We start from the raw sequence: 57,521 nt of genomic DNA on the forward strand, positions 1-57,521 counted from the left end.
CAGGTCGATGAACTGGATCACTTGCTGATTCAGCAGCTCTACGGTCGCTTTCTTTTCGCTATCTGTTACATCGTTGCGGGTATAAAGGAGGGCAGATGCTTTTGTTTTTACCAGTTTTGCGGTACTCATATTTTCATATCCTCTTGATAATTATGTCCCAGCTCTTCAACGGGAATAAGTATAGCGTGAATTTTGGATTTATTTTTCTGGTGTTACCTATCACTTTAATAGCGAAGAGAGGAGTGGGTATGAAATAATTAATAAAATCATATGGATATATTAGTTATTAATGGAGGTGTGTTATTTTTATGTTAATGTAAAAATTTCAAGAAATATGCAGATGAGAAAATTATATTTATTAGAATAATTATCACGCAGATTTACAATTGGATATTCTGCATGATTATGCAAACCATGCAGAATATTAAGTGGTTAATTCACATCGACTTGCTTAATTTGTGGCTCTTTGCGAATAGTGAGCGTCGAACCCATTGATGCGACAATAATGGCGCCCAGAGCGAGCGTCTGGACAAGCGTCAGCGTTTCACCGAGGAAGATCATTCCTGAAACCGCAGCCAGTGCAGGTTCCATACTCATCAGAGTACCAAAAGTGCGTGTTGGCAGCCGCGTCAACGCAATCATCTCCAGTGAGTAGGGAAGCGCAGTGGAGAGGACCGCAATGGCCAGGCCTAACGGCAGAATGGACCAGTGCCACAAGGCATCCCCAGCCTGGAGTGCGCCGATGGGTACAAAAATCAGCGCCGCAATTAATGACCCTACCGCAACGGTCGCCGGACCATGTTCCGCGCCGGCTCGCTGCCCGGTAAGAATATAGATTGCCCAGCAGGCGCCAGCGCCCAGCGCCAACGCAGCACCGGTTAAATCCACGTGAGAAACGTCCTGACCTAACGGCAGCAGGAACCAAAGCCCGAGTACAGCCAGTGCAACCCAAATGAAATCCACCGGACGTCGGGATGAAAACAGCGCTACCGCGAGCGGGCCGGTGAACTCCAGCGCTACGGCAATTCCCAGCGGGACGGTCTGGATTGACAGGTAGAAGAGATAGTTCATTCCACCCAGAGACAGACCATAAAACAGCAGCGGCAGGCGTTGTTCTTTGGCGAATCGCAAACGCCAGGGTTTAAAGAAGGCAATAAGGATGAGGGTGCCCAGCGCAAGGCGCAATGCGGTAACGCCCGGCGCACCGACGAGTGGGAATAGCGATTTTGCCAGAGATGCTCCGCTTTGAATGGAGGACATAGCAATAAGCAAAACCAAAATAGGCAACCAGACTGGCGCTTTACGTGACGACCCCGGCATCCTTTCTCCTGTCAAATGATAAGTACACGCCTTCATCTGCGTGACGTTGCAAATTTGCTACGACACGGATGACGTGATGTATAGAAAAGTAAAACAGCGAGTGTAATGGAAATACGCACCGCTGGTTGAGTATTCGTTGAAAAAAAATTGCTCAGTTCCGTACAATGGCATGAAAGTGATGGATTAATAATCTGTGTGATTAGGAATATTCTGGATGAATGTGCCATATTGTGCGCGCAATAATGGCATTTTTGGTTAGAAAAGTGATGTTAATTGAAAGAGATAGCGGGTTTCTGAAACGTTCTGTTACATGAAAGACCCGGTTAGACATCGCGAATCGCAAAGAGTTTCCCATCAATTTTTGGTATATTTAAAACTTAGGATTTACTTGAAGCACATTTGAGGTGGTTATGAAAAAAATTGCATGTCTTTCAGCACTGGCCGCTGTTCTGGCTTTCTCCGCAGGTACTGCTGTAGCTGCGACTTCTACCGTTACCGGTGGTTACGCTCAGAGCGATGCTCAGGGCGCAGCGAACAAAATGAACGGTTTTAACCTGAAGTATCGCTACGAGCAGGACAGCAACCCGCTGGGTGTTATCGGTTCCTTCACTTACACTGAAAAAGATCGTACCGATGCGTCTGGCGACTACAACAAAACCCAGTACTACGGCATCACTGCTGGCCCGGCTTACCGTCTGAGCGACTGGGCAAGCATCTACGGTGTAGTGGGTGTTGGCTACGGTAAATTCCAGAACGCAGCATCCCCGGCTGATAACCACACCACCAGTGACTACGGTTTCTCTTACGGTGCTGGTCTGCAGTTCAACCCGATCGAAAACGTTGCTCTGGACTTCTCCTACGAGCAGAGCCGTATTCGTAGCGTTGACGTTGGCACCTGGATCGCTGGCGTGGGTTACCGCTTCTAATCACTTCGGTGATACAAAAAATCCGCCTCTCGGGGCGGATTTTTTTTGTGCGCAACTCAGAGATTAACGAGATTTGGTCTCAAAGATGTCGGTACCCAGATGGTTGTAGTCCACCTTCTGCAATTTGAAGTTGGTGATGTACACCGGGCCAGCCTTTTTCTCCGAAATAAAGCGATAGCTGTTGGTGATTTCCTTCGCGCTTATCCCCGTCCACTGCGAGAAAAAGCTGAGGAAATCATTGGCGGAGCGACGGGCTTTAATCACCCGGTGCGCTTTATCATCGCTCGACAGCACCATAAATGGTACCTGGAAATTCTGCTGGAACTGATCGTCATGCGCCAGGTACTGCACCTCTTTCCCCCGCTCTTTAAACGCGAGGCCATGATCGGAGAAATAGACCATCGAGAAGCTGTTACCGCTGTTACGTAACTGATCGTAAAGCTGGCGCAGCAGGTCATCCGTCTGCGTCATGGTGTACAGATAGCAAGATGTCTCTTTCGACTGGACGAAAGTCTCGTATTTACCCTGCGTACGGTCGCAGGCCTGCGGATGCGAGCCCATTAAATGCAGCACGATAAGCTGTGGCTGAGTGCGCTCGGTTGCCAGCACCTGGGCGGTCATCTTCAACAACGCTTCGTCACGGGTATTTTTATCCGCTTCGAAATCACCGCTTTTGAGGAACTGAACTTCATCAGCTCGCTTCGCAATGCTGGCGATTGCTGTATCGTATTCACCAATCTGTCCCTGATTGGAGAACCACCACGTCTGGAATCCCGCGCGGTTAGCCAGAGTGACAAAGTTATCCTGGAACTGGGGTTTATTGTCGACCACCCGATTTAGCGTCAGGCCGAGTGATTTTTGTGTCGAACCGCTTGCCGCGATGTAATCCGCGAAGATGTAGCCGTTAACGGAACTGGCAAACGGGGTGTTATCCCAGTGGCCGCCAAAAGCGCCTAACGCATCGCGGCGGGCGCTTTCGCCGATGACCACCACGTAGGTATGATACTTCGGCTTCACGGCGGTTACCGTCCAGCTGTCTTTCACGCTCGCCAGCTTCGCCATACGCTCTTGTTCGTCGAGCACTTCGTTGTTATTAACGATAACGTCCTTGGCAAAGCGGAAAACCGGATAGCCGGTGTCTTTCAGCTTGAACACGCCGCCCCAGGCCAGGTTTTGCACCGGGGTTACAAAGAACGCGACTACGCTGAACAGCAAACAAATGCTGTCGAACTTGTTCCAGCTACGCTGCTGCACCTCTTTTTTACGGCGTACGGCGATAACACCGAGGGCGAAAATAAACACCCCAACCAGATAACTGTACCAGGGGAAGATGGTGAGGATTTCAGTAGACTCTTCCATATTGGTTGAGTGCAGCGCCAGTAAGGTATTGAAGTTCGGCGAACCGTAAGCCTGGCCAAACGGGAAGTACATTGCCGCTATCAGCGAGCAAATGCCAATCAACACTTTCTGCGCACGCGGCGCGCTGCGCCACAGCAGCATCAATATACAGGTGAAAGCAACGCTATAGAGCAGGCTAAGCGGATAGCCCAGCGCAAGGTTGATCAGCAGAGACTGTAAGAAATAGAGGCCAGTCCACGGACTAATCGCCCGGCTACGAGCAATGATTGAATCTTTGAGGGTTAAATTCATATGCCACTGTTACAAAAACGCCATGTGCTTACCCTGGCGCTAAGGGTCATTGCCTGCCTGAGAGAGCGAGAAGGGGGATAGGGTCCGCATCCGCGAGCCGCAATATATGCAGGGCTGCGAAAAGATAGAGTGTGTGCAAGAGAAGGTCAACTACTACTAAGAAATTGTTTTGCGAGGGGCGTGGCAAAACTGACAAAAAGAAGGGTTATTGGCACGAAAACGATCACCGTATCCGAGTTACGGCAGGAAAATGAAGCGGCGTGCCGCGACGCCGCATTATTTATCTGCAGGTTTATCCTGCTCTGGTTTGCTGTTAATCATGTCGCACAGCATAGAGATCAGCATTAACCGTACTTTAAAGGGAGAGTGGCTAAACACGCGTATACACCTCTTAAATTCATTCATATAAACCTCCTGACTTCACGATCCCATCAGTCCTTGAGGGATGTCTTTATTATATACAGATATAGCACAGGCTATATTATATAGCTATTGCTAAAACGTTAATTTTTTGTGCCCACGCAACTCTGGTTTACAATGAGCGTTCTCTAATCAGATGCCGTTAACGCGTCACAGTAACGAGGAAGCAGAATGAGTCGTCGCGCAGGTATGCCAACAACAAAAAAAGTGACGCAATTGGTGAATGTCGAAGAACACGTTGAAGGATTTCGTCAGGTCCGGGAGGCACATCGCCGTGAGCTGATTGATGACTACGTAGAGCTGATTTCCGATCTCATTATTGAGGTGGGTGAAGCGCGCCAGGTCGATATGGCCGCACGGCTTGGGGTTTCCCAGCCGACGGTTGCTAAAATGCTTAAGCGTCTTGCTTCAGTTGGGTTGATTGAAATGATCCCCTGGCGGGGCGTGTTTTTAACCGCAGAAGGTGAACGACTGGCTCAGGAGAGTCGGGAGCGTCACCAGATTGTGGAGAATTTCCTGCTGATGTTAGGTATCAGCCCGGAAATTGCCCGTCGCGACGCGGAGGGAATGGAGCATCACGTCAGTAAGGAAACGCTGGAGGCTTTTAGCCGGTTTACGCAACAGCAAGGTGCTGGCTCTGAATGAGTTTTCCTTTACTACGCGCCTTACAGCGCGATCGCTTTTTTCAGCTGTTAATCATCGTCGGGGTTGTACTGAGCCTGTTCGTGCCATTTACGCCACGGTCGTGGCCGGGGGCGATAGACTGGCACACGATTATTACGCTTAGCGGCCTGATGTTACTGACCAAAGGCGTGGAGCTAAGCGGTTACTTCGATGTGTTAGGGCGCAAGATGACCCGGCGCTTTAACACCGAACGTCAATTGGCGATATTTATGGTGCTGGCGGCGGCGCTGCTGTCGACGTTTCTGACCAACGATGTTGCGCTGTTTATTGTTGTTCCGCTGACGATCACCCTGAAAAAATTGTGTGCCATTCCTGTAAATCGCCTGATTATCTTTGAGGCGCTGGCGGTAAACGCCGGATCGTTGCTTACGCCAATAGGTAATCCGCAAAACATTCTGATGTGGGGACGCTCCGGCTTATCGTTTACCGCGTTTACCTGGCAGATGGCGCCGCTTGCGGGGACCATGATGCTGACGCTGGTGGTGCTGTGCTGGTTCAGTTTCCCGCATAAAGCTTTGCATTATCATACCGGTACGCGCGCGCCTGACTGGCAACCGCGCCTGGTGTGGAGCTGTCTGGGGCTGTATATCATTTTCCTGGCGGCACTGGAGTTAAAACAAGAGCTGTGGGGCCTGGCGATCGTTGCGGCAGGATTCATGGTGCTGGCTCGCCGCGTGATCCTCAGCGTGGATTGGACACTGCTGTTGGTGTTTATGGCGATGTTCATTGATGTGCACTTGCTGACGCAACTCCCGGCCTTGCAGGAGATTACCCACCAGATTGGCACGCTTTCAGCGCCGGGGCTTTGGTTGACGGCCATTGGCCTGTCGCAGTTTATCAGTAATGTTCCCAGCACGATTTTGCTGCTGAACTACGTCCCGCCAACGCTGCTGCTGGCCTGGGCGGTCAATGTGGGCGGTTTTGGGTTGTTGCCGGGATCGCTGGCGAATCTTATTGCTTTACGGATGGCAAACGATCGACGGATCTGGTGGCGTTTTCATTGGTATTCGGTGCCGATGCTGATATGGGCGGCGCTGGTAGGGTATGGTTTATTGCAGGTGATGTGAGGATTGTGCCCGATGGGGCTGGCGCTTATCGGGCCTACAGGTTAAGTAGGCCCGATAAGGCGAAGGGACAGTTTTGATGCTTAGTTCAGACGAACCGGCATACCTGAACGGTTCTGTACCGCCTGCTCAACGACGGCCTGATCGACGTCAGACTGACCGGTGATGCTGGTAATGCTCTTGTTCAGCGTAATCGGTACGATTTCCCCGCCTTCGAACTGTGCTTCAGTGGTAGACAGTGGGTTGTGTACCTCAATGTAACGGCTGCCGTCTGGTTCAGTCGTGGCTTTTACCGGCTCATCGATAAACTGTACGCGGGTGCCGACCGGCACATTTTCAAACAGGAATTTGATGTCGTCGTTACGCAGACGCACGCAACCGTGGCTGACGCGTAAGCCGACGCCGAAGTTAGCATTGGTGCCGTGGATGGCGCACAGGCGACCGATATACAGCGCGTACAGGCCCATCGGGTTATCCGGACCTGCCGGAACAACGGCTGGCAGCGGTTCGCCCGCAGCGCGGTATTCCGCATGCATTTTTGCCGTTGGCGTCCAGGTTGGGCCCGCTTTTTTACGTTCTACTTTGGTGGTCCAGTTGATTGGCGTGTCTTTGCCCAACTGGCCAATACCGATCGGCAGAACAATAACGGTGTTGGTGCCTTTCGGGTAGTAGTACAGACGCATTTCAGCGCTGTTAATAACAATACCTTCATGCACGGTATCCGGCAGGATCAATTGCTGAGGTATGTTCAGGACGGTGCCGCCCTTCGGCAGGAAGGTATCCACGCCCGGGTTGGCTTCCAGCATATTAGACAGACCCATCTGATACTCCGCCGCAAAATACTCCAGCGGTTGGGTGTTGCCTTCAGGAATAGTGATGACCTGGTTTTGGCCGATCAAACGGCTGCCATCGGTAGGCAGCGGGTACGTGACGGCAGAAGCGGTGTTACAAAAACCAACTATTGCGAGTGCCGCCGCGAAAAGCGTTGTTAATTTCATATTCATGTTCATGTATGCGAGATTCAGTGCCAGGCAGGCTAGTGGGTTGAGATTTATGTAGTGTTGGGCACGCATTATATGTGCAATCTGAGCAACAAGGAATTCGGATGTGTACTAAATCACATTTTTTTCCTTTTGCTTTCACTTTATCCCTTCAGCATCAAGGCGCGATCTTATTGCAGACTTATGGCATAATAAGCGGTTCGTCACATATTTCTTTCTCTTTCAGGATACGCCAGTGTTAGTTTCCAGCAACGTCACAATATAGTTTCAAAGGGGGAAATGAAGTGGTGGGAGAGAGGTTTCTGTCTTCCTGCGAGCATTGGTTAGCCTTCGTTGTTCAAACATTTTGGTTTCATTGGGCCAATAACCTCATACTGGTCCGGTGGTTTTAGCCACTCCACCCCAGGAATTTGGAAGGACAACGAGCAAAGTCTTATACGCTGCCCAGTACAAATAAAAATTTATATTGCGAAACTTGTTCTTATGTTGCTAAGATTTAAGGTTGAGTAAATATATTCGTAAACTTTGTTCCGTAGTATTTCCCCCCCTTGAAAACATCCCCAACGTCAGATGCAAGGCGGCTTTGCGATATCGCAAATGCCCTCGTTTTACCGTGGTTTTAGGTAGTAACTGTATAGGAGGTGTGATCTCTTTCTGAATACAAAAAGGTTGATTTAACAATGATGCAACAATCTGAAATGCAGTTCCAATCGTCGATTTTTTCGACCACTTGTTTTCGTAACGTCTACCATGAACACGGTCGTTACAAAACCATCAATGGCAACTCCTTTGTTCATGATGGTCACGAATACCGTATTAACACCAGAATCGGTTCTGGTGTTCGCCATGACATACTTATGTCAACAATCAACGAACTGAAAGCAATCCAGAAGCGCTACAGTCGAGTGTTCCTTACCCGTTTTGATCTTCACCTCCCTGCATTGACTTCTGTTGAAGCGGGTAACAAATACATACGCAAACTGTTCAAACGATTACGTGCCCGCCTGGAGTCTGGGAATAACGGCTTATCGAAACCTATCATCGATTTTGCTTACGGTTGGGTTTGCGAGCAGGAAAAGGCATTACAGCCACATTACCATTGCTGGATTGCGCTTCCACATCGTCTGGTAAGATGGTTTGGAACGCCAGAAAGAGGGATCGCTGGTATTATTACTGAGATCTGGATGAAACTGACAGGTGGTGAAGCAACGCTGGTAAACTTGTCTAAAGCTACGAAGGACTATCGCGATCACTACGTCATTCATCTTGACGATCCTTCATCACTCGAAGGTCCGATATTTTGGCTTTCTTACCTGGCAAAAGAACGCGGGAAGTCGCAAACAGGGAAGGGAACGCGCTTGTATTCAACATCAAAGTTGAGTCGTAAAGCACTGGATTCGTAAATATCGCACAGGAAGCCCGTAGGGCGTTTTTCTTTTCAAGTTATACGATTGCATTACCCATGTTATAAACGACGCTTAGAATCGCGCTCAGGGCGTTTGAGAGCATAACCAATACCTGATTAACTTTTTGCTTCGGTCCGGTGCTTGATAGATCAATGATATTTGCTTATAGAAGTATACATTACTTCAAAATTCCGAGCGAAGCGAAGGACACGAACGTAGTGAGTGTTAGCAACTAAACTATAGAACTACATAATTATATTATTATATTTTATATATAGAGAAAAATGTAGTTTTTGGATTGGTTTTTAACCAGTTGTAAACTATCCGTCTTCGCTTCGCTTGACGGAACTCGCTTCGCTCGCGATCTTGTCTTTTTAGTTGATCTAAGCGAAGTTAAGGGAGGGTATGAATTTCAATCAGTCTGATTTGGATATTTGACTTGATACCCTTATCACGATCAGATTCTTCGGTTTCGCCTGCGAATCCTTGGCATTGCGTGCCTCGTATTTCCGTGAATGGTTTCTATGATGGTTTTCATCAAGAACCAGAACGATGATCTCGGTTTGAACATGATGAATCAGGAATCAATCCTGTAGCGCATTGTAAGCGTTTCTAAAGTCATTACGGCTATTCCATTATCTGAGAGCTTTAAGCCTCTTCCAGCTTCATACAGGCTGTTTTAGCGGTTTGGACTGTATTCAGGTAAACATTTGATTGTTGCTGGTTGATAAGTATGTTGCAGTTATCGAAATCGTGCCTTGGGATGGATAAAATAAAACCTCGCACTTCAGCGAGGCTTGTGATTCAAAGTTCGTTGTTCAAAGACCACCATGACGATTCGCATAGAACAAGAAATTATTGATATGCCTTTCTAAAGCTTGAATGAAATTATCATTCGACCAAGTAGTAGAACTATAAGATGCACCGTTTGTAGAACTAAAAGTACGACCATCATCGTTTGTAGAAAATGTCGTTATCGAATAGCGGCCATCAAATCGCTCAGTTTCTGATAATAAAAGTTCATGCTTCCCGCCGTCTTTATACTTCATATTGAAGCTTAGATGCCGTGAAGATGAAGAAATTTCAGCGTGGATTCCTCTTTCAAGCAGCCCATTTTTGTATGTTTCAACCTCTGGTACGAGAGAGTCAATAATGTCTGATAAAAGTTCTCGTTCCTGGGTTAACGTTTCTTTTTCTTTAATCTGCTCTTGTTTTTGACTGCCTATTTTTTCATCAATGCTTTTGAAGAACGAGTTATCTGCCATGGGGGGATATCCTTAATGATAATATGAGCGTTTCCAAGTCAGGACATATGGGCAGCAAATACTGTTATCAAGTCCGTATTTAACACAAAAGCTCTTTCTTGATGCGGTAAAACGTGGCACGGCTTATATCTGCCGCTTTCATGATGTGGGCTGGTTTAACGTTTTGTGCCAGCATTTCGCGAACGGTCTCACGGGCTTCCATATCTTTTTCTTTCCCTGTATACAAACCTGCCTGTTTTGCTTTTGCGATCCCTTGTGCCTGGCGTTTACGCCGGGTTTCATAATCTTGTCGTGCCATTGTCGCGAGGATATCGATCAGCATGGCATTGACTGCTCGCAGAATACCGCTGGTTAGGTCATTACCGGACATTTCAACCATCTGCCAGCTTGTTGGCAAATCCATTGATACAATAACCAGTCCTTTACTGTTCAGCGTAGCTTTGAGTTCAGCCCATTCTTCATGTTGAAGACGACTGAGACGGTCAATCGCTTCAATAAGAAGCAGATCGCCGGGTTGTGCTTCCGCAAGTAAGTGCATCAGTTCCACACGTTCCAGCTTTGCACCGCTGGCATTGTCAATGTACTCACCGGCAACCTGCCAGTTTTTGCTTCGTGCAAATTCGCGCAGACTAACCAATGCACGATCAGCATGCTGGCTTTCAGTAGATGCACGGCAGTAAATACGGACATTCATTATGAATTCTCTTTTGAATACTAAATCAATACCCATATGATACATTACGTTGTTTTGTAGTCAATAGGGCTGAATTTAATCCTATTGAGACTTTGTGTCGTAGTCTTTATCAGGTATACCTAAAAGAGATATTGTATTGAATGTTCTCAGATCATGCTTGGGGTATACGATGTAGTCAGTTCCTGTAACTGAACCACTCAGTTTGCATTTCAGTAGGTCTTTATCAATTACAGCGAGCCACTACTGGGGACCGGAATAGTCTAGCATCTACATAACCAGTTTTTTGCCATAATAACCTGTAAAATAATTTTAGTTTGCCGAATACGTAACACTGAACGTAAGCGTATAGTTGTGGTAACTGTCAATTTTTTCATTGAATGGGCCCCATGAAAAGCCAGACAGTAGAAGTCTCTTAACTTAAGAGATAGGCTTGGATATATGTCTAACACTAACGCTAATTTTGAGATGACCGGAATACTGTTAGGGCAAGAAGCCCGTCGGCGTAAAACGCCTCAGGAAAAGATCGCCATTATTCAGCAGTCGATGGAGCCGGGAATGTCGGTATCCCATGTCGCCCGCCTGCATGGCATTCAGCCCAGTCTGTTGTTCAAGTGGAAAAAGCAGTACCAGGAAGGCAGCCTCGCCGCAGTGGCTGCCAGTGAAGAGGTCGTTCCGGCTTCTGAACTCTCCGCAGCGCTGAAACAAATCAGGGAGCTTCAGCGTCTTCTGGGTAAGAAGACGATGGAGAACGAGATCCTGAAAGAAGCGGTGGAGTACGGTCAGTCGCGAAAATGGATAGCGCATGCGCCCTTGTTATCAAAGGACAAGCAATAGCACAGGTCAGCCGGGCTTTAGGCGTGTCGCGTGCGCAGTTATCCCTTCGGGTCAATCGTCCTGTCGACTGGCAGGACGGGCGTTGTAACAGACGTAATGAGGAAGCAGATGCAGAGCTGCTGCCGCGTATCCTCGCGATCATCAGCGATATGCCGGGTTATGGCTATCGACGAGTGTGGGCGATACTGCGAAAACAGTCGCGCAATGAAGGGCTTCTCCCCGTGAATGCCAAACGGGTTTATCGTGTGATGAGCGAGAACAACCTGTTGCTGTTGCACGACAAACCCCAACGTCCGCAGCGGGAGCATAACGGTAAAATCGCGGTGGCGGAAAGCGATCTGCGCTGGTGTTCAGATGGCTTCGAGTTCGGCTGTGATGACGGTGAAAAGCTGCGGGTGACGTTCGCGCTGGACTGCTGCGACAGAGAAGCCATAGACTGGGCCGCCAGCACAGGGGGTTACGACAGCAGTACGGTACAGGATGTGATGCTGGGAGCAGTGGAAAAGCGGTTCGGTAATCAGTTACCGGAAAGATCAATCCAGTGGCTGACGGACAACGGTTCGGCTTATGTAGCGCATGAAACCCGCTGGTTCGCGAGGGAACTGAATCTGGAGCCGTGCACAACAGCAGTGAGCAGTCCGCAGAGCAATGGGATGGCTGAACGGTTCGTAAAAACGATGAAAAGTGACTACATCACCTTCATGCCAAAACCGAATGTGAGAACGGCGTTGATAAACCTGGCGGCAGCGTTCGAGCATTACAATGAAAACCATCCGCACAGCGCCCTGGGATACCTCTCGCCGAGGGAATACCGGAGCCGACGGATAACACTAACGTAGAGACAAAAACTGTCTGGATATGGCGGGTCAAGATCACTGTCAATTTTTTCATATTCTGTTAAGAATAAATTAATGTTTAAAAATTATGATAAATGAATGTCATCACAAACATGGCACGTCCTTTACAGGAATAAATCTCACCAATTATTATATTTTCGCCACAGAACCTGTCCGGGAAGGATAGTCTGTTTAGTATTAACTGTTGATGCTGTTATAAGGAGTTTCTGGTGCAGGTAAACAAATTTACGGATGATATTGATATTAGTTCTCATGAGCGTTTCATCGCGGCCCGTAAAAGTACGTGGGTTAGTGTGCTTGTTAATTGTTTTCTGACATCCGGGCAGGTGATTACTGGTATATTTTCTGGATCTCAGGGACTTATCGCGGATGGTATTCATTCCCTGTCTGATTTAGTCTCAGACTTTGTTGTACTCATTGCAAACCATAAAAGTAAAAAAAATCCCGATGATGACCATCACTACGGTCATCATCGTTATGAAAATGGTGCATCATTAATTCTGGGGACAATTTTATTTATTGTTGGCATCGGCATGTTATGGTCAGCAGTAAATAAAATGAAACAACCAGATGATATTCCTCAGGTACATATTGTTGCTCTGTGGGTGGCTTTAGCCGCACTGGTTATCAAAGAGCTTCTTTTTCGCTATATGCTTGCCGTAGCAACCCGAGTAAAATCCACTATGCTGGTCGCTAATGCCTGGCATGCACGCTCTGATGCCGCTTCGTCTTTGGTTGTGGCTATTGGTATTATTGGGAACTTATCAGGTTTTAAATTACTCGACCCAGTTGCTGCAATGGTTGTCGGACTGATTGTAACCAGAATGGGATATTCATTTATGTCAGATTCGCTTCATGACTTGATGGACAGATCCGTGGATATTGAAACTGAAAATAAAATAAAAACCACATTATTGTCAACGCCTGGAGTTGAAGGTATCCATGATCTCAAAACCCGTAAAATGGGAGATCTTGTTGTTGTTGATGTTCATCTGGAAATTAATGGTAATTTATCAGTGAAAGTAGGGCATGACATTGCTGTTTTAGCCAGGAAATCAGTTTTAGATAATCATCATGTATTAAATGTCATGACGCATGTTGACCCTTTTTTTAAGGAGGTAAGTGGCCTTGATTATGGAAGTGTAAATAATCATAAACAATAATTTTAATGCTGATTTTCTTCGGGGAAATTGGCAAATAATTATTTTCTTTGCTCAATGTTACGTCTTCGGATTGTGATTTTTTTAAATGATAGTAAACAATGTGGGGTTATTATGAGAAAAATTATGCATAGTGTTATAATAGGAACAGCCCTTGTTTTATCTACCAGTGTAATAGCTGGTTCTGACGGTGTTGAACATGCCATGAAGATGATGAATAAAAGCTACCGCGCAGCACTTAAGGAGGAGGACGTTACATCTTTCAGGAAAGATATGCAGGATCTGAAATCAACAGCAGAGTCCATCTTGAACGGCCCGGTAGAGGGGTATGACAGGGAAACGTATGTTGCAGGTATGTCACTTCTGATTGATGAGGTAACTGCTGTTGAAAGTACCGCTGAAAAGGAAGGTCTTGACGCTGGGAAAATTGCAGCACAGAAACTGGGCAGTATGATGAGAAAATACCATAATAAACTTGGCGTTGACTGAACCGGGAACTATCAGGAGAAAGTAGATATGCTGGAAAGATATCCCGGAACTGACATGATATAGCTGCTTGTATTAGAATGGATAGTTATGCCCTGGTGAAGAAATTCTAATACGTTATCTTATCTGCTCAGTACATATAAAAATGTTGGGGTCGCAAACATGCTTACCGATGCTACATTGCCTCAACATAAGCTAAGTCCTATTGATGTTGCACGGGGCGGATATACCCGCTTCGTGCTTCACTGAAACATACTGATGATCTCTTGGCTGGAAAAACACTTCTTCATGGTAATCTCTTCATATTACTGATGTGATGTACTATAGGTTTAGATACCATTCTCTGATTAAAGAGTATTGTTTAGTTCCGATAAGTTAAGGTTTCGTTAATAAAAAGGCATGTTGATTTGGTCAACCACCCCTAACAAAGTGGCTAAATTATGAATGAAAATTTACGTAATGCTCTCCCTCACAAAGACACACCATTTCTACGTGTGCTTCATATCATCTTAGCTGTATTGATTTTATTGCAGATTGTTAGTTCAAATCTTACCGAAAGCGATGCTCTCAGTGACTATACTCTCACAGGGTTCGTTACATGGTTCCATGTTATCACTGGATTATCACTGATTGTTCTTGGGTTAATCATGCTTGCATGGATGCTGACACAACGAGGATTTCATTACTATTTTGCTTGGCTGACTCTTGATTTTCGAGGTGTGGTTGAAGATATCAAAATGCTGATGTCATTCCGTCTCCCTGAAGCTCATGCTGGTGGGATTGCTGCCTTAGTCCAGGGGCTTGGTGTACTTGCGCTATTGGGCGTTGCATCATGTGGTGGTTTCTGGTTTGCACTCAATACAATTCCTGGAATGTCGCCAGTGCTGACAGAAAGTGTCCTAAATTTGCATAAGTTTCTGACTGTATTTATTGAAACCTATTTCTGGGCGCATGGTTCGATGGGGTTGCTGCATATATTTCTCACCATCCGTAGCCAAAGGAAAAATTCCGTTACGGAATAGTGTGATAGATTGATGATTAATAAAGTGTGCTGTAATGGCTGGATAAAATTGACTACAATAGTTTAATTATCTGTCAAGGCATTCTTATATGTCCGTAATTCCGATTAGTGTGCGTAGTTGAAGGAAAGCAAAGATATGCATCTTGAACGACACAGCATCGAAAAAGTGGGATGGCTTCGGGCGGCTGTACTGGGGGCAAATGACGGAATTGTTTCGACAGCAAGCCTTGTCCTTGGTGTTGCGTCAGCAAACACCAGTTCTTCGGGAGTTTTACTTGCTGGTGTTGCCGGACTGGTTTCTGGTGCGATGTCGATGGCAACGGGAGAATATGTTTCAGTCTCATCTCAGGCTGATACCGAAAACGCTGCACTTGCTCAGGAAAAAAGGGAGTTGGAAACCGATTATGAAGGTGAAATGCAGGAACTGACTTCACTTTATATACAACGTGGACTGGATCCTGTGCTTGCCTATAGGGTTGCAGAGCAGCTCATGGCGAGAAATGCTCTGGATGCTCATGCCCGTGAAGAACTTGGGCTGACGGATACAAACTCTGCACAGCCCCTTCAGGCTGCTGTCTTTTCTGCTCTGAGTTTTTCTGCTGGTGCCGTGTTACCTTTAATAGTTGCATGGTTATCTCCTCCAAAGCAGGTTTTTTTGTTTATTATCCTTTCCACCCTTTTTTCACTGGTGGTCCTTGGTTATATATCCTCTGTTGCAGGTAAAGCACCTCCTGTCAGGGCGATCATAAGAATTATGTTCTGGAGTACACTGGCTATGTTTTTGTCGATGGGGATTGGTCATTTTGCAGGGCAGGTCCTGCTTTAATGTTCTGTCGCGATATTTCGAGTCGTATGTCATAAAAAAAAACGCTAATGTAGCTCCTTACAGGTTTTATTCCCCTTGGTACAGTGTCCATTGAAGAAAGATGCAGGGGCTTGGCCCCTGCATTTGAAGAGAATAAATAATGTTACTTAAGACAAATCTCCCGATCATAGACTCCACCATTCACAGCCAACATTTGCCTTTTCTTTTTTGAAATCATACCAGTCATGATTTGCGAATCATCTAAAAAAATACCTTCAAATGTTCCAGGACGTGCATTCCATCCTGCAATAATTACTGTATCTCCAACGTTTAACTTTGCTACCTTATCGTTATTATAATCCGTATTTTCAAAAATAAACTTTAGTCCTTCATTTGAACCAGAAATATACAATGTAACTAACGGATTCTTACTGAATGTAACAGTACCGATTTTTTTATTTTACCTGTAACCATCAATCGACACTTTTTGAAATCGTTTGTTGCCCGGAATTCGTGTTCTTTAAATCGTGCATAAACCTCTTCGGTTGTATACAGTCTTGGAAGTATATCGATTATCGATGATTTTGTTTATTGTTCGGTTTGTTGTAAAGATGCTGAACCTCCGTTTGATAACTGTATTGATTCAGTTGTTCTGGCTTGGCATGGTGTTATTGCTATTCCGTTCAATATATAAAGTCCGAAGAAGAAGGCAACAGTTGCAGTTGACTTTTTATAGTGTGAGGCCATTTTATTTCTCCATAACTTCTATCTTAACAATGTGCACACCATTACGATATATTTTCACGTTGTCAGGCGGGGACTTAACTGCTTTACGGATGTCATTCATTATATCTCGCGATAACATATCGCAGCTTTCCATATACATCACCTTACGGGGAGCGGTATCTGATATGTTCCTGAAACTACTATGGACCCATGAGTCAGGTATTTCGATTCCATGTATCAGCTTCATATACTCAACGATGAACGTCTCGGTCAGGTAAAATCGCCCGACCGTGTATTTTCCTTGATAGGCATTGTCTGATGATTGTGCTAAATAGTCATGTTCCAATACTACTGTTAAGTCATTGTTTTCCATTTTCAGACTCCAGTTCAGTAATGCGTTTATTGGTCATGTCAATTAAGCATTGAGTATCTTTGTTGCAAATGGCTTGTTGCTTGATCCATTTTCGCTGCGATGGTAGTAAAGATTTTCGTGTTTCAGATGGCAGTTCTTTCCATGTATCGTTAAGCTTTTTATCCGCAATATGATAATCTTCTTCCAGGGAAGACGGTGTTGTTAGCTTGTCATGATCGGTTGTGATGTTCTTTGCTTTATTCTGAGAATATACTTTATCAGCGCATGCCTTTTCCCAGCTTTTTGAGACCTTTGTAGCTATGTCCTCGATAAACATTTCACGAAGTGTATACCCATTTAATTTGGCGCCTTCTTCCAATATGAGGCGATATTCATAAGGAATGGCTTGCAATTGTTTATCAATATTCAGTTCAGGGTCGTCCGATTCTTTAATGAATACTTTAGCTTCTTCTATTGTCGGTGCTCCACGTTTGCATACATCGTCTTCATTTTTAAACATTTCTTTTGTTAACTTACGCACGGGCTTATCTGGATTTGAGCACTTTTCTTTGATTCTGGCTTTAATGTTTGCGGACTGTTCATTGATGACCATACGGGCTGCCGTAGGGTCATTTTGATACATAGGACGTGCCAGAGGTCCATTTAGCAATATGAGTTCTATGTCATCTGATGTAGGTCCACCATTTAGGCAAAGTTCACTTGCTGGAAGTGCCAGAAGGTCATCTACGGTATCCATGTTACGGAAGCTGATGCGGTTATCTGAGATTGCTGTAGCTGTGTTCGAAAACAAAAAAAGCATTCAACAGCATGATATTAATAAGCTTTCTTAGCTTCATGTCTAAGTCTTTCCTTTTGCTATCGAAAAACTGTTCTTCATTCAGAAGACGAAAATTGGTTGGTTTTGAACCGAAGTCTGGTTGGAAAACTCGATTTTACATTGATCTATAAAATCTATCAATATTGAGAAATCGATCTGTAAAAACGATCGGTTGGGGCAAGGGAAAGAGGGTCGAGGCTGCAAAGGGTATTGTATTTAAAGGGTTTTCAAATGGTTCATATGCTTGATGCTAATGTGGGGCGGGGCTGCGGTTAGTCTTGAATATTGCGATTGGAAGGGATTCCCTCCGACTTTGTGCGGGTTTTCCTGCAACCAAAGAGTTGTTTCGATAAGAAGCGGAACAATGGGATCAGTATGTAGACGTAATGGATACTATGTAATTTAGAACCCTTTCTCTAAAACGCACTGTATCGAGTTTTACGGGGTTTTGGTATTAAATGATGATCATAGCAACTTTAATCGCTCTGGCAAGATACAGAGCGATTCATAGCGATTGAGCGATGTATAGACACTCATTTTAGACCCATGAATTAACGAGATCTAATATTTCTTTAGTATCAGTAATAAAACTAATTTTTTCACCATCCCAAAGGAAGCTCTGAATGTGTTTGTTTCTGTACAGAACTTTTATTCTCCATTTTTTACCTATATTATAGACGGTTATCTGTTCGATAACTCGCTTAAGCATCATGTTCAGTTCTTGTGGGTCTTTAATCTCCTGCAATAAATTCAAATCAAATGCCCGTTCTGAGATAATCATACTGTTCTGTTGCTTGATTTTTTCTTCAAGTTCGTGCAACTTATCCTCAAGGTTATTTATCGTTTGGATTACACTTGTCGGGATCTTAGACTCAGTGAGAAGCATGTCATTTAGCTCCTGAATCTTTAACTTTATTGTGTCTCGCTCTACCAATAATGCTCCATCAAGATTTGAGCGTTTCTCAAGCTTCAGTTTTCTCATTATCCGATAAAGTGCTACTTCTATATTTTTAAAATTTTTCGTTATGCTACACTTTCCATCTCTTGCATTAGCACAAACATGGTATTGATATGTTTTTCCAGAAGTAACGTGGAATTTTCTTACAAGAGAGCCCCCGCATTCGTGTTTTAATATTCCAGCGAAGGCATTGTGTTCAGACTTATATCCAGGCTTGTTTTGTTTCTGATCAGACTGTAAAAGCATGAATTCTTCTTTGCTGATAACTGCAGGGTAATAATTCTCTATGATATCAAGTAGAATGACTTTTCGATCTTTAGTTGTCTCAGATGTTTGATATGCACCGTAAAGTGCAACTGAGTTTATTGTTTTTCCAACCGTTGTATGATTCCAGCCAGTAGTACGTAATGGTCTATGACCTTCGTCGTTTAACGCTTTAGCGATTTTATTTGTTCCAAATCCTTCTCGTCGTAACTGAATTATTCTTTTGACCGAATCAACTCTGTCACTAAAATGAAATTTATCTTCTTTCCGTTCTAACCAGAAAGGCAGAATTTTGTTGATAACCTCACCGTTTAGTGCTCGTTGTCGTTGTTGTCTTTTCGTTTCGCGTAGGCGCTGCGATTTTTTCTCGGACTCTTTATAGGCAAGGTCCGCTGCAAGAGCTATCCTGATGACACTTACGAGGTCGTTGACGGATTCTTTGTTTAATAATAAACCATCGACCAGCGAAGCGATAAAGACGTTGTGTTGCAGAATCGACTTAATAATCTGTTGAGTCACGTCGATGCCTTGGCGACTCAGGCGGTCTAACGATTCAATGATGATAGTGGAACCCTGTTCAATCTGACCTTTCTCGATAGCCTCGAGCATGTCACCGAGTGATGGCCTGTTTCCCTCTTTGAATGCTGAGATTCCGAGGTCTTGAAAGTTCTTATCTGATAGAATCAAATTATTCGCATGTGCGTACTGTTCAGCAAGCTCAGTTTGACGTCTTACGGAGTCGCCTTGTTCTTGCTTCTTTGATGAGAATCTTATGTAAGAATATGCTTGTCCGTTTTGTTTCATAACCACCTCAGTAATTTACGAGAGAGTATCAATTTTGCTTCTTTGCAACAATATCACCATGCAGTTCGGCAGTAAGCCGCTGTTTGAAAATATTTCCGTCAAATTTGGCGGCGGCAACCGTTACGGCCTGATTGGCGCGAACGGTAGCGGTAAATCCACTTTTATGAAAATTCTCGGCGGCGACCTCGAACCGACGCTGGGCAACGTTTCCCTCGATCCGAACGAGCGTATTGGTAAGCTGCGTCAGGATCAGTTCGCCTTTGAAGAGTTCACCGTGCTTGACACCGTGATCATGGGTCATGGTGAACTGTGGGAAGTAAAGCAGGAGCGCGATCGCATTTACGCCCTGGCCGAAATGAGCGAAGAAGACGGCTATAAAGTTGCTGACCTTGAAGTTCAGTATGGCGAAATGGACGGCTACTCTGCGGAAGCGCGTGCGGGTGAACTGCTGCTGGGCGTAGGTATTCCGGTAGAACAGCATTATGGCCCGATGAGCGAAGTCGCCCCCGGCTGGAAGCTGCGTGTGCTTCTGGCACAGGCGCTGTTCTCTAACCCGGACATTCTGCTGCTCGACGAACCAACGAACAACCTGGATATCGACACCATCCGCTGGCTGGAGCAGACGCTGAACGAGCGTGACAGCACCATGATCATCATTTCGCACGACCGTCACTTCCTGAACATGGTCTGTACGCACATGGCGGATCTGGACTACGGCGAACTGCGTGTTTATCCGGGTAACTACGACGAATATATGACGGCGGCAACCCAGGCGCGTGAACGTCTGCTGGCTGATAACGCCAAGAAAAAAGCGCAGATTGCCGATCTGCAATCCTTCGTCAGCCGCTTTAGCGCCAACGCATCTAAATCTCGTCAGGCGACTTCTCGTGCGCGTCAGATTGATAAGATCAAGCTTGACGAAGTGAAGGCGTCCAGCCGTCAGAACCCGTTCATCCGCTTCGAACAGGATAAGAAACTGTTCCGTAACGCGCTGGAAGTGGAAGCGCTGACGAAAGGGTTTGATGAAGGTCCGTTGTTTAAAAACTTTAACCTGCTGCTGGAAGTCGGTGAGAAAATTGCCATTCTGGGTGCCAACGGCGTGGGTAAATCAACCATGCTGAAAACGCTGGTCGGCGAATTACAGCCGGATAACGGTACCGTGAAATGGTCTGAAAACGCCCAGGTTGGTTACTACGCGCAGGATCACGAGTACGAATTCGAAAACGATCTGACGGTCTTCGAGTGGATGAGTCAGTGGAAACAGGAAGGCGATGATGAGCAGGTAGTACGTAGCTTCCTTGGTCGCTTGCTGTTCAGCCAGGACGATATCAAGAAACCTGCTAAAGTGCTGTCCGGTGGTGAAAAAGGACGCATGCTGTTCGGTAAGTTGATGATGCAGAAGCCGAATATCCTGGTAATGGATGAACCGACCAACCACCTGGATATGGAATCTATCGAGTCGCTGAATATGGCGCTGGAAATGTACCAGGGCACGCTGATCTTCGTTTCTCACGACCGTGAGTTCGTCAGTTCGTTGGCAACCCGCGTGATTGAAATTACGCCGGAACGCGTAATCGACTTCACCGGTAACTACGAAGATTACCTGCGTAGCAAGGGCGTCGAATAATTTTCCCGTCGTCTTTCGTGTTACAGGTGTGTTGGCTGCACCTGTACACCCCGGTCACTTACTTGTGTAAGCTTGCGGGGATTTACAGGCTGGCCGCCTTCCTGTAACGCGAAATACTTAGGGAAACTTGTGTAAGTTACAGATTAAATAATCCCCAGCGCACGCTTGCCATGGATATTCAAATCATCCAGCGTGAAGCGTCCTTCCCAATTAGTTTCATAATCCTCGCGTGGGAAATCACCTGGCGATACGCCTTTTTCCAGCGCGGCCTTCACTTTATGGGCGTAGGCCAGATTCTTTTCGCACATCGGTGCGGCAGGGATGTACATCACGTTGCCCCAACCCTGCTGATTTTCTACCGGCGCGACGGAGTGGATCACATCGCAATGCCACCAGACGGAGTCTCCGGCGTCCAGTTGCGGAATGCTGGTTAACGCTTCAATCAGCAGCGGATGCCATTGCGCAGAAATCGGCAGAACTCTGCCGGGCGCAACGCCGCAAAGTTCATCTTCCGGCACATCGTCAAGCAATGGACGTAACAGTACCCAGGCCATCGCTTCAGGGATAGGGACCACGTGCAACAACCCCTGACCTGGCAGCATATCAGAGAGAGCAGTCCAGCCCTGGAAGGTACGGAATACTGAACATTTGGTGGTGTTATCCACCGTGTACTCTTCTACTTCAGTGCGATGCGCGGCCTGCCACGGATCGTAGTCTTCCAGCTTACCATTGAAAACATTAGCAAAGACCTGCTGATATGCCGGCAGAAGCCAGCGTTCCAGCGCACCGGAATCCGTATGCGCGCCCAGCCCTTTGGACGTCGTTCCCGGTGGACGACGGCGTATGCGGTCGGGGTAGATAACGCTGACATCCGGGTTAAACCATTGCTTACCTTCGCCTGCAAATGTCCAAAGACGGTTGAGAAATGACTGCGCATTTGCCATTTCTTCACTCTGACGGGCCTGCATCTGCGCCTGGGACCAGTAGATGGGGTAGATTTCAGGCCGCGATGCGCTCAGGGTACCAAAGAAATTATCACCCGGTCCTTGGTAAACGTCGTCAAAATGGTTGCGGTCCAGATAGTCCAGCATTGACCTATCCCAATCGAGGGCTTGTTCGCGAGAGAAATGGCCTTTAATGACCGCGCATCCGCGACGCTTAATTTCTTCACGCTGCTCAGTACTCACGCGACCTGCCTTGATATCCGCATAGGACAACACAGGCCATACCGGAGAGCCTTGCGCTTTGAGGGCGTTGATTTCCGCCACGCGATTAGCAATGGCCTCGCTCAACTGATTGAAAATCGACTGAACATCTCCAAGCTGTTCACGCAATTGCTTTTTCATCTGCCGGATTGCCGCTTTGTGATCGGTGGGCAACGTGTCGCTGGTAAAAGTAAAAGCCATATCCACCTCGTATTAACTTTCATTCGAAACTTATTTAAGTTACAGGTGATAATATAAGTTAAAATTTAGTTAACGCAAGTTTAAAATTTGATGGTGTGAGAAACATGAAAAAGCGTGGAAACCGGGGCAAGGGGATACCCCGGTTGGGCAGGATTAGCAATTAAAAGGGGAAGTGTTATCCAGCACCGCCTGAATCACGTTCAGCGCGCCCTGATGGTTATTGTCATCGGTCTGATAGCGGGCAATTGATTTGATACTCTCTGCCGCGTTGGCCATGGCGAAAGAGTAGCGCGCCATTTTCAGCATTTCTGCGTCATTGCCGCTATCGCCAATGGCGACCACGTTTTGCGGGGATAGGTTCCAGCGCTTTAGCAGACGGCTGATTCCGTTGGCTTTATGCAAACCTGGAATGATCAGGTCAATAAACCCAAAGCCGCTGGTGACGGGTTTCATTATACCGTCAAGGGCAGAATGAAGGTGATCGATCACTAATGGGATTTGTTGGTCCGGTAAATTCAGCGAGAACTTGAACAGCACATCATCGATGTCCTGATAATCCTTCACGGGTTTCAGGCGATGGTAGTGTTTTGACATCAATGCGACAAAGGACTCGGGGGCATTTTCGCTAACGTAGGCGCTTTGCAGGCCGCAAGCCACAAAGTTGAGATGCGTATCTTTGAGCAGTTCGCCAATGACAATGCGGGATTCGTGGCGGGTCAGCTCACCGTGAAACAGCTGTTTGCCATGTTCAAAGACTAACGCCCCGTTCTCGGCAACAAAAGAGATCTCATCTTTGAGTTCCGGGAAAAAGGAGATCAGTTGGTAATACTGATTGCCGCTGGCCACGACAAATTCAATATCCCGTTTTTTTGGTTCCTGATACTGCGCCATAAAACGTGCAAGATCGTATTTTTTGGCGTCGTCGAGAAAAGTTCCGTCCATATCGGTGACGATAACTTTGATGGTCATACTTGCTCCTGGCTCATAACTGCGACCAGAAACATTTTAATAACAATGTGAGCTAAAGCACAAATTTATTTCATTCGAAAGAAGAATACCCGGCAAGCGAAATGCCGCCGGGTAAGGGGGATTACAGCATATGTTCAGTACGTGCGATGATATCGTCCTGCGCATCTGGAGACAGCGCGGTGAAGAAGGCCGAATAACCAGCTACACGGACCACCAGGTCACGATACTGATCCGGGTGCTTTTTGGCTTCCAGCAGCGTTTCACGGGAGACAATGTTGTACTGAATATGCCAGCCTTTGTGCTCTTCAAAGAAGGTACGCAGCAGGATCATCAGCTTTTGCTTATCGGATTCATTCTCCAGCGTGGCCGGGTTCAGCTTCTGGTTTAACAACACGCCGCCGAGGATTGAACCGGTCGGCAGTTTACCCACCGAGCCAATTACCGCTGTTGGGCCGAGATGGTCCGTTCCGGAAGCCGGGCTTGCGCCTTCTGCCAGCGGAGTGTGCGCCTTACGACCATCCGGTGTGGCCATCGTTGCCGCGCCAAACGGTACGTTTGCGGAGATCGATGAGGTACCCGCGTAGTAATTGCCGCCAACCGGGCCACGTCCGTAACGCGGATTATGATACTGTTTCAACTCATTGATATAGGTCTGATAAGCGCGGGCCAGCAGCGTATCAACGCTATCGTCATCGTTGCCGTATTTCGGTGCGCCGTTGATCAGCCGCTGGCGTAATTGTTCGTGGGTCAGACCGTCAAAATCGTCGGCCAGCGCGGCGGCCAGCTGTTGCTGACCGATAGCGCCTTGTTCAAAGACCAGTTTCTTCACCGCAGCCAGGCTGTTGCCGAGGTTGGCAATACCCACCTGCAAACCCGATACCCAGTCGTATTTCGCACCGCCTTGCTTAATGCTTTTCGCGCGTTCAATACAGTCATCTACCAGCGCAGAGCACAGAATATCGTGTACGTTCTCTTCCAGCATGGTGTCGACAACATACTCAATTTCGATAGATTTACGCGTGTAGTAGCGAATCTGCGCATCCCAGGCGTCCATCACTTCGTCGAAATTGTTGAAGTTACCAGCCGAGAGTGCTTTTTCCTGTGGCAGAAATACTTTACCGCTGGTGGCATCGCGACCACCTTCCAGCGCTGCCAGCATCACGCGGGCAAAGTTAATAAAGCTCATACCGGTACAGCGGTAGCCCCATTTGCCGCCAACGGCGGTTTCGATGCAACCAATGGCCGCATAGTCATAGGCGTCCTGCGGTTCAATGCCAAGCTTAATGAATTCAGGTATGACGATTTCGTCGTTATTAAAGGCAGGCATCCCGAAGCCGCAGCGGATCACCTGTACACAGGCATCCAGGAAATCATTACTCATCCCTGCATGATAACGCACGCTCAGGTTTGGCTGAGTAGAACGCAGGCGACCGCAGGATTCCAGAATAGCGTAGGAGAGCGGATTGACGGCATCCATTGCCTGACCGTTAACCAGGTTTTGGCCACCAATGGTCACGTTCTGATACAGCGGGCTACCCGCCGAGGCTTTCGAATGGGAGCCGGAGCGGATTTTGTTCACTTCCAACAGTTTCAGCCAGCAGCTGTGCAGCAGCTCAATGGCGTGCTCACGATCGAGGCTCTGGTTCAGTTCTACGTCACGACGGTAGAACGGATAGAGGTACTGATCCATGCGACCAAACGACACCGAGTGACCATTCGATTCAATTTGCAGGATCAACTGGATGAAATAGCACAACTGCAGCGCCTGCCAGAACGTTTTTGGCGGCTCATGGGCGATCACATCGCAGTTGTCCGCCATGGTCAGCAGTTCATCACGACGACTGGCGCGAGTTTCCGTGGCCGCCATTTTACGTGCCAGCGCGGCAAAGCGCTCAATGTGCAGACTGACGGCCTCCAGCACGATATCAATCGCTTTCAGAAACTGATCGCCATGGAGGTCTTCCAGACAAGTCAGATTGATGCGGGAACGACGTTCATCAACTTTGTGGCGCAGGCCGTCGAGACCTTTTTCCAGCAGCAGCGGGAAGTTTACCGCCAGGTGTGCATCACCAGAGGTCATGTTACCTTCGGCTTTGATAATGCCGGTTTCCAGCAGCCTTTTCTGCTCGTCCGTAAACATCCCGTAGCAGCGATCCTGCACGGTCTGACCACGCCACCATGGACACACCTCGTGCAACACGCGTTTGTTCTCTTCGCTTACCGCAAAGCCCGCGCCCGGCCTGTCGGCGAGGTCATCGATCTCTTTTTCAATCCACGACACGGTGTATTCCGGGAAGATTGGCGCGGCACGCACTTCGCTTGCCTGGTTACCAATGATCAGTTCGTCATGCTTGATCCAGATGGTGCGTTCCGCCAGATGATGGGCCAGCGCCAGCGCGCGGCGAACCGGGATAGGTTTATCCAGATGCTGTTGATACATCTCGGTATAGTGCTGGGCGCGCTCGGTACAAACCGGCGGCTTCACGATGTGGATCAGGGCCGTTTTATGCGCTTTGATACGGTCGCTGAGTGTGTCCAGTTTCAGAGTGGTCATGGCGATTATCCTCGTAGGGTCGCGGTTAAACCTTTCAGGCTGGCGTACTGCTGGGCAAATTCGAGCAGCGCAGGCGCATCAAGCGGTTTATCCGGTGCGTTGTAGGGTTGACTGAGTAAGTGGTATTTGTTGATGCCCAGCGTGTGGTAGGGCAAAAAATGGATCTCATCGACGTGAAGCTCGTCGGCAGCAAAATCGGTAATGGCCTGAATAGCGGCTTCGTCAGCGTTGAACCCCTGAATCAGGGGGACGCGGATAACCATTTTTTTACCGGCGGCGGCCAGTTTTTTCAGATTTTCCAGTACGCGAGAGGCGCTGCCATCGGTCCACTGTTTAAACGGCGCGTCGGCGACATGTTTTAAATCGGCCAGGAACAGGTCGACGTCAGGTAATGACGGTTCAATATACTTCCACGGGACATGCAGACAGGTTTCAACCGCTGTATGAATACCTGCATCGTGGCTGGCTTTGAGTAGCGCTGCCGCCAGTTCTGGCTGCATAAAGGGTTCACCGCCAGACAGGGTGAGGCCCCCGCCGCTGCGATCGTAAAACGGTTTATCACGCACTACGGTCGCCATGATGTCGTCCACGCTTTTTTCCTCTCCGCAGACGGTCAGCGCCTGGGTTGGACAGCAGTGGGTCAGCGCCGTGAGCGCATCATCGGTCAGTTTTTCGCGATGAATCAGCAATCCGCTCAGCGCGCGTTCAATCACCTTCGGTGCGGCCTGAGCACAGAGATCGCAACCGTCGAGGCACAAACGCGCGTCATAGAGCAGATCCTGCGTGCGGGCGCGGCTTTCCGGATTCTGGCACCACCGACAGCCCAGTGAGCATCCCTTAAGGAACACCACGGTACGGATACCGGGACCATCATGTGTGGAATAGCGCTGGATATTGAAAATCATAAGCGGCCTCTCATCTTTCGTATAAAGATTAAATTACTTTCGAATGAAAGTTATATTGACGTACGTCAACTAACCGTGAGGTTTCGCCGTGTTACCTTTTATTCATGCTAATTATTCGTTTGAGGAAAGGTTATGGAACTCTATTTAGATACGTCTGACGTTGACGCGGTAAAAGCTCTGGCGCGGGTTTTTCCGCTGGCAGGGGTGACCACTAACCCAAGCATTGTGGCGGCAGGTAAGCAGACGCTGGACGTGTTACTGCCGCAACTGCAGGAAGCGATGGGAGGGCAAGGACGCCTGTTTGCTCAGGTAATGGCGACCACCGCCGAAGGCATGGTCAGCGATGCGCGTAAGCTGCGGGCAATCATTGCGGATATCGTGGTCAAAGTGCCGGTCACGGCAGAAGGTCTGACGGCCATTAAATTGCTGAAAGAAGAGGGGATCCCGACGTTGGGTACCGCGGTATACGGCGCTGCTCAAGGGCTATTAGCTGCGCTTGCGGGGGCCGAATACGTTGCGCCATACGTTAACCGTGTGGATGCGCAGGGGGGGGACGGCATTCAGACGGTGACCGATCTGCAGACCTTACTGAAAATGCATGCCCCGCACGCCAAAGTACTGGCCGCCAGTTTTAAAACGCCGCGTCAGGCGCTGGATTGCCTGCTGGCAGGCTGCGAGTCCATCACGCTGCCGCTGGATGTCGCTCAGCAGATGATTAGCTCTCCGGCCGTTGATGCTGCCGTAGCGAAGTTCGAGCACGACTGGCAGAGCGCATTTGGACGCACTTCTCTGTAAGTCTGTTTTGCCGGATGGCGGCTGACACCTTATCCGGCCTACACAATGCGCTGTTGTAGGCCTGATTGGAGGCATTAGCATCGCCCTCTGGCAATAGTGCGGTGCCGACGATTTCTCTGCTAACTCCCGCAGACCTCACAGGTGGGATTGCGCATCAGCTTCATTTCGCGAAACTGGCAGGTCATGGCGTCGTACATGACGATTTTTCCTGACGCCGGTTTACCGTAGTTAGCCAGCAGCTTAATGGCTTCCATCGCCTGTAACGAGCCGATCACGCCGATCAGCGGGGCCATCACTCCGGCCTCTACGCAGGTCAGGGCGTTTTCACCGAACAGACGGCTCAGGCAACGGTAGCAGGGCTCTCCTTCCTGGTAGGTAAATACGGTAATTTGTCCTTCCATGCGAATTGCCGCACCGGAAACCAACGGAATCCTGGCGGCGAAGCATCCGGCATTCAACTGATTGCGGATGCTGACATTATCCGTACAGTCCAGCACCAAATCGTGTTCGGTAATAAGCGTGTGAATCTCGCTCTCGTCCAGCAGGGCATTCACCGGCGTAATGGCGATATAAGGGTTAATCCGCGCCAGTGCGTCGCGGGCGGATAGCACTTTTGGCTGTCCAACGGTCGCATCGCTGTGCAGCGTCTGGCGCTGGAGGTTCGACACGGAGACTGTGTCAAAGTCGAGCAAGGTTAAATGCCCGACGCCAGCGCCTGCAAGGTACTGAGTTGCTGCGCATCCCAGTCCCCCCACACCAACGACCAGTACCCGCGCGTCCTTGAGCGCTTCCTGACCTTCGAAATCGAAGCCGCGCAGAATGATTTGCCGGTTATAGCGCATCATCTCCTGGTCGCTGAGTTCTGCCATTACAGGCCTCCAAACAGTGCGTTAAACGGCTCGACCTCAACCCATTCGCCGGCTTCGACGTTACCGCGATCGCGCTCCAGCACGATAAAACAGTTACCCTGGCTAAAAGAGCTAAAAATATGCGAGCCCTGGTGCCCGGTAGTGGTGACTTCCAGTTCGCCTTCAGCGGTACGCTGCAATACGCCGCGCTGAAAATCCAGACGGCCAGGTGTTTTCTTCAGGCGTGAGGCGGTGCGCACGCGCTGGCGAGGCGGCAGTCCACAGGCGGTGTTGCCGCTGAGTTTCGCCAGGAGCGGTTGTACCAGTTGATAAAAGGTGAGGGCCGCAGACACTGGATTACCCGGCAGACCGCAAAACCAGCTGTTGCTCAGTTTGCCAAACGCGAACGGTTTGCCCGGTTTGATAGCCAGCTTCCAGAAGGCAATTTCTCCCAGCTCTTCCAGAATAGTTTTAGTGTAATCCGCTTCGCCTACTGAAACGCCGCCGGAACTGATGACGACATCGGCCTGGCTGTCGGCTTCGATAAACGCGGCGCGCAGCGCGTTGGGATCGTCGCGAATAATCCCCAGGTTGATCACTTCGCAGCCCAACTGTTGCAGCATCAGGTGAACGGTCAGACGGTTAGTGTCATAAATCTGCCCGTCTCCCAGCGGCTGACCTGGTAACTGCAGTTCATCACCGGTAGAGAACAGCGCCACGCGGACTTTGCGTACAACGGGAGCATCGGCAACACCGAGCGAAGCCAGAACGGGAAGCTCGCCGGTTGTCAGGCGAGTCCCGGCGGGAAACACCACCGCGCCGTTTGCAATATCTTCACCGCGCAGACGAATATTTTGCCCGCGGCGGACTTCGGCGGTAAAACGCACTCCGTCGTCAGTTTGTTCCGTTTGCTCCTGCATCACCACCGCTTCACAACCAGCAGGCACTGGGGCGCCGGTCATAATACGGATGCAGGTTCCCGCAGGCCACTCGCCATGGAAAGGTTGACCGGCAAAGGCTTTACCCGCCACCGCAAGCGGCTGATCAGATTGTAAATCGGCTAATCGTACCGCATAGCCATCCATTGCTGAGTTATCGAATCCCGGTACATCAATGGGGGAGACAACGTCGGTGGCCAGAATGCGGCCAAAGCATTGAACCAGCGGCAGCGTTTCGACGGCGGTGAGCGGGGTAATACGCGAAAGCATCTGAGAGAGAGCCGTTTCAAGCGGCATCAGTCCGGCGGTAAATTCCATGAGAAGACTCCTGCGGGGCAAAATCGAATCTGCTCATTATGTCAGAAAATGGACGCGGGCAGTATGCTACCTCAGGCTTAGAATCAGATCTGGTAAAGGTTTTGTGCCAGGGATAGCGCTGCAGGAAGAATGCAGTATAGACTCAATATTTCCGCTCATTTTTCCCTGGGGGCTAAATGGCTAATATTATTCCAGACGCAATTCGACGACAGGTGGAGGCCGCCAGTGCGTGCATCCGTCAGATTTTCGAGGGGAATCTCATTGCCCTTCATTTGTATGGCTCTGCGGTTGAAGGCGGCTTAAAACCCCAAAGCGACATTGATTTATTGGTCACCCTGCGTGAACCAATAAATGCCCGACAAAGAAAAAAACTGATGCAGGATTTGCTGACCATTTCAGCGCCTCCCGGCACCTCCGGGCCATATCGTGCGCTGGAAGTGACCGTGGTTCTGCACTCGCAGATCGTGCCGTGGCGATTCCCACCGGCGAGAGAAATGCAGTTTGGCGAATGGCTGCGTGATGATATTCGCGCTGGCGTGTTTGAACCGGCAATGGTGGATCCTGATCTTTCTATTCTGCTGACCCAGGCCCGGCGCGCCAGCGTACCGCTGTTCGGTGAACCGGCTGAGATGTTATTTAACGTCATTCCGTTTAGCGATGTATTGCAAACATTTCGGCATATCCTTGAGATGTGGCAGAAACCGGCTGATTTAGAGGGGGACGAGCGTAATATCATCCTTGCTCTGGCACGTATCTGGTATAGCGTGGTTACGGGTAATATTGTCGCTAAAGATGAGGCCGCATCCTGGCTTCTGCCGCAATTACCCGCTGAGCATGCTGATTTGCTGCAAGCGGCGCGTGCGGAATATCTGGGGTTAACCAAACATAACTGGGCAGCGTGTATGCCGTCTGTAGAACGCTTTGTGTTTTATGCAAAAAAACAGATTACCGATCGGCTTGAATAATTTAGCACCAACGTCGAGAGATCTCCTTTCCGTTAAACACATCTGAATGACCTGATGAGACGGGGTGTGAGGTGCGGGCCTTTACCTTTACATGACGTCTGCATCTTTCTATATTCAAAAATCGAATCAATAAGTCACCGAAATTCTGATATTTATAACCCCCCGGTACCCGCCACCTAATGGACGAATAAAATGGGTAAAGCAGTCATTGCAATTCACGGCGGCGCAGGGGCTATCACCCGCGCGTTACTGAGCCAGGAGCAAGAATTGCGTTATATACAAGCACTGTCGGATATCGTTGAAACCGGCCAGCGGATGCTTGAAGACGGTCGTAGCGCACTGGATGTGGTCACCGAAGCCGTGCGTTTGTTGGAAGAGTGTCCGTTGTTTAATGCCGGAATTGGCGCGGTGTATACCCGTGATGAAACCCATGAACTGGACGCCTGTGTGATGGACGGTAATACGCTAAACGCGGGAGCCGTCGCCGGGGTTAGCCATCTGCGCAATCCAATTCTCGCGGCTCGCCTGGTGATGGAGCACAGCCCCCACGTCATGATGATAGGTGAAGGGGCTGAAAACTTTGCCATTGCGCAGGGTATGGAGCGCGTTTCGGCGGATATTTTCTCGACGCCAGAACGCTACGCTCAACTGCTGGCAGCGCAATCGGCGGGTGAAACGGTGCTGGATCATAGCGCGACCCCGCTGGATGAAAACAACAAAATGGGTACTGTGGGTGCGGTCGCGCTGGATATGTTTGGCAATCTGGCGGCGGCAACATCGACCGGCGGGATGACCAACAAATTACCGGGGCGGGTAGGTGACAGTCCGCTGGTCGGCGCTGGCTGCTATGCCAATAACGCAAGTGTGGCCGTTTCCTGCACCGGAACCGGTGAAGTCTTTATTCGTGCGCTGGCGGCCTATGACATTGCGGCGTTGATGGACTATGGCGGCCTGAGTTTATCGGAGGCGTGCGAACGCGTAGTAATGGAAAAATTACCGGCGCTCGGCGGTAGCGGCGGTTTAATTGCCGTCGATCACGAGGGCAACGTCGCCTTGCCCTTTAACAGCGAAGGCATGTACCGTGCCTGGGGATATGCAGGCGATACGCCAACCACCGGTATTTATCGGGAAAAAGGAGATACCGTTGCCACACAGTGATGAGCTTGACGCCAGCGACGTGCTGGCAGTCAGCAACCTGAACATTGCCTTTGAGCAGGAGCAGCAGCGCATCAGTGCGGTGCGTAATCTGTCATTTCGCCTGAAGCGTGGTGAAACGCTGGCGATAGTGGGCGAATCCGGTTCAGGAAAGTCGGTAACAGCCTTGTCGCTGATGCGTTTGATTGAACAGTCAGGCGGCGAGGTGAGCTGCGATGAAATGCTCCTTCGACGCCGTAACCGACAGGTTATTGAGCTGGGTGAACAGAGCGCGTCGCGGATGCGTCACGTGCGTGGCGCGGATATCGCCATGATCTTCCAGGAGCCCATGACATCGCTTAATCCGGTATTTACCGTAGGTGAGCAGATTGCTGAGTCAATCCGTTTGCATCAGGGGGCCAGCCACGAAGAGGCGATGGTGGAAGCGAAACGGATGCTCGACCAGGTGCGTATCCCCGAGGCGAAGGCTATTTTATCGCGCTATCCGCACCAGCTTTCTGGCGGCATGCGCCAGCGGGTAATGATCGCTATGGCGCTATCGTGTCGCCCTGCGGTTTTAATTGCCGATGAGCCGACTACCGCGCTGGATGTCACTATTCAGGCACAGATCCTGCAACTGATAAAAGTGTTGCAGCAGGATATGTCGATGGGAGTGATCTTTATTACCCACGATATGGGCGTCGTAGCGGATATTGCCGATCGCGTGCTGGTGATGTATCAGGGCGAGGCGGTAGAAACCGGCAGCGTTGAGCAGATTTTTCACGCTCCCCAGCATCCTTACACCAAAGCGCTGCTGGCAGCCGTGCCGCAGCTTGGGGCGATGACCGGACAAGCGTACCCGCGCCGGTTTCCACTCATTTCGTTACACGATCCCAGCCATGTAGAACCACAGACTGCACAGGATACCGTGGTTGAAGGCGAGCCTATTTTGCAGGTACGTAATCTGGTGACGCGTTTTCCGCTGCGCAGCGGCATTCTTAATCGGGTGACCCGCGAGGTGCATGCGGTGGAAAACGTCAGCTTTGACCTGTGGCCTGGAGAGACGCTCTCGCTGGTGGGGGAGTCAGGCTGCGGGAAATCCACCACCGGTCGGGCGCTGCTACGTCTGGTCGAGTCTCAACGCGGGGAGATTGTTTTCAACGGACAGCGTATCGATACCCTGGCCGCCAGTAAGCTACAGCCGCTGCGTCGGGATATTCAATTTATCTTCCAGGACCCCTATGCTTCGCTCGATCCGCGTCAGACCGTGGGATATTCCATTTTAGAACCGCTGCGGGTGCATGGGCTACTGCAAGGCGATGCGGCGGCAAAACGGGTTGCATGGCTGCTGGAACGCGTAGGATTGCTCCCTGAGCATGCCTGGCGCTATCCGCATGAGTTTTCCGGTGGGCAGCGTCAGCGGATCTGTATTGCCCGGGCGCTGGCGCTCAATCCCAAGGTGATTATTGCCGATGAGTCAGTCTCGGCGCTGGATGTCTCAATTCGCGGGCAAATTATCAACCTGTTGCTCGACCTCCAACGAGAAATGGGGATTGCGTACCTGTTTATTTCCCACGATATGGCGGTGGTGGAGCGGATCAGTCATCGGGTGGCGGTGATGTACCTTGGGCAAATCGTCGAGATCGGCACCCGACGCGCGGTGTTTGAAAATCCGCAGCATCCGTACACCCGCAAACTGATGGCGGCAGTCCCGGTCGCCGATCCCTCACATCACCGGCCCCAGCGCGTGCTGTTGTCGGATGATATCCCCAGTAATATCCGCAAACGCGGTGAAGAGATTTCCCCCGTTTCACTCCAGCAAGTTGGCCCGGGGCATTATGTTGCGCGTCCGCAACCAGAAAATGCGCTTTCGCGTTTATAACAGGCAGGCAGGGTTTAAGGAGAATAACATGACAAAAATTGTTGCTCGAAAATGGCTGGTTGCTGTGGGAGTGACCTCTGCGCTGGCCGCCACACCTGGCTGGGCTGGCAAAGATGTAGTCGTGGCGGTAGGATCCAATTTCACCACCCTCGATCCCTACGACGCAAACGACACGTTGTCGCAGGCGGTAGCGAAGTCGTTTTACCAGGGGCTGTTTGGCCTTGATAAAGAGATGAAGCTGAAAAATGTACTGGCGGAGAGTTATACGGTTTCTGATGATGGCCTGACTTATACCCTTAAGCTGCGACAGGGCGTGAAGTTTCAGGACGGCACCGACTTCAACGCCGATGCGGTTAAAGCTAACCTCGACCGGGCCAGCAATCCGGAAAACCATCTGAAACGCTACAACCTGTATAAGAATATCGATAAAACCGAGGTCGTCGATCCGTCGACGGTGAAGATAACGCTGAAGCAGCCGTTCTCTGCATTTATCAATATTCTGGCGCACCCGGCTACGGCGATGATCTCTCCCGCCGCGCTGGAGAAATACGGCAAGGAGATCGGTTTCCATCCCGTGGGGACCGGGCCGTATCAGCTTGAGACCTGGAATCAGACGGATTTTGTAAAGGTTAAGAAGTTCGCGGGTTACTGGCAGCAAGGGCTGCCAAAGCTGGATACGATAACCTGGCGTCCGGTGACCGACAACAACACGCGTGCGGCAATGCTGCAGACCGGGGAAGCACAGTTTGCCTTCCCGATCCCTTACGAACAGGCGGCGCTACTGGCGAAGAATAAAAACCTGGAACTGGTGGCCAGTCCGTCTATTATGCAGCGTTACATCAGCATGAACGTCACGCAAAAACCGTTCGATAACCCGAAGGTGCGTGAAGCGCTGAATTATGCCATCAACCGTCAGGCGCTGGTGAAAGTGGCGTTTGCCGGTTACGCGACGCCAGCAACCGGCGTTCTCCCTCCGTCGATCGCCTATGCGCAAAGCTATACGCCATGGCCATACGACCCGGCAAAAGCGCGCGAACTGCTGAAAGAAGCGGGTTATCCGAACGGTTTTACCACCACGCTATGGTCTTCTCATAACCATAGTACCGCGCAGAAAGTGCTGCAATTTACCCAGCAGCAACTGGCGCAGGTGGGCGTTAAGGCTCAGGTGACGGCGATGGATGCCGGTCAGCGCGCGGCGCAAGTCGAAGGTAAAGCGCAGAAAGAGAGCGGGGTACGCATGTTCTACACCGGCTGGTCTGCCTCTACGGGTGAAGCAGACTGGGCGCTGTCACCGCTGTTTGCATCTCAAAACTGGCCGCCAACGCTGTTTAATACGGCGTTCTACAGCAATAAGCAGGTGGACAGTGATTTAGCAGCAGCGTTGCAAACCAACGATCCGGCCCAGAAAGCGAAGCTGTACAAGGATGCGCAGGATATTATCTGGAAAGAGTCGCCGTGGATCCCACTGGTAGTGGAACAACTGATTTCGGCGCACAACACCAGATTGACCGGGTTCTGGATCATGCCGGATACCGGATTTAGCTTTGATGATGCGGATTTAAAATAAGCTATTCATCCGGCCCCGCCACACAGGGGCCGGCGAAGGGAGTGTGATGCTTAACTATGTTTTCAAGCGCCTGCTGGGGTTGATTCCAACTCTGTTGATTGTAGCGGTGCTGGTATTTTTATTTGTTCACCTGCTACCCGGCGATCCGGCCCGGCTGATTGCCGGACCGGAGGCTGACGCTGAGGTTATCGAACTGGTGCGTCAGCAGTTGGGTCTGGACCAGCCGCTGCATATTCAGTTCTGGCATTACATTACTAACGTGTTGCAAGGCGATTTTGGAACCTCAATGGTTTCTCGTCGTCCGGTCTCCGAAGAGATAGCCAGTCGTTTTATGCCATCGCTATGGCTGACCATTGCCAGCATGGCGTGGGCGGTGTTATTCGGCATGACGGCAGGGATCATTGCTGCTGTATGGCGCAATCGTTGGCCGGACAGATTGAGTATGACGCTCGCCGTCACCGGGATCTCTTTCCCGGCGTTTGCGCTCGGCATGCTGCTCATGCAGATATTCTCCGTTGAGCTTGGCTGGTTGCCCACCGTTGGTGCTGATACCTGGCGGCACTATATCCTCCCGTCTATTACCCTGGGTGCGGCGGTGGCTGCGGTGTTAGCCCGGTTTACCCGCGCTTCGTTTGTCGATGTGCTCAGTGAAGACTATATGCGTACCGCGCGGGCCAAAGGGGTGAGTGAAACCTGGGTGGTGTTAAAACATGGTTTGCGCAATGCGATGATCCCGGTGGTCACCATGATGGGGCTACAGTTTGGCTTTTTGCTCGGCGGCTCAATTGTGGTTGAGAAGGTGTTTAACTGGCCAGGGCTTGGGCGGCTGTTGGTGGACTCAGTCGAAATGCGCGACTATCCGGTGATTCAGGCCGAGGTGCTGTTGTTTTCTCTGGAGTTTATTCTTATTAACTTAGTGGTGGATGTGCTCTATGCCGCCATTAATCCGGCTATCAGGTACAAGTAAGGATGCGATTTTTTAACTGGCGCCGACAGGCGATTTTAAATGCGATGCCCCTTGTTAAGCCTGAGCAGATACGCACGCCGTGGCATGAATTCTGGCGTCGTTTCCGTCGCCAGCGCATGGCGATGTTAGCGGGGTTATTTGTCGTGCTGCTGATAATGGTGGCGATTTTTGCTCGCTGGTTAACGCCATTTGATGCCGAGAATTACTTCGATTATGACCGTCTGAATGACGGACCGTCGATGCTGCACTGGTTCGGCGTTGACTCGCTGGGGCGGGATATTTTTAGCCGCGTGCTGGTGGGGGCGCAAATCTCGCTGGCGGCGGGGGTCTTTGCCGTATTTATTGGCGCAGCGATTGGCACCGTGCTGGGTCTGCTGGCGGGATACTACGAAGGCTGGTGGGATCGACTGATTATGCGTATCTGCGATGTGCTGTTCGCCTTTCCGGGTATTTTGCTGGCGATAGCCGTGGTCGCTGTGCTGGGCAGCGGCATTGCAAACGTGATTATTGCCGTGGCCATTTTCTCCATTCCGGCCTTCGCGCGGCTGGTGCGCGCAAATACGCTGGTGCTAAAGCAGCAGACCTTTATTGAATCCGCGCGCAGTATTGGCGCCAGCGATGCGACCATCATCTTCAACCATATCTTGCCGGGTACGGTTTCATCGATCGTGGTCTTTTTTACCATGCGTATTGGCACGTCGATTATCTCTGCCGCGAGCCTGTCATTTCTGGGATTGGGTGCGCAGCCGCCGACCCCGGAGTGGGGGGCAATGCTCAATGAAGCCCGCGCTGATATGGTGATCGCGCCGCACGTGGCGATTTTCCCGGCGGTGGCGATATTCCTGACGGTACTGGCGTTTAACTTACTCGGAGATGGTCTGCGCGACGCGCTGGACCCGAAAATTAAAGGATAAATCACAGGCCGGATAAGACGTAACGCTTATCCGGCCTACAGTTGGGTTGCGCTTATTTAAACGCGGGTGCCCCACAGATCGTATTCATCAGCGTTTTCGACCTTCACGCGGATGATATCGCCAGGTTTCACCTTGGTTTCGCCATTCAGGTATACCGCGCCGTCGATTTCCGGGGCGTCAGCCATGCTGCGGCCAATCGCGCCTTCTTCGTCAACTTCATCAACGATAACCAGAATTTCGCGGCCCACTTTTTCCTGCAAACGTTCAGCGGAGATTTGCTGTTGCAATTGCATAAAGCGGTTCCAGCGTTCCTCTTTCACCTCTTCCGGGATTTGGTCCGGCAGGTCATTGGCGCCAGCGCCTTCTACCGGGCTGTATTTAAAGCAGCCCACGCGGTCCAGACGCGCTTCCTTCAGGAAGTCGAGCAGCATCTGGAAGTCTTCTTCCGTTTCACCCGGGAAACCGACAATGAAGGTTGAGCGCAGCGTCAGTTCAGGGCAGATTTCACGCCACTGCTTGATGCGTGCCAGTTGTCTGTCCACGGAGCCTGGGCGTTTCATCAGCTTAAGAATACGCGGGCTGGCATGTTGCAGCGGGATGTCCAGATACGGCAGGATTTTCCCTTCCGCCATCAGTGGGATCACGTCATCAACGTGCGGATAGGGATAGACGTAATGCAGACGAGTCCAGATCCCCAGTTTTGATAACTGCTCGCACAGATCAACCATGCTGGTTTTGACCGGCTCGCCGTTATGGAAACCGGTGCGATGCTTCACATCCACGCCGTACGCGGAAGTATCCTGAGAAATAACCAGTATCTCTTTTACGCCCGCATCCACCAGACGTTTGGCTTCGCTGAGGACGTCGCCAATCGGACGGCTCACCAGATCGCCACGCATCGACGGAATAATGCAGAACGTGCAGCGGTGGTTGCAGCCTTCAGAAATTTTCAGATAGGCATAATGACGCGGAGTGAGCTTGACGCCCTGTTCAGGAACCAGGCTCAGGAACGGGTTGTGCTTTGGTTTGGGCACATAGTGGTGAACGTGTTCCAGAACCTGTTCGTAGCTATGCGGCCCGGTGATTTCCAGCACCTTCGGGTGGACTTCACGGATCTGATCGACTTTCGCGCCCAGACAGCCGGTGACGATCACCTTGCCGTTTTCGTTCAGCGCTTCGCCGATTGCTTCCAGCGACTCCTGAACCGCGCTGTCGATAAAGCCACAGGTGTTAACGATAACCATATCCGCGTCGTCGTAGCTTGGCACAACGTCATAGCCTTCGGTACGAAGTTCGGTCAGGATGCGTTCAGAATCGACGAGGTTTTTCGGGCAGCCGAGGGATACAAAGCCGATTTTCGGCTGGTGGGTTACATTGCTCATAGCGTAAAAATTGTTCAGTTATTGGAATATTCAGGGCACGGATTCTACAGAGTTCTGAATAAAAATTGTATCGCAATCTCATACCATCAGTCGCTACGCCCGGTGTGGAATTAAAGATTATTTGTAAATTATGTTAATTTTAGGTGATGGATTGATCCTGGACACGACTTTGTTCAAAAAATGACCATACTATTAAGTTGCACCATAGTTGGAAAGAGGAGGAGCAAAGTATGGTTGTTGACAGACTGAGAACCGATCTTCTCAACAAATTGATAAACGCCCGTGTCGAACTTGCCGCTTATCTGCTGTTGAGAAAAGCGAAAGGCTACATGTCAGTCAGCGAGAGCGATCGTCTGCGTGATAATTTTTTTGCACTGAATCGCGAATTGCACGAGCAATCACAGCTTCACGGTATGCATCTTGATCAGGAAGAGTGGAATGCCCTTCATCGTGCTGAAGGGGCGTTAGCCGCCGCCGCTGTTTGTCTTATGAGTGGACATCACGATTGTCCAACCTTTATCGCCGTTAACGCAGAGAAACTGGAAAACTGCCTGACAACGCTGACGCTAAGTATCCAGTGTTTGCAATCTTATTCAACGCTGGAACACGTCTGAATCAGGGGGAGGGCGCTCCCCCTTTTCGTTAAGATTATGTAAATGTGGCGGGATAATTCCCCTTGCTGGCTACGCTTTATGCAGAGCCATTAAGGAGGTGTTATGCGTCGACTCTTTCTCTGTGCTGTCCCACTCGCGCTATTTTCCTCTTATGCCGCCGCGGTAGAGGTGGAAGTGCTGCAAACGAAACTCGATCATCCGTGGTCGCTGGCGTTTTTACCCGACAATCGCGGTATGCTTATTACGCTCAAAGGCGGCCAGCTTCGCCTTTGGCAGTCAGGGAAGGGGCTTTCCGACCCGCTGACCGGCGTACCCAAAGTCTGGGCGAATGGTCAGGGGGGATTGCTTGATGTGGCATTAGCACCGGATTTTAAACAATCTCGCCGGGTGTGGCTTAGCTTTGCTGAAGCTGACAGTGAAGGTAACGCCGGGACAGCGGTTGGTTACGGACGACTGAGCGACGATCTCAAACATCTGCAAGGGTTCCAGACCATTTTTCGCCAACAGCCGAAGCTTTCCACCGGAAACCATTTTGGCGGACGTATGGTTTTTGATGGCAACGGTTATCTGTTTATTGGTCTTGGTGAAAATAATCGACGTTCTACCGCCCAGGATCTGGATAAGCTGCAGGGCAAGGTCGTACGACTGACCGATGAGGGAAAAATTCCGCCGGATAATCCGTTTGTGAAGAGGGCAGGAGCGCGGGCAGAGATTTGGTCATATGGTATCCGCAACCCGCAGGGGATGGCGATGAATCCCTGGAGCGATACGCTGTGGCTCAATGAGCATGGTCCACGCGGGGGCGATGAAATCAATATCCCGGAGAAAGGGAAAAACTACGGCTGGCCGCTTGCGACCTGGGGCGTTAACTACAGTGGTCTTAAAATCCCCGAAGCAAAAGGCCCAATTGTTGCTGGAACAGAGCAACCCATCTTTTACTGGGAAAAGTCACCGGCGGTCAGCGGAATGGCTTTTTATAATAGCGATACCTTCCCACAGTGGCGGCAGAAGTTGTTCATTGGCGCGTTGAAAGATAAAGAGGTGATCGTGTTGAGCGTCAAAGGGAATGCCGTCACCGAAGAGGGTCGTCTGTTGCAGGAAAGGGGACAACGGATCCGTGATGTGCGCGTCGGACCAGACGGGTACTTATACGTACTAACCGACGAGTCCGACGGGGAATTACTGAAAGTGAGTCCCTGATTGAGTTAGCTGACCGGGATCATTACGACTTTTTGAAACGCCGGACGTTCGGTCAGTTGCTGATACCAGTGCTCCAGATGTGGGCGCGGGGTCCAGCTCAGGCCAACGTTGAACAGGTTATAGATAAACGGCGCAACGGCGATATCGGCAGTGCCAAATTCAGCCCCGGAGAACCATGGCTGGTCCGCCAGCGCGTTATCCAGAATAGCAAACAGGTTATCGCACACCTGACTACCCGCCTCGATTGCCGCCATATCGCGTTTCTCGGCAGGGGTTCTGACCAGGCCAAACAAGATAACCCGATGCGCAGGACTTAGCGTCTGGTTTGCCCAGTCCATCCATTTTTCACCGACGGCGCGCGCGGCCGGGGCGTCAATCCACAAACGCTTTTGTCCGTACTGAGCTGCCAGATAGCGGACAATGGTATTGGATTCCCACAGAACAACGTCCGTTTCATCATCGCGTAGTAGCGGGACCAGTCCGTTCGGGTTGAGTGCCAGATAGTCGGCATCGCGGTTACCGCCATGCTGTCCGCCCGCCAGAATTTGGTTATACGGCAGTTCCAGTTCCTCGAGCGTCCACAATACTTTCTTTACGTTGGTCGAGTTATTGCGACCCCACAGTGTAATCATAGTAACCCCGCAAATTAATTGAGCAGCTTTATGGCTGCAGATGCCATCTGACTAGCCCACATGGTGGGGTAAACCTAATATTTACGCAACAAAGTCTAAAAAAATCGTGCCGGGAGCAGCGCAGCGCGGTGTTATTGCATAAACTTTAAAAACTTTACCAACTTACGGTTTCTTTAAGCTCGTTAGTGCGTTATTACTCACCGCACTTATTTTACACGTCATCCATCAGACCTTTTCTGCATGGGTTGGCCAGGGTCGCCTGGCCGGTTTTGTGTAAACACGGTGTGGTATGACGTGGTTTTTTGGAATGGATACTCGGGTGGCATTTATGACGCAATACTTCTCTTCACTTCGCAGCTTTGCTGCAGGTTCTGCACTCTTAATCCTTTTGGCGCCGAGCGTACAGGCGGCGGAGCAACCAACGGCCCCGCCGAGCGTCGACGCGCGCGCGTGGATCCTAATGGATTACGCCAGCGGTAAGGTTCTGGCGGAAGGTAATGCTGATGAGAAACTGGATCCTGCCAGTCTGACCAAGATCATGACCAGCTATGTAGTCGGTCAGGCGCTGAAGGCCGGGAAAATTAACCTCAACGACATGGTCACCGTGGGCAAAGACGCCTGGGCGACCGGTAATCCGGCCCTGCGCGGTTCGTCGGTTATGTTCCTCAAACCTGGCGATCAGGTTGCAGTGTCCGATCTGAACAAAGGCGTTATCATCCAGTCTGGTAACGATGCCTGTATCGCACTGGCTGATTACGTTGCCGGCAGCCAGGAATCCTTCATTGGTCTGATGAACGGCTACGCGAAAAAACTGGGGCTGACCAATACCACTTTCCAGACCGTGCATGGCCTGGATGCGGCAGGACAGTTCAGTACCGCACGTGATATGGCCCTGCTCGGGAAGGCGCTAATCCACGATGTACCGGAAGAGTACGCTATCCACAAAGAGAAAGAATTTACCTTTAATAAAATCCGCCAGCCGAACCGCAACCGTTTGTTGTGGAGCACCAACCTGAACGTGGACGGTATGAAAACCGGTACCACGGCCGGGGCGGGATACAACCTGGTCGCTTCCGCGACCCAGGGGGATATGCGCCTGATTTCCGTGGTGTTGGGGGCGAAAACCGACCGCATTCGTTTTAATGAGTCAGAAAAGCTGCTGACCTGGGGCTTCCGCTTCTTTGAAACCGTTACGCCGATTAAACCGGATGCCACTTTCGTGACGCAGCGCGTCTGGTTTGGCGATAAGAGTGAAGTTAATTTGGGTGCCGGAGAAGCGGGCTCGGTGACTATCCCGCGTGGTCAGCTCAAAAACCTGAAGGCCAGCTTTACCCTGACCGAACCACAGTTAACCGCGCCGCTGAAGAAAGGCCAGGTTGTGGGGACTATCGACTTCCAGTTGAACGGGAAATCCATCGAGCAGCGTCCACTGATGGTGATGGAGGCCGTGGAAGAGGGGGGATTCTTTAGTCGCATGTGGGACTTTGTGATGATGAAATTCCACCAGTGGTTTGGCGGCTGGTTCTCTTAAGCTTAGCGTTTGCCGGATGACGCTATCGCCATCCGGCAGTATCGCTTAATACATCAGTTTGATACGTTGCGCTTTCGCGTGCTCAACAAACGCCTCGTCAGGACGGCTATCGCTGACGATGGTATTAAAGCGTTTTACTTCACCCATCCGCGCAGGACGCACCTTACCAAATTTGCTGTGATCGACCACCAGCACGTGATGCTGCGCCATCGACATCGCCCAGTGTTTCACCGGTAGCTCTTCCAGGTTAAAACAGGTCGCGCCTTTCTCAATATGAACGCCAGCTGCGGAATAAAAAGCGATATCCGGGCACAGGTTGTTCAGCGTTTCCTGGAAATCAAGCGGTTTGAAAATTGCGTTGCTGGCATGGAATTCGCCACCACACAGAATGACGCGGCACTGCGGTTTTTCCTGTAGCACCAGAAACGTATTCAGCGAGTAGCAGATTGCGGTGAAAGGCAATTCATTGTCGATAGCCTCAATGATCCACGGCGTGGTGGTACCACAGTCGAAAAAGATAGTCTGGTGTGCCTGCACGAGGCTTGCCGCCATCTGGGCGGCACGGCGCTTTTCATCAACCAGTCGGGATTTTTGATCGCTGATTAAATAGTGATTGGCGCTGCGGGGTTCCAGAACAATATAGCCCCCGAGCAAGACGACGGGAGCATCGTGATTATTCAGGTCGCGACGAATGGTCATCTCAGATACGCCCAGCAGCGTCGCGGCTTCTTTGAGGTGTAATTTATCGCTGCGTTTCAGCGCCTGCAGTAATTGACCAATACGCTCGTCGCGTCGAGTTTCCATAGTTCCCCTGGAGAGTAGAATAAGTGCTCAGTATCGCGCTTAATACTACTCTTTTTACCGTGGGTTAGTCACGCACCCAGCCTTTACGGATGGGCAGAGCGAAGCAGGCGCGATAGCCATTTTGCAAGCCGAGGTACAGGGGCGTGCCAAACCGCTGCCAGATCATCTGGGCGCTCAGGCAGCCAATCAGCCCGGCGAGTAATCCTCCCAGCATATCCAGCGGCCAGTGTACGCCAAGGTAGACCCGCGACCAGGCAATCGCCACAGCAACGACCATCAGCAGAGCGCCCGTCCACAGCCGATGCCAGAACAGGAAAGCCAGTGCAAAGGTAAAGATAACCGTACCGTGATCGCTCGGGAAAGAGTCATCCGCCGCATGATGCAGGAAGTTGTAACCGATGTGGTTAACAAACGGACGATCGTGAGGGAACAGATGCCCCATCAGCCATGAAATCGTCAGACCGACGATCAGCGCAATCGCCATTTTTATAACTAACTGGCGCTGGAGAGTAACCTGGGCCCGCGGCCCCCAAAGCCAAAGCACAACGGCTAACAGCGGTACGATGTTAATCAGGTCTTTGGCAATAAAAATGGCAAGCGATATCATCCATTGCGCAGAGTCCGGCGTGGCATTGATGAGATAAAAAAGTGAGTTGTTCAGATTTTCCAGCATAACGTCCAGACTCAGTGTAATCGTTAAAAAGGCCCAAGAGGGGAGAGCATAAAATTGCTTTCACGGGATAAAAAGCGGTCTTGTCTTATTTGTCTGTTAAATGACTATTTTTCAGACAATTAATGAGACTTATTGAACATGATAGCGGTCTCAACTTAAATTAACCTTAACGCAAAATGTTCCTGAGCAAATGAGTGTAAAAATGTGCGCAATTTGCTTTCAAATCACATAATTCACTATCACCAGTACGGCGCATTTATTACACTTTGCGCGATTTTTCTATAGTTAAGAGACTGCATGCAGAACCGTTTATCTTCAGGCGCCCGTTTGGGGCGTCAGGCATTACTTTTCCCTCTCTGTCTGGTGCTTTACGAATTCTCTACTTATATCGGCAACGATATGATCCAGCCCGGAATGTTGGCGGTGGTGGAGCAATATAATGCCGGATTAGATTGGGTGCCCACATCCATGACCGCCTATCTGGCTGGCGGCATGTTTTTGCAGTGGTTATTAGGACCGCTGTCGGATCGAATTGGACGTCGCCCGGTGATGTTAACCGGCGTGCTCTGGTTCATTGTGACCTGCCTTGCAACCCTGCTTGCGCAGAATATTGAGCAATTTACCTTCCTGCGTTTTTTACAAGGGATAAGCCTGTGCTTTATTGGCGCGGTGGGTTACGCCGCAATTCAGGAATCTTTTGAAGAAGCGGTGTGCATAAAAATTACCGCGCTGATGGCAAACGTAGCGTTGATTGCGCCCCTGCTGGGGCCGTTGGTCGGCGCAGCCTGGGTACATGTTCTGCCGTGGGAAGGGATGTTTATCCTGTTTGCCGCCCTGGCCGCCATCTCTTTTTTTGGTCTGCAACGCGCGATGCCGGAGACGGCAACCCGGCTTGGTGAAAAGCTGTCGATTAAAGAGCTGGGCAAAGATTATAGGCTGGTGCTGAGGAACGTGCGCTTTGTTGCAGGCGCGCTGGCATTGGGTTTTGTCAGCCTGCCGTTACTGGCGTGGATTGCGCAGTCCCCGATTATTATCATCAGCGGTGAACATCTCAGCAGCTACGAATATGGCCTGTTGCAGGTGCCGATTTTTGGCGCGTTGATTGCCGGTAACCTGGTACTGGCGCGCCTGACCTCGCGAAAAACCGTACGTTCGCTGATTATCATGGGCGGCTGGCCAATCGCCGTCGGGCTGGTGATTGCCGCTGCGGCCACGGTGGTGTCATCCCATGCGTATCTATGGATGACGGCGGGTTTAAGCATCTATGCGTTTGGTATTGGCGTGGCGAATGCTGGACTGGTACGTCTCACGCTGTTTGCCAGTGAAATGAGTAAGGGCACGGTTTCTGCCGCAATGGGTATGTTGCAGATGCTGATTTTTACCGTCGGTATTGAGCTGAGTAAACACGCTTATCTGCTCGGAGGAAACGGCTTGTTCAGCCTGTTCAATCTGGCAAGCGGCGTACTGTGGGTGATTCTGATGGTTATCTTCCTGAAAGATAAACGGGTAGGGGATTCACGGGAAGGTTAAAGCCCGGTTGCCCGGGCCAGGCAAAAACTTAGTGGTGATCGTCAATCTGGTGTTCGATGATCATTCCTTCACCGACGCTTGCAACATGTCGCGCATAAGGATGTGCGCGATAGACAGGCGCCGGGGCAGGCGCCGGAGCAACATACACCGTTTGTGGCGCTGTGGTAACGCTCACCGCCTGCGGAACGCTGACGGAAGAGGGCACTACCACCACCTTATAACCGCTTGGTACATCAACGGTAACGCTTTGCGCAAATGTTGTCCCCGCAAAACCCAGTAACAATGTCGCTATCAGTACACTTTTCTTCATAATCCGCTCGTCTGAATATTCACTGGAGGTAATAATCCAGCGGGTTAATTTGAGGCGGATTATGAATAGATCATGCCATCATTTTGTTGCCGTCTGTGCTAAGGCGTTATTGCGTAAACGGTGCTTCATTCTTTAACACGCGGTCGATAATATCCAGCACGCCCTCTTCGTTGTTCGACCCTGCGCGATATTTTGCCGCCTGGATAACCGGCTCATGGGCGTTCGCCATTGCAAAACTAAATCCTGCCTGACGCAGCATCTCAATATCATTGCCGCCATCGCCAAACACAACAACCTCATCGTCGGTAATATTCCAGCGTTGTTGCAGCAGACGCAGCCCGTTTGCCTTATGCACACCGGGTATAATTAAATCGATGCTGCCGTAGCCGGTATGTACCGGCACCATAATGTCGCCAATCGCCTCATGGAGGTCAGCCTGCACCTGGGGGATACGATCGTCTGAAATATTTAGCCCGAACTTGAAGAAAATGTCGTTGAGGTTGTCAAAATTATCCACAAATTCAAGACGATGATAATACATGGCGGAAACCGTCTTATGCTCATCGCTGTACCGCTTCAGGGTATAGGCGCTATTTTTACCGCAGGCGATAATGTCGATGTCCGTACGTGTCAGCAGATGTTCCACAATGGCCTGGAAATCGTCTTTTCCCAGCTCGCCGTTAAAGACATCTTCCCCTTCACTGACCACCCATCCGCCGTTTTCGGCGACAAATGAGATTTCACTGGCCAGTTCAGGGAAAAAGGAGATGAGCTGGTAATACTGGTTGCCGCTGGCGACCACAAAGCGGATCCCTTGTTCTTTCATCTGGCGATATTGCGCCATAAAGCGCTCACGATTATAGGTTTTTTGGTCGCTTAAAAATGTGCCGTCCATGTCGACTGCAATCAGTTTGATACGCATTAGCTGTTCTCCATCACAGTGGTGTTTTTGAGATCCGGTTTTGCCACCGCTTTCGCGACGATGGCGGCGACAAGCACCAGCGCCAGCACCACCAGCATAGCGCTACGCAGGCCGTAGTGTTCACCCAGGTAGCCCAGCAGCGGTGGTCCAACCAGGAATGCCAGATAGCCGGTAGTGGCGACAACGCTGACGCGGGTTGGCGCATCGGGGCCGGTGTCGCTGGCAGCCGAAATGGTCAGTGGGAAGCCCAGTGATGCGCCGAGTCCCCACAGAATAACGGAAACACCCGCCACCCAAGTGCTGTCGACAAAAATAATCAGGCTAATCCCAAGAGCCCCCATAAGCGCACTGGCGCGCACTACCGCGACGCGGCTGTAGCGGTCGATGAACCAGCCGCCGGTAAATCGTCCAACGGTCATGCCCAGCGTAAATCCGGCATAAATCAGCGAGCCTGATGTCGGGCTAAATCCATGTCCGTCCACCATCAGCAGCGGAAGCCAGTCGTTGGCGGAACCTTCAGCAAATGCCATTGCGAGCACCACGACGCCAATCAGCAATAACTGAATATCGCGATAAAAAGGCAGCCCTTTTTCGCCGGAGCGAGACCCGTCAGCGGCATTTTTACCCGTGCCGTCAGGAATGGCTTTGATGGCGATGAAGATAGGGGTGATAGCCACCATCGCCGCCAGCAAGATATGCGCGGTCGCCGGTACGCTGAAGGCGGTAAGCATCATCCCGACTCCGGCACCCGCCAGCGTTCCCAGGCTGTAAAAACCGTGCATCATCGGCAGTACGGTTTTATTCATTTCGCGCTCAACAGCCGCACCTTCGACGTTGATGGCAACTTCTGCTGCGCCAAAGCTGGCGCCGAACACGCCCAGACCAAATGCGAAAAGCCATGCGGAATGCAGCCAGAGCGCCACGCTGAGGATTGCCATTCCGAGGACTGCGCAAGACATGGTGGTGCGGATCACTTTACGCGTGCCAAATCGTTTCACCAGCCAGGCCGAACAAAGAATGCCACTCATCGAACCAATTGAGAGTCCAAACAGCACCGCGCCCATTTCGGCGGTTGATATGGAGAGGATATCTCTGATGGCAGGGGTACGCGTTGCCCAGGAGGCCATTAATAATCCTGGTAAAAAGAAGAACGTGAACAGTGCCCAGGTGCGACGTCTTAAGGCTTTGCGTGATGAGATGCCAGTCATGAATTCGAGCCAAAGAAAAGAGGAAAGAAGACAACCTTAGCAAGGTTGTGTACATTTGTACACAAATGCAAGAAGAGGTAATGCAGTGCGACGTGCGAACGATCCGCAGCGGCGGGAAAAAATAGTTCAGGCGACTCTGGATGCGGTAATAGCCCATGGTATTCATGCGGTTACACATCGGAAGATTGCGACAATTGCTCAGGTGCCCTTGGGTTCTATGACCTATTACTTTTCGGGAATTGATGAGCTTTTAATGGAGGCGTTTGAGCGTTTTACTGACAGGATGATGCTGCAGTATCAGGCTTTTTTTGCCGACGTTGAGGATGCGTCGCAGGCTTGCCATGCGATTACCGATATGATTTACAGCTCCCAGGTCACGACACCCGATAACATGGAGCTCATGTATCAGCTGTATGCCTTCGCCAGCCGTAAACCGGCACTAAAAACGGTGATGCAAAACTGGATGTTACGCAGCCAACAAACGCTGGAGCAGTGGTTTGCTCCGGTTACGGCGCGGGCGCTGGATGCGTTTATTGAAGGGATGACGCTGCATTTTGTCACGGACAAAAAACCGCTGCGGCGAGAAGATATCTTGCTGATGGTGGAGCGTATTGCGGGGTTGCCCGCAACGGTCAGTTGTGCGTAGCGCCGCCGGTAATATTCACCACCGTTGCGGTGATTGCTCCGGCATGGTCTGAAGCCAGAAAGGTCATTACCTCTGCGATTTGTGCAAGCGTAGGCAGGCGCCCAAGCATGGTACTTTGCGCCGCACCACCTAACCATTGTGCGACGGTAATACCCATGGACTGCGCTTTAGCGGTAAAAATCTCCCCGGTATAGGAACCGGCCTGAACGGCATCCACAATCGCATGCGAGCGCACGCCGACGACCCGAATATTCGCCGGCCCCAGTTCGCTGGCGAGCGCTTTAATAAAGGCCTCTGTTCCCGCACAGCCAACGATGTGTCCCAGATGTCCAGGCATCGCCATCGGGGCCGCGGGCGCAACAACGGTGAGAATGACGCCCGCACGATTGCCGCCCATGTGTGGCGTTACGGCTTTTGCGATATTGAACTGCGCCGAGAGGAAAGGGGTGATACCGCTCATAAACTCAGAAAGGGATAACGCCTCGATGCGTTTGCCCTGTTCATGCATAAAGCCGGTTGCGTTAACCGCCACATCTATTCCACCGGTTTGCTGCGCAAGGTGAGTAACTTGTTTTGAGGTGCCGTATTCGTCGAGGACATCGGCGACAAAGGTTTCGACGGCACCGCCCGCGGTTCGAATACTACTGGCCGCCCAATCCAGCTTTTCCTGACTACGCGCGCCCAGATACACATGGGCGCCTTCACGCGCCATGGCATGCGCAACTGCACTGCCTATAGCGCCGCTGCCACCGAAAATTACCGCGACTTTGCCTGCGAGTAACATAGCAACCACCTATTACCATTTAGCTCTGACTAAAAGTATGTGTCATAACCAGCATGCTGCAAATGTGACAGAGAGTTTCGGGGGGAGGGAGTCAGCGATTGCAAAATTCAGGCAACAAAAAACCATTTATGTAAATGGGTTAATTAAAACAGCGAGTTGTATAATAATCAATAAGTTAGTTTAGTGGTGAGAAGTGACGACTACGGGGCATTGCCAACCGCTGCCGCCACTTTGTCTCGACTAACGTTTAACTAACTAATGTCATCAGAGTGCGCGTATTAAAATACCACAACACCTTTGACGGGAGCGCCTGCACCACGGATTTCGCCGCTTCCATAAGAGACGACTTTCCCGTTTTCAAAGGTAACGTAGTAATCACCTTTATCCCATCCCCAACCAGATGTTAACCGATTGCTGTACTGGATTTGTTCGCTGTTACCTTTAACTGCATCACCATCAGGGGTTCCAAGCAAATCAATTACTTGTTGTTTTGTCATTCCAACCTGAACGTTGTGGATTTTTTCACCAGCAGTACAGCTTGCTAAAACTGCCACGGTAAAGCCGATCATCATTAATTTTTTGAAGTTCATTTCTCAGTATCTATGGATTGTGAGCAGTAATTATTTACCAACCAATATTATGTGACATTGATCACGCTCTAGAGGACTCAATGATTCCATGAATAATTTTTAATGAGCTGGTACAGAATAAACACCCTATAAAACCGAAGCGGCGGAAGGGGTACAAACAGCAGATTAGCAATCATCAGCGCCAGCAGCTTGATTCTGAGTTGAGGTCTAGGGGATTTGATGCGAGTGATACCGAGGTGGATCTGCTTCTGCGTGGTGGCAGTATCCTGTCCGGGGCTGGGCTGCGTTTGTTCTACCGAAATAAGTGCCTGCAGGAAGATGATAAATGGCGGCAGTGGTACTAAGAGGGCTGGAATGAGGCTATCTATTAATCAAAGGGTTAGCTGATTAAAAAACTATTTCAGCTTTAAATACATATGATGAGCTGTATATATAAACAGTGATATTGGGAGGGAGTTGTGAACGATTTGTTCATGGAGTCACTTGCACTGCAGCGGATAGAACTTATGACCCGGCTGGTCGCCAGCTCAGATTGTAGCGATGACGACAAGGAGGTGGCGATCTCCTGGCTGTCGGAGTTGACGAGTGATCTGGTTACCAGGCTAAATGAGTACGGAGTAAGGCAGGATGAAAGCACGCATTAGTGATTTTTCACCGTTGGAATCTCCCTCCCATACAGCATACGGTGACTTGATAACGCAGTGCATGCCTATGGTGCATGTATTCGCATGATCCAAAAAGGATCACAATGGGTCGTGGCCGCCAGAACTGGCGCGCTTTCCGGCCCGTCATGCACCTGCATGAAAACCACTACACAAAGCGGGTAGGCGTGGCAGGGATACGAGCGCGCGCTGACTCTTGTTAGTATATGAAGCTAATGCAATGATATCCGAAGTTGAAATCATTGGAGGATGAAAATGATAGGGCAATGGTGCGGGAATTATACTGGTACAAATAATGGGTTTGCGATTCTAAATATTGAAGCAGAGAAAGGTCTTCTTTGTGGTGCTTTATATTTAAATGATAATTTGAATGGAACTCCAGGATTGGTATGTTGGATCTTTATTAATAAGGATCTTCAAACACAAACAATTAACCAGACTCAGCTTTACCCTATTAACCCAATGACATTTCTAGCTGAAGAAGATAAGGACCATTTTCTTTATGGATATAATAAGCTATATCCTGACTATCGTTTTCCAGAAGAACTAATCATTGAGTTGAGCTTTGTTGACCAATCGCTTAATATTAAAGTGAAGTCTAATATCGGTAATGATGTTGAAGCTAACTTGGAGAATAAGATCTCCGCGTGCGACTCTAAACTAAATGCTACTCGTATGTCGTGGGATGAATTTAAAGTGTACTCATCTGGTGTTGACTACCGTCAAGTAGTTTTTCGTGGGCAGGCGGATATTTGGCCATTACGTACATCATTCCATAGAAATAAAAGATTTGATGTTATTAAATATGTAATGAAAGACATACCATTGCTTTATGGAAGATCTATTGGGCTAACATCTCATTTATTTGATTTGAAGAATGAAATGGAGAATGGTGCATTTTACAGCTTGCTTCAGCATCATGGTTACCCCACACCACTATTAGATTGGTCATATTCACCTTTTGTTGCGGCTTTTTTTGCATTTAAAAACATCGAAGCTGGCGTTGTAAGTAGTGGTAATTCAGAGAGAATGGTAAGGATATTTGTTTTTGATATTGTGAAGTGGAGATTTAGCTATGCCCAGTATAAAAATATTACTGATTGTAGGCTCCATGTATCTGTTGGTGAATTCCTTCCTATTAACAATGCGCGAGCCTTGCCCCAGCAAGCACTAACAACATATACGAACGTTTATGATATCGAAGGTTTTATTTATGAACATGGGGTTAAATCAGATTTTGAATTTCTAAAGGCAATTGACATACCAGTTTCCGATTATTATAAAGCAATGAATGATCTTTCGTTGATGGGGGTGACTGCTTCTACATTATTCCCGGGCATTGATGGTATGTGCGAAGAAATGAAAAGGTTAAACTTCCCTCATGTCTAGATTTTTTCTGGCTGATTAGTATGGAGATAAGGCAGCACATATAGCGGCATGTACTGCTTTTTATAAAAGTTATAATTGATAAGCTTAAAAGTTCAAAATTTTTCGCCTAACCATTCATTTATTTCGCAAATACGTCTTTGCATTGGTAATAATTCATTGCGCACAAATACATTCGCCGCTTTCTCCACATCCCCAAAACCTCCAACATTACTCGGCATTATTCCCATCATTTGCGGCGGTACACGATGCGCCGCCATCATGTCATCACGGCTGACGTTCTTGATGTTCAGAAACTCATCCTTAGCCGCCACTTCTGACAGCGGGATAATCTGAAACCGTCTTTCTTCCCATTGGGTGAATACATAAACAAGTTGCGAAAGTTACCCGGTCCTTTGGCGCTTTTCATGGCCTGGCGGATATTGTTCACGTCCTCCTGGTTCTGCGCCGCGTCGGTCATGTACATGATAAAACCCGCATGACTGCCTTGATGTAATACTTGCGGCGGAATAGCGTGGTGGACTTGTTGAGCAGGGCGGAAGGGATGGCGAAAAGATATTCCGGCAGGCCGTAAATATCCTGGTTTAAATCCGGTTCCATTAGATTAAAGATGCTGCCTTTTGTGAACTCATACGGCTGTGTTGTCATGCTGTATTGCACAAACCAGTAGGTATCCAGATCCACGCCGCAGCGTGTATATTCCGCCTGCGATGGCACTAGTGACAGAATACCACCGAGCCGGTTGGTGCGTTTCTCCAGATAGGCGTTACCAAACACCAGATAGTCCTGCACGAACCGGCTGAATGCCTGCTGACTCAGCAGCGGGTGCGGGACAGCGGCTTTGAGCCGCGCCGGGTAACAGTCCGCAGTAAGAAGGGGCGTATCAAAAGCCAGATGTTTGCGAAGCTACGCACGGCGAAATACCTGAATATTGTAGCCAGTGCCGACTCTGCCAGCGTGCAGTTTGAGGGCAAGGTGCAGCGCATTGCCCGTGTTCACCACTACGGCCTGCGTGATCGTGTAAGCAGGAAGGAACCGGAGGTGCGCTATGCTGAGCGCCGCCTACCGAGCATTAATGGTGAGTCTTACTTTCTAACTCTTGATATATTGCATAGATTCCTTCTGTCTTGAATTCACCATTTGCCCAATGAATTGCACTTTTTTGTTCAGTTAGAATATATTTCCTGACTTTTTTAGAATAATGAATGGTCAACATAAAACCTAAAGAAAACCATAATAGAATAAATATAGTCATTGGGGCAAAGGAATAGATAAAGAATTTGTCTTTAACGAACTTCTTGACTGCTTTATCAATATAAACATTCCCTTCATCAGTGGTTAGTATTTTACAAAGAATTTCTTTATGTTCGATTGTTAATGATTTGTACTTCTCTGAACTAGCAGGGGATGACTGTTCGCAATCATCCTTTGATATTTCCCAGTCAGGAGTGGTTAATATTGTAGCCGAAGTCGCCAGTTTTTTTGACATGTAAAATGATTCACCGGACTTTATCCAATAAAGCAGTGTGCTATTTGGTGGGGTTCTAATGGTTTGGATGAAAACTGGACCAAAAATATAAATCGCATACAAAAAAAGAAGTGAAAAGAGAACCGCGATTGATTTTTCAGCCCATGTGATAGTAGGTAGCCTTTTTAATGATATTCGTATAAGGAAAAAATTTAAAATAAACGCAGGTATTCCTGATTTTTTCAAAATTACATCATGAGATTTTCTATATTTGAATAGTGCTCTTATAACTATCGTCACCAAAGTTATAGCAGCTCCAACAATAGAAATCCATGCGGCAAGTGCTGCTGCTGGGGAGTTTAAAAATTCAGCATTAAAGATATTAGAACTTATTGGATTCATAACACTCATTCATCTACCTGTTGGTTGTTTTTTTATCCTTTAATCAATTTGTACCATCGATACCACAATTTGCAAGAAGTTATAAACAAGTTTTCAGCTGTCATCATATATCTATGAACGCACAACTTACTGAAATAATGCGCCTTATCACCAACCTGATCCGCACCGGCACTGTGACCGAAGTGGACCGGGAAAAGTGGCTGTGTCGGGTGAAAGTGGGCGAGCTTGAAACCAACTGGATTAACTGGCTGACGCTGCGCGCCGGTGGTGCCCGTATATGGTGGTGTCCGTCGCCGGATGAGCTGGTGGTGGTGCTGAGCATGGGCGGCAATCTGGAAACCGCATTTGTGCTGCCCGCTATCTACTCCAATCAGTTTCCGCCGCCGTTGGATTCCGTGGACGGCTGCGTGACGGGAGTACCCGGACGGGGGCTGGTTTGAGTATGAACCCGCCACCGGACGATGGCATGGCCGGGGTATCAAATCCATGGTGATCTAAGCGGCGGAAAATATCACCCTTAAAACCGGTGAGTTTGTGGTGGAGGCTGATACCACGCGCATTAACAGCGAGATAGTGATCAATGGTGGTGTCACTCTGGGCGGTAGCGCGATGAGTTCCAATGGGATCGTAGTTGATGACCATGAGCATACTGGTGTTCTGAAAGGCGGCGCGAACACGGGAGGTCCGGTATGACGTTGTATATCGGTATGAGCAGGAACGACGGGCAGGCTATCGCAGATACAGACTATCTGCGCCAGTCCGTGCGGGATATTCTGCTGACGCCGCAGGGCAGCCGTCTTGCCCGCCGGGAATATGGTTCCGTGCTGTCTGCCTTTATTGACCAGCCGCAGAATCCGGCACTGCGCCTGCAGATTATGTCTGTGGTCTATGTGGCTCTGAACCGCTGGGAACCGCGCCTTACGCTGGACTCCATCACCATCAACGGCAATTTTGATGGCTCTATGGTGGTTGAACTTACCTGATACAGCAATAACGGCGCGCCGGTTTCCCTTTCCGTATCAACAGGAGGCTTTTATGCACACGTTAGCGCAGTCGGTTATCACCATCACGCGCAAAGCCGGTGACGGTCATCGGTTCACCCTTGCTGATCGTGGTGCCTATACCGGTGTTATTGCCAGCTGGTTGCATACGCGTGAACCCGGGAAAAAAGAGACAACCAGTGTTAAGCGTCGTTGAAAGAAAACCACCACACCCAAAGAGCCGGAAGCAAAACAGGGAGATTATCTGGTGGGAACGGATGAAAATGTGCTGGTTCTTAATCGTACCTATGCCAACCGGAGCAATGCAGCGCGCGCAGCAAAAATGCAGTGGGAACGCCTGCAGCGCGGGGTTGCTTCATTTTCCCTGCAGCTCGCTGAGAGGCAGGCTGATCTCTATACGGAAATGCCGGTGAAGGTGACGGGGTTTAAGCAGCCGATCGATGATGCAGAATGGACCATTACCACCTTGACGCATTCTGTCAGCGCGGATAATGGATTTACGACCAGCATGGAGCTTGAAGTGAAAATAGATGAGTTCGCAATGGAATGATTAGTTCCAAATTGCGAACAATGATGCATCATTATTGCGAGATGGTTAATAATGAGGGCTGATTATTATGATGAATTGTCCTATGTGCGGGCAGGCTGCACATACCCGAAGCAGCTTCCAGGTTTCCAATGAAACCAAAGAACGCTACAACCAGTGCACTAACATCGAATGCGGGCATACTTTCGTGACCCATGAAACTTTTGTGCACTCAGTATGCCGACCGCAAAAAATCAGCGCAGCACCGCCTCATCCAAAAGGTATGCAGGAACAATTTGCTTACTAATACTGACCCGCCGCTGGCGGGTTTTTTACGTCTGGTGCTGCCATGACAAAAGCGCTGTCGCCACTTTGTCGCCACATCTGAATAAGTGGTTCTCTAATTGGTTGATTAGAATAGGGATGAATTTCAGGCAACAAAAAACCCATCAACCTTGAACCAAAACGGCGGGGTTGATGGGCTCCACAAATTGGGGACATCAAAGAAAAGCAGTGGCAATAGTTATGACTGACGTCTTGAAGAAAAGTTCTGCTTACCTGCAAAAAATTTTCGTTTAAGAGTAAATTTCAGCGCTAACCAAGCCCAGGCCAGACAATGACGATGAGTGTCCCCGCTAATGTCAGCAGTACGTTGGCAATTGCGTAGGTCCCGGCATAGCCTAATGCGGGGATGTTGCTGCGTGCCGTATCGCTGATGATTTCCATTGCCGGAGCGCAGGTACGCGCGCCCATCATGGCGCCAAAAAGCAGGGCGCGGTTCATGCGCAATACGTAAGCACCGAATAAGAAACAGATGACAACCGGCACCAGGCTGACAACCAGGCCGGCAATCAGCATTTGACCACCCACGGCGCCAAGGCCATTGCCAATGCCGCTGCCCGCGCTTAAACCGACGCCTGCCATAAATACCATCAGGCCAAACTCTTTGACCATGTTCAGCGCCCCCTGTGGGATATAGCCAAACGTTGGATGGTTGGCACGCAGGAAGCCCAGCATGATCCCAGCGAACAGCAGTCCAGCCGCATTCCCGATGCCGAAGCTGAAATTACTGAACTGGAAGGTGATCATCCCGATCATCAGACCGATGATAAAGAAGGCGCAGAAAGCCAGCAGATCGGTCACCTGACTGTGAATGGAAATGAAGCCGATACGATCGGCAATGGTTTTGACGCGGCGAGCATCCCCACTGACCTGCAGCACGTCGCCTTTATTAAGCACGACGTTATCATCGATAGGCATTTCAATCTGGCTACGGATCACGCGGTTGAGAAAACAGCCGTGATCGGTCAGCTTCAACTGGGCCAGACGGCGGCCAACGGCATTGTGGTTTTTCACCACAATCTCTTCAGTGACGATGCGCATATCGAGCAGATCGCGATCGAACACCTCTTTACCATTACGGAAGCTGGGATCGAGGCGGGCATGCGCATCCGGATAACCCACCAAGGCTATCTCATCACCCATTTGCAGTACCGCGTCGCCATCCGGGTTGGCCAGGATGCCGTTGCGACGGATGCGTTCAATGTAACAACCGGTCTGGCGATAGATACCCAGCTCGCGCAGATTTTTGCCATCGGCCCATGCCACCAGTTCCGGGCCAACGCGATAGGCACGAATTACCGGCAGATAAACCTTACGGTTGGCATCAGTATCCAGACCCCGTTCACGTGCGATTTGTTGGGCGCTGGTTTGCAGATCCTGATGCTGAAGTTTCGGCAGGTAGCGCGCGCCAACAATCAGACTGACCAAACCAATCAAATAGGTGAGCGCATAACCGAGGCTCAGGTTATCGAGGGCGGTTGAAAGCGATGTCCCCGACATTCCGGAATGGCGCAAGGTGTCACCCGCGCCGACCAGCACCGGCGTTGAGGTCATCGAGCCGGCCAGCATACCTGCCGTCAGGCC

The 57,521-nt window shown here is 49.8% G+C and carries 53 protein-coding genes and 5 pseudogenes (2 of these 58 running past the window's edge); 29 read left to right on the top strand and 29 right to left on the bottom strand.

Translation table 11 applies throughout. The features are described 5' to 3' along the window. Positions 1-129 carry the 5' portion of a DNA starvation/stationary phase protection protein Dps gene (gene dps, locus OGV38_RS13775; protein WP_006685362.1) on the bottom strand. Its footprint begins 375 nt before the window's first position, so 129 of the gene's 504 nt are visible here — the first part of the coding sequence; its start codon is at positions 127-129; its stop codon lies off the left edge, out of view. Positions 130-432: 303 nt separating this feature from the next. Further along, positions 433-1,320 carry a threonine/homoserine exporter RhtA gene (rhtA, locus tag OGV38_RS13780; RefSeq protein WP_016156069.1) on the bottom strand — a complete coding sequence of 296 codons (888 nt, stop codon included), beginning with the start codon at positions 1,318-1,320 and terminating at the stop codon, positions 433-435. Positions 1,321-1,730: 410 nt separating this feature from the next. Between rhtA and ompX the strand changes: the two genes are divergently transcribed. Beyond that, positions 1,731-2,246: an outer membrane protein OmpX gene (ompX, locus tag OGV38_RS13785; RefSeq protein ID WP_286473555.1), complete on the top strand. Its 516-nt coding sequence runs from the start codon at positions 1,731-1,733 to the stop codon at positions 2,244-2,246. A gap of 63 nt (positions 2,247-2,309) precedes the next feature. On the opposite strand, the gene OGV38_RS13790 is transcribed toward ompX, so the two are convergent. Further along, positions 2,310-3,896, bottom strand: a complete 1,587-nt coding sequence (locus OGV38_RS13790) for a phosphoethanolamine transferase (RefSeq protein WP_047359432.1) — start codon at positions 3,894-3,896, stop codon at positions 2,310-2,312. Positions 3,897-4,172: 276 nt separating this feature from the next. Continuing rightward, on the bottom strand, positions 4,173-4,301 hold the full coding sequence (gene mntS / locus OGV38_RS13795; protein ID WP_016152374.1) for a manganase accumulation protein MntS: 129 nt from the start codon (positions 4,299-4,301) through the stop codon (positions 4,173-4,175). 186 nt (positions 4,302-4,487) lie between these two features. Between mntS and mntR the strand changes: the two genes are divergently transcribed. Continuing rightward, positions 4,488-4,961 carry a manganese-binding transcriptional regulator MntR gene (gene mntR, locus OGV38_RS13800; protein WP_016156071.1) on the top strand — a complete coding sequence of 158 codons (474 nt, stop codon included), beginning with the start codon at positions 4,488-4,490 and terminating at the stop codon, positions 4,959-4,961. Further along, positions 4,958-6,067 (top strand): anion transporter, encoded by a 1,110-nt coding sequence (locus OGV38_RS13805; RefSeq protein WP_016152375.1) that lies wholly within the window; start codon positions 4,958-4,960, stop codon positions 6,065-6,067. The genes mntR and OGV38_RS13805 overlap by 4 nt, the downstream gene beginning before the upstream one ends. A gap of 80 nt (positions 6,068-6,147) precedes the next feature. Here the strand turns inward: OGV38_RS13805 and ldtB are convergent, their stop codons facing one another. Further along, positions 6,148-7,068, bottom strand: coding sequence for a L,D-transpeptidase (ldtB, locus tag OGV38_RS13810; RefSeq protein WP_286473558.1), 921 nt, complete (start codon positions 7,066-7,068; stop codon positions 6,148-6,150). Between the two features lie 677 nt (positions 7,069-7,745). On the opposite strand from ldtB, the gene OGV38_RS13815 reads away from it, so the two are divergent. Continuing rightward, complete coding sequence (locus OGV38_RS13815) at positions 7,746-8,468, top strand: YagK/YfjJ domain-containing protein (protein ID WP_130714850.1); 723 nt, start codon at positions 7,746-7,748, stop codon at positions 8,466-8,468. 821 nt (positions 8,469-9,289) lie between these two features. Here the strand turns inward: OGV38_RS13815 and OGV38_RS13820 are convergent. Both OGV38_RS13820 and OGV38_RS13825 read right to left on the bottom strand, forming a co-directional pair. After that, a complete protein-coding gene (locus OGV38_RS13820; RefSeq protein ID WP_275262823.1) occupies positions 9,290-9,736 on the bottom strand; it encodes a hypothetical protein in 447 nt (148 codons plus the stop codon). Between the two features lie 79 nt (positions 9,737-9,815). Then, positions 9,816-10,430: a recombinase family protein gene (locus tag OGV38_RS13825; protein ID WP_182383414.1), complete on the bottom strand. Its 615-nt coding sequence runs from the start codon at positions 10,428-10,430 to the stop codon at positions 9,816-9,818. A gap of 465 nt (positions 10,431-10,895) precedes the next feature. Here OGV38_RS13825 and OGV38_RS13830 point away from each other — a divergent pair. The 5 genes from OGV38_RS13830 to OGV38_RS13850 all read left to right on the top strand — a co-directional run bounded on the left by OGV38_RS13830 (position 10,896) and on the right by OGV38_RS13850 (position 15,614). Continuing rightward, positions 10,896-12,103 (top strand): IS3 family transposase gene (locus OGV38_RS13830; protein ID WP_286473776.1). Its coding sequence is split into 2 segments (ribosomal slippage): positions 10,896-11,217 and positions 11,217-12,103, totalling 1,209 coding nucleotides; the frame shifts between segments, so codons are not numbered across the junction. A 227-nt stretch (positions 12,104-12,330) separates the two neighbouring features. Continuing rightward, positions 12,331-13,284 (top strand): cation diffusion facilitator family transporter, encoded by a 954-nt coding sequence (locus OGV38_RS13835; protein WP_001198018.1) that lies wholly within the window; start codon positions 12,331-12,333, stop codon positions 13,282-13,284. A 111-nt stretch (positions 13,285-13,395) separates the two neighbouring features. Beyond that, positions 13,396-13,770, top strand: a complete 375-nt coding sequence (locus tag OGV38_RS13840; RefSeq protein ID WP_011977761.1) for a cytochrome b562 — start codon at positions 13,396-13,398, stop codon at positions 13,768-13,770. A gap of 437 nt (positions 13,771-14,207) precedes the next feature. Continuing rightward, positions 14,208-14,789, top strand: a complete 582-nt coding sequence (locus OGV38_RS13845; protein ID WP_046481655.1) for a cytochrome b/b6 domain-containing protein — start codon at positions 14,208-14,210, stop codon at positions 14,787-14,789. A 135-nt stretch (positions 14,790-14,924) separates the two neighbouring features. After that, positions 14,925-15,614 carry a VIT1/CCC1 transporter family protein gene (locus tag OGV38_RS13850; protein WP_016240364.1) on the top strand — a complete coding sequence of 230 codons (690 nt, stop codon included), beginning with the start codon at positions 14,925-14,927 and terminating at the stop codon, positions 15,612-15,614. Positions 15,615-15,756: 142 nt separating this feature from the next. Here OGV38_RS13850 and OGV38_RS13855 read toward each other — a convergent pair whose 3' ends face one another. From OGV38_RS13855 to OGV38_RS13870, 4 genes are all read right to left on the bottom strand, one after another. Further along, positions 15,757-16,005 carry a hypothetical protein gene (locus OGV38_RS13855; protein WP_226991648.1) on the bottom strand — a complete coding sequence of 83 codons (249 nt, stop codon included), beginning with the start codon at positions 16,003-16,005 and terminating at the stop codon, positions 15,757-15,759. Between the two features lie 336 nt (positions 16,006-16,341). Then, entirely contained in the window at positions 16,342-16,692 is a 351-nt protein-coding gene (locus tag OGV38_RS13860) for a hypothetical protein (protein ID WP_130714849.1), read from the bottom strand. Beyond that, entirely contained in the window at positions 16,679-17,428 is a 750-nt protein-coding gene (locus OGV38_RS13865) for a lysozyme inhibitor LprI family protein (RefSeq protein WP_286473583.1), read from the bottom strand. Before OGV38_RS13865 ends, OGV38_RS13860 begins: the two co-directional genes overlap by 14 nt. Positions 17,429-18,047: 619 nt before the next feature. Then, entirely contained in the window at positions 18,048-19,535 is a 1,488-nt protein-coding gene (locus OGV38_RS13870; protein WP_130714847.1) for a recombinase family protein, read from the bottom strand. Between the two features lie 34 nt (positions 19,536-19,569). Here OGV38_RS13870 and OGV38_RS13875 point away from each other — a divergent pair, with 34 nt between their 5' ends. Then, positions 19,570-21,162, top strand: a complete 1,593-nt coding sequence (locus tag OGV38_RS13875; protein WP_094168566.1) for an ABC-F family ATPase — start codon at positions 19,570-19,572, stop codon at positions 21,160-21,162. A gap of 143 nt (positions 21,163-21,305) precedes the next feature. Here OGV38_RS13875 and OGV38_RS13880 read toward each other — a convergent pair whose 3' ends face one another. From OGV38_RS13880 to OGV38_RS13895, 4 genes are all read right to left on the bottom strand, one after another. Continuing rightward, positions 21,306-22,568, bottom strand: coding sequence for a DUF1479 domain-containing protein (locus OGV38_RS13880; protein ID WP_269517563.1), 1,263 nt, complete (start codon positions 22,566-22,568; stop codon positions 21,306-21,308). A 153-nt stretch (positions 22,569-22,721) separates the two neighbouring features. After that, a complete protein-coding gene (locus OGV38_RS13885; protein WP_286473592.1) occupies positions 22,722-23,537 on the bottom strand; it encodes a Cof-type HAD-IIB family hydrolase in 816 nt (271 codons plus the stop codon). Between the two features lie 121 nt (positions 23,538-23,658). Then, positions 23,659-26,091, bottom strand: coding sequence for a glycyl radical protein (locus OGV38_RS13890; protein WP_269517560.1), 2,433 nt, complete (start codon positions 26,089-26,091; stop codon positions 23,659-23,661). Between the two features lie 5 nt (positions 26,092-26,096). Next, positions 26,097-26,996 (bottom strand): glycyl-radical enzyme activating protein, encoded by a 900-nt coding sequence (locus OGV38_RS13895; RefSeq protein ID WP_016152383.1) that lies wholly within the window; start codon positions 26,994-26,996, stop codon positions 26,097-26,099. Between the two features lie 132 nt (positions 26,997-27,128). Between OGV38_RS13895 and fsa the strand changes: the two genes are divergently transcribed. Next, complete coding sequence (gene fsa, locus OGV38_RS13900) at positions 27,129-27,791, top strand: fructose-6-phosphate aldolase (RefSeq protein WP_019076360.1); 663 nt, start codon at positions 27,129-27,131, stop codon at positions 27,789-27,791. Positions 27,792-27,910: 119 nt separating this feature from the next. Here fsa and moeB read toward each other — a convergent pair whose 3' ends face one another. Together moeB and moeA are read right to left on the bottom strand one after the other, a co-directional pair. After that, positions 27,911-28,660, bottom strand: a complete 750-nt coding sequence (gene moeB, locus OGV38_RS13905) for a molybdopterin-synthase adenylyltransferase MoeB (protein ID WP_016156078.1) — start codon at positions 28,658-28,660, stop codon at positions 27,911-27,913. After that, positions 28,660-29,895, bottom strand: a complete 1,236-nt coding sequence (moeA, locus tag OGV38_RS13910) for a molybdopterin molybdotransferase MoeA (RefSeq protein ID WP_115190784.1) — start codon at positions 29,893-29,895, stop codon at positions 28,660-28,662. Before moeA ends, moeB begins: the two co-directional genes overlap by 1 nt. A gap of 176 nt (positions 29,896-30,071) precedes the next feature. Between moeA and OGV38_RS13915 the strand changes: the two genes are divergently transcribed. The 6 genes from OGV38_RS13915 (at position 30,072) to gsiD (ending at position 37,324) form a co-directional block, all read left to right on the top strand. Continuing rightward, positions 30,072-30,860 (top strand): aminoglycoside adenylyltransferase family protein, encoded by a 789-nt coding sequence (locus OGV38_RS13915; RefSeq protein WP_216426027.1) that lies wholly within the window; start codon positions 30,072-30,074, stop codon positions 30,858-30,860. Between the two features lie 192 nt (positions 30,861-31,052). Beyond that, positions 31,053-32,018, top strand: coding sequence for a beta-aspartyl-peptidase (gene iaaA, locus OGV38_RS13920; protein ID WP_016156081.1), 966 nt, complete (start codon positions 31,053-31,055; stop codon positions 32,016-32,018). Continuing rightward, on the top strand, positions 32,005-33,876 hold the full coding sequence (gene gsiA / locus OGV38_RS13925; RefSeq protein ID WP_200010023.1) for a glutathione ABC transporter ATP-binding protein GsiA: 1,872 nt from the start codon (positions 32,005-32,007) through the stop codon (positions 33,874-33,876). Before iaaA ends, gsiA begins: the two co-directional genes overlap by 14 nt. A gap of 28 nt (positions 33,877-33,904) precedes the next feature. After that, positions 33,905-35,443 (top strand): glutathione ABC transporter substrate-binding protein GsiB, encoded by a 1,539-nt coding sequence (gene gsiB, locus OGV38_RS13930; RefSeq protein WP_286473600.1) that lies wholly within the window; start codon positions 33,905-33,907, stop codon positions 35,441-35,443. Between the two features lie 46 nt (positions 35,444-35,489). Continuing rightward, a complete protein-coding gene (gene gsiC / locus OGV38_RS13935; RefSeq protein WP_016152391.1) occupies positions 35,490-36,410 on the top strand; it encodes a glutathione ABC transporter permease GsiC in 921 nt (306 codons plus the stop codon). 2 nt (positions 36,411-36,412) lie between these two features. After that, positions 36,413-37,324, top strand: coding sequence for a glutathione ABC transporter permease GsiD (gsiD, locus tag OGV38_RS13940; RefSeq protein WP_016156084.1), 912 nt, complete (start codon positions 36,413-36,415; stop codon positions 37,322-37,324). 56 nt (positions 37,325-37,380) lie between these two features. Here gsiD and rimO read toward each other — a convergent pair whose 3' ends face one another. Further along, a complete protein-coding gene (gene rimO, locus OGV38_RS13945; RefSeq protein ID WP_016152393.1) occupies positions 37,381-38,706 on the bottom strand; it encodes a 30S ribosomal protein S12 methylthiotransferase RimO in 1,326 nt (441 codons plus the stop codon). 230 nt (positions 38,707-38,936) lie between these two features. On the opposite strand from rimO, the gene bssR reads away from it, so the two are divergent. Continuing rightward, entirely contained in the window at positions 38,937-39,320 is a 384-nt protein-coding gene (gene bssR / locus OGV38_RS13950; RefSeq protein ID WP_016156086.1) for a biofilm formation regulator BssR, read from the top strand. Positions 39,321-39,422: 102 nt separating this feature from the next. Then, positions 39,423-40,520 carry a PQQ-dependent sugar dehydrogenase gene (locus OGV38_RS13955; protein ID WP_049270792.1) on the top strand — a complete coding sequence of 366 codons (1,098 nt, stop codon included), beginning with the start codon at positions 39,423-39,425 and terminating at the stop codon, positions 40,518-40,520. 5 nt (positions 40,521-40,525) lie between these two features. Here the strand turns inward: OGV38_RS13955 and OGV38_RS13960 are convergent, their stop codons facing one another. Continuing rightward, positions 40,526-41,152, bottom strand: a complete 627-nt coding sequence (locus OGV38_RS13960; protein ID WP_016152396.1) for a glutathione S-transferase family protein — start codon at positions 41,150-41,152, stop codon at positions 40,526-40,528. Positions 41,153-41,480: 328 nt separating this feature from the next. Between OGV38_RS13960 and dacC the strand changes: the two genes are divergently transcribed. Continuing rightward, positions 41,481-42,683 carry a serine-type D-Ala-D-Ala carboxypeptidase gene (dacC, locus tag OGV38_RS13965; RefSeq protein WP_016156089.1) on the top strand — a complete coding sequence of 401 codons (1,203 nt, stop codon included), beginning with the start codon at positions 41,481-41,483 and terminating at the stop codon, positions 42,681-42,683. Between the two features lie 45 nt (positions 42,684-42,728). Here dacC and deoR read toward each other — a convergent pair whose 3' ends face one another. Beyond that, positions 42,729-43,487, bottom strand: a complete 759-nt coding sequence (gene deoR, locus OGV38_RS13970; RefSeq protein WP_016156090.1) for a DNA-binding transcriptional repressor DeoR — start codon at positions 43,485-43,487, stop codon at positions 42,729-42,731. A 64-nt stretch (positions 43,488-43,551) separates the two neighbouring features. Continuing rightward, a complete protein-coding gene (gene ybjG / locus OGV38_RS13975) occupies positions 43,552-44,160 on the bottom strand; it encodes an undecaprenyl-diphosphate phosphatase (RefSeq protein ID WP_016156091.1) in 609 nt (202 codons plus the stop codon). 297 nt (positions 44,161-44,457) lie between these two features. On the opposite strand from ybjG, the gene OGV38_RS13980 reads away from it, so the two are divergent. Further along, positions 44,458-45,690, top strand: a complete 1,233-nt coding sequence (locus tag OGV38_RS13980; protein WP_016156092.1) for an MFS transporter — start codon at positions 44,458-44,460, stop codon at positions 45,688-45,690. Positions 45,691-45,718: 28 nt separating this feature from the next. Here OGV38_RS13980 and OGV38_RS13985 read toward each other — a convergent pair whose 3' ends face one another. The 3 genes from OGV38_RS13985 to OGV38_RS13995 all read right to left on the bottom strand — a co-directional run bounded on the left by OGV38_RS13985 (position 45,719) and on the right by OGV38_RS13995 (position 48,130). Then, a complete protein-coding gene (locus OGV38_RS13985; protein ID WP_019076373.1) occupies positions 45,719-46,000 on the bottom strand; it encodes a hypothetical protein in 282 nt (93 codons plus the stop codon). Between the two features lie 106 nt (positions 46,001-46,106). After that, positions 46,107-46,922 carry a Cof-type HAD-IIB family hydrolase gene (locus OGV38_RS13990; RefSeq protein ID WP_049270791.1) on the bottom strand — a complete coding sequence of 272 codons (816 nt, stop codon included), beginning with the start codon at positions 46,920-46,922 and terminating at the stop codon, positions 46,107-46,109. Next, on the bottom strand, positions 46,922-48,130 hold the full coding sequence (locus OGV38_RS13995; protein WP_032946991.1) for an MFS transporter: 1,209 nt from the start codon (positions 48,128-48,130) through the stop codon (positions 46,922-46,924). The genes OGV38_RS13990 and OGV38_RS13995 overlap by 1 nt, the downstream gene beginning before the upstream one ends. An 85-nt stretch (positions 48,131-48,215) precedes the next feature. On the opposite strand from OGV38_RS13995, the gene OGV38_RS14000 reads away from it, so the two are divergent. After that, positions 48,216-48,776: a TetR/AcrR family transcriptional regulator gene (locus OGV38_RS14000; RefSeq protein ID WP_049270788.1), complete on the top strand. Its 561-nt coding sequence runs from the start codon at positions 48,216-48,218 to the stop codon at positions 48,774-48,776. Here the strand turns inward: OGV38_RS14000 and OGV38_RS14005 are convergent. Both OGV38_RS14005 and bamE read right to left on the bottom strand, forming a co-directional pair. Then, positions 48,763-49,560, bottom strand: a complete 798-nt coding sequence (locus tag OGV38_RS14005; RefSeq protein ID WP_019076378.1) for an SDR family NAD(P)-dependent oxidoreductase — start codon at positions 49,558-49,560, stop codon at positions 48,763-48,765. The two genes, OGV38_RS14000 and OGV38_RS14005, sit on opposite strands and share 14 nt — an antisense overlap. Positions 49,561-49,838: 278 nt before the next feature. Continuing rightward, positions 49,839-50,150, bottom strand: a complete 312-nt coding sequence (bamE, locus tag OGV38_RS14010) for an outer membrane protein assembly factor BamE domain-containing protein (protein ID WP_269517535.1) — start codon at positions 50,148-50,150, stop codon at positions 49,839-49,841. A gap of 128 nt (positions 50,151-50,278) precedes the next feature. Between bamE and OGV38_RS14015 the strand changes: the two are divergent. Both OGV38_RS14015 and OGV38_RS14020 read left to right on the top strand, forming a co-directional pair. Next, a pseudogene (locus OGV38_RS14015) lies at positions 50,279-50,494 on the top strand (hypothetical protein); the annotation flags it as partial. Positions 50,495-51,067: 573 nt separating this feature from the next. Continuing rightward, on the top strand, positions 51,068-52,201 hold the full coding sequence (locus OGV38_RS14020) for an FRG domain-containing protein (protein ID WP_269517533.1): 1,134 nt from the start codon (positions 51,068-51,070) through the stop codon (positions 52,199-52,201). A 92-nt stretch (positions 52,202-52,293) separates the two neighbouring features. Here OGV38_RS14020 and OGV38_RS14025 read toward each other — a convergent pair. Continuing rightward, positions 52,294-53,032 (bottom strand): annotated as a pseudogene (locus tag OGV38_RS14025) (phage portal protein); the annotation flags it as partial. Between OGV38_RS14025 and OGV38_RS14030 the strand changes: the two are divergent. Continuing rightward, positions 52,979-53,329, top strand: a complete 351-nt coding sequence (locus OGV38_RS14030; protein ID WP_415271167.1) for a phage virion morphogenesis protein — start codon at positions 52,979-52,981, stop codon at positions 53,327-53,329. The pseudogene OGV38_RS14025 and the gene OGV38_RS14030 overlap by 54 nt on opposite strands. Here OGV38_RS14030 and OGV38_RS14035 read toward each other — a convergent pair. Next, complete coding sequence (locus tag OGV38_RS14035; protein WP_269517532.1) at positions 53,271-54,077, bottom strand: DUF6216 family protein; 807 nt, start codon at positions 54,075-54,077, stop codon at positions 53,271-53,273. The genes OGV38_RS14030 and OGV38_RS14035 overlap by 59 nt on opposite strands. A 104-nt stretch (positions 54,078-54,181) precedes the next feature. Here OGV38_RS14035 and OGV38_RS14040 point away from each other — a divergent pair. The 4 genes and pseudogenes from OGV38_RS14040 (at position 54,182) to OGV38_RS14055 (ending at position 55,902) form a co-directional block, all read left to right on the top strand. Beyond that, positions 54,182-54,761, top strand: a pseudogene (locus tag OGV38_RS14040) (phage baseplate assembly protein V). Continuing rightward, a pseudogene (locus OGV38_RS14045) lies at positions 54,758-55,048 on the top strand (GPW/gp25 family protein); the annotation flags it as partial. The pseudogenes OGV38_RS14040 and OGV38_RS14045, both read left to right, overlap by 4 nt. A gap of 76 nt (positions 55,049-55,124) precedes the next feature. Continuing rightward, positions 55,125-55,619: pseudogene (locus tag OGV38_RS14050) on the top strand (contractile injection system protein, VgrG/Pvc8 family); the annotation flags it as partial. A gap of 67 nt (positions 55,620-55,686) precedes the next feature. Next, positions 55,687-55,902 (top strand): ogr/Delta-like zinc finger family protein, encoded by a 216-nt coding sequence (locus OGV38_RS14055; RefSeq protein ID WP_047359400.1) that lies wholly within the window; start codon positions 55,687-55,689, stop codon positions 55,900-55,902. Between the two features lie 287 nt (positions 55,903-56,189). Here OGV38_RS14055 and OGV38_RS14060 read toward each other — a convergent pair whose 3' ends face one another. Continuing rightward, positions 56,190-57,521 carry the 3' portion of an aspartate:alanine antiporter gene (locus OGV38_RS14060; RefSeq protein ID WP_016152406.1) on the bottom strand. The gene runs 354 nt beyond the window's last position, so 1,332 of the gene's 1,686 nt are visible here — the last part of the coding sequence; its start codon lies beyond the right edge, outside the window — the gene reads right to left on this strand; the stop codon is at positions 56,190-56,192.

It is taken from the genome of Citrobacter sp. Cb080, assembly GCF_030334745.1.
GTDB lineage: Bacteria > Pseudomonadota > Gammaproteobacteria > Enterobacterales > Enterobacteriaceae > Citrobacter > Citrobacter braakii.

Excerpts from the sequence above, each read along its gene's own strand:
- rhtA (WP_016156069.1), bottom strand. The coding sequence starts at position 1,320 with ATGCCGGGGTCGTCACGTAAAGCGCCAGTCTGGTTGCCTATTTTGGTT.
- ompX (WP_286473555.1), top strand. The coding sequence starts at position 1,731 with ATGAAAAAAATTGCATGTCTTTCAGCACTGGCCGCTGTTCTGGCTTTC.
- OGV38_RS13790 (WP_047359432.1), bottom strand. The coding sequence starts at position 3,896 with ATGAATTTAACCCTCAAAGATTCAATCATTGCTCGTAGCCGGGCGATT.
- mntS (WP_016152374.1), bottom strand. The coding sequence starts at position 4,301 with ATGAATGAATTTAAGAGGTGTATACGCGTGTTTAGCCACTCTCCCTTT.
- mntR (WP_016156071.1), top strand. The coding sequence starts at position 4,488 with ATGAGTCGTCGCGCAGGTATGCCAACAACAAAAAAAGTGACGCAATTG.
- OGV38_RS13805 (WP_016152375.1), top strand. The coding sequence starts at position 4,958 with ATGAGTTTTCCTTTACTACGCGCCTTACAGCGCGATCGCTTTTTTCAG.
- ldtB (WP_286473558.1), bottom strand. The coding sequence starts at position 7,068 with ATGAATATGAAATTAACAACGCTTTTCGCGGCGGCACTCGCAATAGTT.
- OGV38_RS13815 (WP_130714850.1), top strand. The coding sequence starts at position 7,746 with ATGATGCAACAATCTGAAATGCAGTTCCAATCGTCGATTTTTTCGACC.
- OGV38_RS13820 (WP_275262823.1), bottom strand. The coding sequence starts at position 9,736 with ATGGCAGATAACTCGTTCTTCAAAAGCATTGATGAAAAAATAGGCAGT.
- OGV38_RS13825 (WP_182383414.1), bottom strand. The coding sequence starts at position 10,430 with ATGAATGTCCGTATTTACTGCCGTGCATCTACTGAAAGCCAGCATGCT.
- OGV38_RS13840 (WP_011977761.1), top strand. The coding sequence starts at position 13,396 with ATGAGAAAAATTATGCATAGTGTTATAATAGGAACAGCCCTTGTTTTA.
- OGV38_RS13845 (WP_046481655.1), top strand. The coding sequence starts at position 14,208 with ATGAATGAAAATTTACGTAATGCTCTCCCTCACAAAGACACACCATTT.
- OGV38_RS13850 (WP_016240364.1), top strand. The coding sequence starts at position 14,925 with ATGCATCTTGAACGACACAGCATCGAAAAAGTGGGATGGCTTCGGGCG.
- OGV38_RS13860 (WP_130714849.1), bottom strand. The coding sequence starts at position 16,692 with ATGGAAAACAATGACTTAACAGTAGTATTGGAACATGACTATTTAGCA.
- OGV38_RS13865 (WP_286473583.1), bottom strand. The coding sequence starts at position 17,428 with ATGGATACCGTAGATGACCTTCTGGCACTTCCAGCAAGTGAACTTTGC.
- OGV38_RS13870 (WP_130714847.1), bottom strand. The coding sequence starts at position 19,535 with ATGAAACAAAACGGACAAGCATATTCTTACATAAGATTCTCATCAAAG.
- OGV38_RS13880 (WP_269517563.1), bottom strand. The coding sequence starts at position 22,568 with ATGGCTTTTACTTTTACCAGCGACACGTTGCCCACCGATCACAAAGCG.
- OGV38_RS13885 (WP_286473592.1), bottom strand. The coding sequence starts at position 23,537 with ATGACCATCAAAGTTATCGTCACCGATATGGACGGAACTTTTCTCGAC.
- OGV38_RS13890 (WP_269517560.1), bottom strand. The coding sequence starts at position 26,091 with ATGACCACTCTGAAACTGGACACACTCAGCGACCGTATCAAAGCGCAT.
- OGV38_RS13895 (WP_016152383.1), bottom strand. The coding sequence starts at position 26,996 with ATGATTTTCAATATCCAGCGCTATTCCACACATGATGGTCCCGGTATC.
- fsa (WP_019076360.1), top strand. The coding sequence starts at position 27,129 with ATGGAACTCTATTTAGATACGTCTGACGTTGACGCGGTAAAAGCTCTG.
- moeB (WP_016156078.1), bottom strand. The coding sequence starts at position 28,660 with ATGGCAGAACTCAGCGACCAGGAGATGATGCGCTATAACCGGCAAATC.
- moeA (WP_115190784.1), bottom strand. The coding sequence starts at position 29,895 with ATGGAATTTACCGCCGGACTGATGCCGCTTGAAACGGCTCTCTCTCAG.
- OGV38_RS13915 (WP_216426027.1), top strand. The coding sequence starts at position 30,072 with ATGGCTAATATTATTCCAGACGCAATTCGACGACAGGTGGAGGCCGCC.
- iaaA (WP_016156081.1), top strand. The coding sequence starts at position 31,053 with ATGGGTAAAGCAGTCATTGCAATTCACGGCGGCGCAGGGGCTATCACC.
- gsiB (WP_286473600.1), top strand. The coding sequence starts at position 33,905 with ATGACAAAAATTGTTGCTCGAAAATGGCTGGTTGCTGTGGGAGTGACC.
- gsiC (WP_016152391.1), top strand. The coding sequence starts at position 35,490 with ATGCTTAACTATGTTTTCAAGCGCCTGCTGGGGTTGATTCCAACTCTG.
- gsiD (WP_016156084.1), top strand. The coding sequence starts at position 36,413 with ATGCGATTTTTTAACTGGCGCCGACAGGCGATTTTAAATGCGATGCCC.
- rimO (WP_016152393.1), bottom strand. The coding sequence starts at position 38,706 with ATGAGCAATGTAACCCACCAGCCGAAAATCGGCTTTGTATCCCTCGGC.
- bssR (WP_016156086.1), top strand. The coding sequence starts at position 38,937 with ATGGTTGTTGACAGACTGAGAACCGATCTTCTCAACAAATTGATAAAC.
- OGV38_RS13955 (WP_049270792.1), top strand. The coding sequence starts at position 39,423 with ATGCGTCGACTCTTTCTCTGTGCTGTCCCACTCGCGCTATTTTCCTCT.
- OGV38_RS13960 (WP_016152396.1), bottom strand. The coding sequence starts at position 41,152 with ATGATTACACTGTGGGGTCGCAATAACTCGACCAACGTAAAGAAAGTA.
- dacC (WP_016156089.1), top strand. The coding sequence starts at position 41,481 with ATGACGCAATACTTCTCTTCACTTCGCAGCTTTGCTGCAGGTTCTGCA.
- deoR (WP_016156090.1), bottom strand. The coding sequence starts at position 43,487 with ATGGAAACTCGACGCGACGAGCGTATTGGTCAATTACTGCAGGCGCTG.
- ybjG (WP_016156091.1), bottom strand. The coding sequence starts at position 44,160 with ATGCTGGAAAATCTGAACAACTCACTTTTTTATCTCATCAATGCCACG.
- OGV38_RS13980 (WP_016156092.1), top strand. The coding sequence starts at position 44,458 with ATGCAGAACCGTTTATCTTCAGGCGCCCGTTTGGGGCGTCAGGCATTA.
- OGV38_RS13985 (WP_019076373.1), bottom strand. The coding sequence starts at position 46,000 with ATGAAGAAAAGTGTACTGATAGCGACATTGTTACTGGGTTTTGCGGGG.
- OGV38_RS13990 (WP_049270791.1), bottom strand. The coding sequence starts at position 46,922 with ATGCGTATCAAACTGATTGCAGTCGACATGGACGGCACATTTTTAAGC.
- OGV38_RS13995 (WP_032946991.1), bottom strand. The coding sequence starts at position 48,130 with ATGACTGGCATCTCATCACGCAAAGCCTTAAGACGTCGCACCTGGGCA.
- OGV38_RS14005 (WP_019076378.1), bottom strand. The coding sequence starts at position 49,560 with ATGTTACTCGCAGGCAAAGTCGCGGTAATTTTCGGTGGCAGCGGCGCT.
- bamE (WP_269517535.1), bottom strand. The coding sequence starts at position 50,150 with ATGAACTTCAAAAAATTAATGATGATCGGCTTTACCGTGGCAGTTTTA.
- OGV38_RS14020 (WP_269517533.1), top strand. The coding sequence starts at position 51,068 with ATGATAGGGCAATGGTGCGGGAATTATACTGGTACAAATAATGGGTTT.
- OGV38_RS14035 (WP_269517532.1), bottom strand. The coding sequence starts at position 54,077 with ATGAGTGTTATGAATCCAATAAGTTCTAATATCTTTAATGCTGAATTT.
- OGV38_RS14055 (WP_047359400.1), top strand. The coding sequence starts at position 55,687 with ATGATGAATTGTCCTATGTGCGGGCAGGCTGCACATACCCGAAGCAGC.